Raw genomic sequence first — 57,671 nt, forward strand, 5'->3', positions numbered from 1 at the left:
AAGGTGATGAGAATTATTCGCCACAGCTTGTATCTTATCAGGTGACAGAGCTTTCTGATATGGTCGCAACGATGTACCGCGTAGCAGATGCAATGGATGAAATTACAGATGCGACAGGTGCTGTAGGAAGATATGGTTCCGGTCAGGATATAGCAGCATTATATGAAAATTACATGTATGGAATTCCGGCTTATGTATTGTCTCAGATTGAGCAGGGAAATATTGAACGTAAGACAGTAGCAATTATCAGTGCAATAAATGAGGATGGAAGTTATACACTTTCGAATTCGGGACGTTACTATCAACATACCTGTACGGTTACAAATAATTTGGCTGATGAACTTAATAAAACAACCGTATCGGCTACTGAACTTCAAACAGCAGATGTAGTGCTGCTTGCAAAGAATATGACAAGCGATGATTTAAAAACATATAACGTAAATTATGATTCATCGAATCAGTTAATCTATTATCCGGATGCTGTGTCTACACTGTATGGTATTTCTAATAATTCGACAGAAAATGCATTTGGAGAAGTGTTCCAGATTGCAATGATTTATGCCGATCAGGGAATCGAAGGATTAGATCCTGTAAGTGTCGGTGCATATTTCTATAAGAATCTGTATCATCTGACAGAAACAGGAGTTCAAAAGGCTGTAACCGTAAACTATGCAAGCGTATCACTTCCAGAAGGAGTAACAACAACAGTAAATTCTTCTTATAACGAGAATGTTCAGGATCTGATTGACGCAGGAGAGCAATATTATATCCAAAAGACTTTGGTAAATAATTCAACAGATTTAAGTGATTTGACCTTATATTCTAATGGATGGAAGGACGCACAGGCAAAGTATGAAGAAGGTAGCGTAGAAGAAACGATTTCCTTAAGTGACTGCAAAGTTACACTTAGCAAGACTTCATATACATATAACGGAAAAGAACGCAAGCCGGAAGTTACAGTAACATACAATGGCCAAAAGGTAGATAGTTCTTATTACACAGTGAAGTATTCATCAAATAAAAATGCAGGAACAGCTAAAGTGACGGTAACCGGAAATGGAACACAATTATCCGGAACAAAGACTTTAACATTTAAAATTACAAAGGCTTCACAGACTTTAACAGTTAAAAAGACATCTAAGACAATTAGTTATTCTAAGCTTAAGAAGAAAAAACAGACTGTAAAAGCAATCACAAAAGTAAGTGGAGCTAAGACAAGCGTTTCTTATAAAAAGACAAAGGGCTCTTCTAAGATTACCGTTAATGCTAAAACAGGTAAGGTAACAGTTAAGAAGGGACTGAAGAAAGGCAGCTATACCATCAAGGTAAAAGTAACTGCAAAAGCTACCACAAATTACAAGAAAGCAACAAAGACGGTAAGTTTCAAGATTACTGTAAAATAATTGCTTGGATTTAGAAGATAACAAGAAAAAGATAAGTGGGGAAGGCAAGATGACTTGTCTTTCCCCTTTGTTGGATACAGACATAATGAAAACGGAAAATACTAGCGCAAGAGGAAGAATAAGGATTCATCAGGAAAATGATGAACTTATGGAGTATCGTAAAAAAGAAAAAAAGCACAAAAATGCTAAAATGTCCCGGCTTTGGGTATTGTTGATTATATGGATCGGATTGGTAATCGTGTCAATGTGTGTCATTGTCCCATATGATAAGTGGGATTATTCATTGGCATATTTAGTAGATAATACGTCAACAAATATTCGCGATTTATATGAATACCTTATAGGAAGAAGTGCCGGTAGTACGACCGGAGGAATATTCTGGCAATATATTGGCGCTGCACTTGTCGGTGCAGCATTATCAGCCTGTGGAGCATCTTTTCAGGGAAGTTTCAAAAATGTACTTGCAGGGCCGTCGACCATGGGTGTGATGGCAGGAGGAACACTAGGATGTACGTTATATATGCTGTTATTTGTGCCGACAACACAACAAGCGGTAAATGTGCAGACACAAGTTGGCACCTATGTGAATCAGACTCTTTGGCAACAGTACCAGTCAGAATTGTGCATACTGGCAGGGTGTATTGGCGGCGTATTATTAGTTCTTGGAGTATCCATAATTGCTGGAAAAGGAAAGTTATCCTCCTCGACCATGATTGTTAGTGGCATGGTATTTTCCACAATTGTCAGCAACATAACGATGATTGTTCAATATTACATTCTCATTAAGGATCCGGAGGATGAGAGAATAGAAGCCATCAAAGATCTGATGATGGGAAATGTAACTACCTTAAATAATCCTCAGATTGTAGCTATGATGGGAATTCCGATAATAGTAGCACTTGTTGTATTAATGATCCTTAGAGGAAAGCTTAATTTATTGTCATTTGGTGAAGAAGAAGCCAAAACGATGGGAGTCAATGTATATGCGTATCGCAATATTATGATTATTCTTGGAACAATATTGACGGCGATGGTAGTGTCATTCTGCGGAAAAATCGGATTTTTAGGATTTATGGTTCCGTTGGTTTCTAGAAAAATAGCCGGTCCGAATCTCAAGAAATTACTGCCCGTATCCATCCTAATGGGGATGATTTTGATGACAGTAGTATATGATATCGCAAGAATTGTGAATCTGACATCCTATCTGAATGTAATCACAAGTAGCGTTGGATGCGTCGTGATGGTAATCGTCTTGTTGAAGAAAAGGAGAGCAAAATGCAGCTGACAAAACAGGAAGTTTTAAAAGTTTATCAGACAGATAAAAAAAAGGACCAAAAGAAGCTGGCGTTGGTGATTGCGGTAACGGTATTCATTTTTCTGTTTTGTCTTACCATTCGATATCATGCGTATGGTTATGAGGATAAAATAGCCTTACGTGAATATATGCAAAGCTTTGCAGCAGGAATACGATTTTTGTTTGGGCGTATTTTTGATACAGATTATTATGCACAAAAAGAAGCCGTGATTGAAAGCATTGGAAAGGTGAACTATCTAGGAGCGTTTGCCCGGCTTAAGGAAACGCTCATGGCGCTTCTTGCAGGAGCGGCGATGGCAATATCCGGAGCAATCTTTCAAACGATATATAAGAATCCTATGGCATCACCGAATATCCTTGGTGCAACTGCAGGTATTCATTTAGGAAATGTCATCATGGTTGTTTTGTATTCTTCGATGGCATTGGAAATGATTTATACAAGATATAAAATCTGTTATTTTCTTACAGCAGTTTGTGTCGTAGTGGTGCTTCTTTTGGGGAAATGGGCAGGTGATCAAAAAGGCAATCCAAATGTTATGGAAATGGTGATGGTAGGGGCCATTATCTCTCAGGGAATCAACGTATTTACGCAATATTTTATGTATAACCTTGAGGATGAAGACTTATTGATATATCAACAAATCGTATTAGGGACTTATCAGCAGACAGATTTCATAAGTATGATCATTTTTTTGGTATTGATGGGCATATCAATTATTCCGATGCTCCTCTTACGATATTACTTTAATGCGGCAGCAATTGATTATGTGGATGCAAAGACAGCAGGAATAAATCCGGGTCCGATTCGGATGATTGGTCAGATATGCGGCGTCATTATGGTAACGGCAGCAACAATACATTGCGGAGAAATTGGAATGATTACGATGGTGGTTCCATATTTAATAAGAGCTGTTGTGGGGGCTGATTTTCGAAAAGTCTGTATCTATAGCTTTTGGGTAGGAGGCTGTTTATTAATGATTTGTAGACTGCTTACGTCATTTATATTGATTGCAGATGAAGAAATACCGGTTTCCTTTATTCTGAATATCGCGCTGACCCCAATCTTTATGATTATTTTGGCACAACGAAAAAGAGGTTTTCAATGAAGTTAGAACTTAGAGATGTAACTTGTGGCTATGATAAGACGCCAGTTATAAAAAATATAAATTTCGAAATTAATTCCGCGGAGACATTGGCAATCCTAGGACCAAACGGAGTCGGGAAATCGACCATGTTTAAAACGATATTAAATCTTATTAAGCCATTGTCCGGGCAAATAAGTATTGATGGTGAAGATATTAAAGATTGGTCGCCTAAGAAGATGTCTCGTTATATGGCTTATGTTGCACAAGCACATGTTCCTTCATTTCCGTATCAGGTAAAAGATATTGCGATGCTGGGGAGAATAGGTCAAATGAGTCACCTCGCAAGACCAACAAAAAAAGATTATGAAATTGTGGAACAGGCATTAGAGGATGTAGGAATCCGTCATCTTAGAGATCATATTTATACGGAGATTTCCGGAGGAGAACGGCAGCTTCTTATGATTGCAAAGGCGTTGGTTCAAGAGCCTAAAATACTGATTATGGATGAGCCGACGGCAAATCTTGATTACGGAAATATGGTAATCGTAATGAATTGCATTAGAACGTTGGCAAAAAAGGGGCTATGCGTGATTTTTACGACACATATGCCAGATCAGGCATTTATGTGTAACGCGAAAACAGCGATGTTATTTCGCAATGACCCGATAATTTTTGGAGAAGCAAGTCGCGTAATTACAGAGAAAAATTTATATAAAGCGTATCAAACAGATATTCAGATACTAGAAGTAATTGATCAGGATGGTTGTCCTGTAAAAATATGTACACCGCGATTTCATAAATCGCAAAATGGAGGATATGATGAGTAACGTAACAGAATTTGAAAAAGAGAAACTTAGCTATGAAGTACTAAGTGAGGAAAATGCAAAAAAGGCACAGGAGAAAATTCGTGCAATTATAGAAAATGTGGAAACCGTGATAACAGGTAAGCGGGAAAAGGTAGAACTGACTGTTCTTGCAATGCTTGCCGGCGGGCACGTTTTGATTGAGGATGTTCCGGGAACAGGAAAGACAAGTCTTGTGTCCGCATTGGCAAAAACAATTGCCTGTAATTATAGCAGGATTCAGTTTACACCCGATGTAATGCCGTCGGATGTAACCGGTTTTTCCATTTATAACCAAAAAACGGGTGAGTTTGAGTTTCGGCCGGGTGCGGCAATGAGTAATATCGTGTTGGCCGATGAGATCAACCGAGCATCCGCAAAGACACAGTCCGCAATGCTGGAAATTATGGAGGAGCGACAGGTAACGGTAGATGCAAATACGTACAAGATGGAGGATCCATTTATCGTATTAGCAACGCAAAACCCGATTGAATCACTTGGAACGTATCAATTACCGGAGGCGCAGATAGATCGATTTATGATAAAGATTTCTCTTGGATATCCGGAACTAATGGATGAAGTATCCATTATCATGCATGGGAAAAAGGCGAAAAGCAAGATTGCGTCGGTCATCTCCGCACAGGAAGTAAGACAATTGATTCAAGATACGAATCATATAAAAGTCAGTCGTTTGGTATCCACCTATATTGTCCATATCATTGCGGCGACAAGAACAAATGCAGATATCAAGCTGGGAAGTTCGCCGCGAGGAAGTATTGCGCTGTACGCACTAGCAAGAGCATATGCGATGTATAACGGAAGAAATTATGTCATTCCGGACGATGTAAAATATCTTGCACCTTATGTATTGGCACATAGAATAACGCTTACGCATGCAGCAAAAACGGAAAAGAAAAATCCGGTAGATATAATTCGTAAGATTGTAAGTAGTGTTGTTGTACCAGTAACGAAGGAGGATCTGGAGGTCTAGATGAAAAAGATAGGAAAACCATCTGCGATTTTGAAAAAAACAGGTTATGTGTTGTTGATGGTTGGAATCATCGTTGTGCTTGCCGTACCGGCTGTGTATATCAACACCTGGTATGGGTACTTTCCGGTCATATTTTTTGGATTAATTTTATTGCTTTCCTGGCTAAGCTTGTGCAGAGTTAATCAAAAACTAAAGATTCACAGTGGCTCAGAAAACGCGGAATGTGTTAGGGGTGGACTGATTAGTGTGAATCTGACAATGGAAAATGGATCTAGAATCTTTTGCCCGAAAATGGTTGCGGAGTTGTTTGTTACAGACTTGTTTTGGAATAATGATTTTTCATCAAAGGCTTTTTTTACCTTACCACCAAAGGCGAATACCAATATGGGATTTGATGTGGATATGAATCATATCGGCGTGTACCATGTGGGAATGGAAGAACTCAAATTATACGATTTTCTGGGGTTTTTCAGAAAAAAAACGAGTCTTAACAGTGAGTTTGATGTCTTTGTAAAGCCAAGAATATACCCACTCGAAGAGCTCTATGATACCGAAGAGATGACGATGGAAAGTGATCAAAATGAACGAGCAACTACGATAAATGGAAATGACTATATCGGAGTTCGGGAATATGAACGAGGAGATTCCATGAAGCAGATTCACTGGAAATTGTCAGCACATACATTGGGATATATGACGAAACTGTATGAACAAAGCAGGCAAAAAAGCTATACCGTAATTTTGGATTTTGCAACAATTGCCAGTTATAATCGCGAGCAGCTTATGGATATAAACGATTGTTTGATTGAGACGTCGCTGTCCATCATAGATGAAATCGCAAAGCAACATACGTCTACGGCACTAATCTTTACAAATCGAGAGAAACAAATACAGCGAAGAGGACTAAGGGATGTACGTGCACAGATGCTTGATTTAATACGAAATTTTGCAGTGATTACACCGGATCCGTCACCGGATTTTCCGGATGCGTTAGAGATGATGATAGAAGAAAACTCGCAGGCAAATAGATCTACGAATGTTATAATCTGTACTTCGAGAGTAACAGATGAATTGATTATGCAAATGGTTCAAATCAAAAGACAGAGAAGAAGTGTGGAGTTGTATGAAATCGTACCTGCAGTGATAAACAGCCGAGAGCTTGCTCATAAGCGGGCAAGATTGTCTGCACTTGAGGAAGTAAAGATTCCATATCATTTCATACGGACCAGTGAGTATGAAAGAGCAAAAAACAATTTAAATGAGGAGGAGCCGGCATGAAATTTTATATCAAAACCAGAATCTGGGATTGGCTCTTTTTGATCGTAATTAGTACGGGTTTAGTATTCCATATTTATTCGGGTTTTGAACTTGATTATGGATTGGCACAAAATGTACCGCTCGTAATTGCATGTATGGCCGGTTTGCATCTGATTTATCTGCTGTTTTCCTATGAGAAAAGAACCCGAATCCTGGGAATTATTCTGGTTGTAGTAGTGCTTATGATTTTGATTGTGTATGGACATGCAAGCCATATCTTTGATGAGGAAGCGGCAAATGCAACAGGAATTGCTGTTATCTGCACCATTGCAACATCATTTGTATGCTATTTGGCAACGAGAACAAGAGTAGCAACGATAGTCTTATTGGTTGTTGGTAATCTGGTTTGTGCAGGAAGTCACTTTCTGCAATTTCCGGTAGAAACATGGCAGCTTATCGTGTTTATAGCAGGAACGGTTGCAATGCTGGGATATCGAAATTATATGATGACGGTATTACAGGTGCATAGTGGAAAGGTGCGTTTACATCGATATGCTATACAAATCCTGATTGGGATTGCAGCAGTCTGTCTGTTAACGACGGGATTGTATCTGGGTGTGGTAAAACCACTTAACCCTCCGACAAGACAGCTGACGTTAATTACCAAACTAGAACGCATGGATCTTCTTTCCAAGATAGGAGTATCTTCTCTAAAAGAATATTTAGATCCTAATCTACTATCCCAGTCACAAAAACAGTTAGAACTGGCATCGCAGCTTGAGGAACAACAACAGCAAGAGCAGACAGAGGAAGAAGACAAAGAGCAGTCACAGCAAAATGCGAATGGAAGTATTGGCGTAAATCTTATGCACTATGATTTTACAAAATATACAATACCGCTAGGAATTATTGTTCTTGCAATTATAGTGTTTTTGCTGGTTGGACAGTGGTTTATCAGAAGAAAAAAGTGGAAAAAGCAAGTTACAGCGCTTAGCTATGAGGGACAGGTTAATGCGTATTATAGGTTTTTCTTAAAAGCGCTTAAAAGAGCGGGATATCAAAAACCAAATCATCATACCTTATATGAGTATTCAGAAAGTCTCTCTCATGAGATGCAGGCATTTGATGGGAAAGAGGCTTCTTTTGAACAGCTTACAGATATTTATATCAAAATGGTATACGGTGAGAAGGTCGTTTGCAAGGAAGAAGTATCAAAGTTTGAAAAATATTATGAAGGATTTTTCAAAAATCTCAAAAAAGAAATCGGATTGTGGAAATATTTGCGAAAAATCTGGTTTCTGGCAACTGCATAAGGAGGGTACTTATGAAATATGGAAAACGATATATAGGTATGCTAATCATAGCAGCGCTCATTATGGCGATGCTGAGCGGATGCCGAAAAAGTCCTGTATTGGAGCAAAAAATCTACACATCATCCGCGCAGGAATTAGATCCCGATCAGCAGGCTGAGGATAGAGATGAAGACAGCGATGATGAAACGCAGGGAAATGACAAAGTGGATGAAAATGCGCAAAATGCAGATGATAGCGCTGCAACAGAAGGCGTAGCCTCAGCAGATGGTACCGGTACAGGTGCGGATACACAATACAATAAAAATGGAAACGATGATTTAAGTGCACAAGGTAGTGGTTCTTCAGAGGGAAGTGAAGAAGGACTTACGGATAATTCCGCAGAAGGAAATGCAGATGGAAACAATTCGGAAGATGGTGAAGGAAGTAATATCAAAAACGATTCAGATGCATCTGCATCCGGTATCTCGGAAAATGATGGAGAAGAGAGGGAAATTACGGAAGATGCTGATATTGTAGCGGCGCCGGGAGCGGCAGCACAGATTGTGGAGATGGTAGCAGGTAGCGGACATTTGGTAGCATCTTCTCAAAGCTTTACTTCTAATACATATGCCAAACAGTTTTCAGATTATTCCTCAGTAAAAGCACTTTGGACCGGAACCGGCGCAGACCATGGAGTTACGGTCTCTAAATTAATCGATATTGAGGAGCTTGATACGGTCTTTTATATTACCGGAGAAGGTCTTACCAGTTCCCAGGTTGATAAGTTAACAGATGCCGGAATTAATTGTATAGCTTTGCCACAGCTGACTTCTACAAGTAATCTGATTGAGGCTGTGGATGCGGTAGCGGAAGCATTTGACAAGGCAACAGGAGGAGACTCTAAGAAGGTTGCCGCAAAATATGAAAAATGGATTGACCAGGTGCAATCTGACGTAGGCGGTGGAGATTCTTCTTATTATACATTGTACGTCAGTGAATGGGATGATGATGTGACATATCAATTAAAGGGAGATTATAGTGCACTTCCGTCGAGCGCAGGTGTAAGCAGCTCGGGACAAGGGAGCGGTGTGGCACTTGTGCCGGCAGGTGATGCGGTCTTACTTATGAATGAAGTGCTAGAATGGGCGAATGTAGAAAATCAATCACAGCAAGCAAGTGCGGGAGATCATGATGGCTTTTATGCAACACCGATGTTTAATCAGTTTAATCCAACATTTAGCGGCGGTGACGGGGATTATATATATAAAAAGGATAGTGACCATGGGTCGCAGTATGATAATTTTGTATCCGTTAATAAATCCGGCTCATATGTCAGTTTAGGAAGCAGTCAGTTTAAATACCTGATCGTCGGCAGTAGTGAGACGAAATCTGCAATAGAAGACAGCTGGTTTTGGGAAGCAAAGGGAACTGCAAGTGGAGGAAGTCCGATTATTAACGTGGATGGCGGATATTATAATGACGAGCTCGATATCATGTTATATGGAGAAATTAAGGATGATTACGAAATCTGTGTGAATCCAAGCGGAGTCGGCGATTGGGCAGGAGGAAGTATCGAATCTCCGCTAGAAGGCTACTGGATTTCTTATATTTACGATAATGGAATTTCCAAATCGAAATTAAAGTCAGCCATTAAGAGTTTCTACAACACATTTTATGGAATCTCCTTATCAGATAGCCAGATTTCATCGATGATATAAGAGGTGATAAATAGTGAAAACAATGAAAAAACGGGTTTTGTCGGTTGCAATATGCATATGTATGATTCTTGCGATGGGAATGCCGACAGTGACAAAAGCATCGACAACACAAATAGATGTCCGGACGCAATCAGAACTGGTTGCTGCACTTGCATCTGCATCAACAGATTGTGATAATCCGACCATTATTTCCCTGACGGCGGATATACAAATAACAAGCGCATTAACGATACCTCAAAATACATATGTTACAATCCAGTCAAAAGGAAGTACCATTTATGAACTGAAATATACGGGAGAAAGGCTTACAAATTCTACATCCGCATTTATGACAGTAAATGGGGATTTGACGATTTCAAATGTAACCGTAAATGCGAATGAACTTGCAAGGGTTATCTATGTTGGTGTGAATAAAACAGGATATGCAGGAAGTGTGCATTTAAAATCAGGTGCCACCATTGAAAATGGAAGAGAAAGTGCAAGTGCTGTAAGTGGGCTTGGAATCTATATTCCAGCCGGCACAGAAGAGTACCATGGAAGTCTCACGATGGAAGAGGGCGCAACCATAACGAAGAATTATAATCGTTGCGGCAGCGGCACGAACTACAGCCTTGAAAGTGTTCATGGTGCCGGAGTAGCCATCGAAGCATATACAGAATTTACCATGACCGGTGGAGAGATTTCTTATAATGGAGATTATTCTGCTGATAATTCAACCGGTACGACCGGTGCCGGAGTCTATGTGATAGGAAGTAAAGCGACCTTTAATATGAGCGGAGGAACGATTGCGAATAATACTTCTATCGCGAGTGGAGCCGGATTATATGTGGGAACTTCCGGTGCAAAAGTTGTATTATCACAGGATGCCGCAATTACAGATAACAGTGCATGCTGGGAGTCAAACGGAGATTACAATACAACGAATGCGAAGGGCGGCGGAATCTATATTGCATCCGGAACAGTGCAGATGTACGATCAGGCCTGCATTTCCAATAACAAGGTGAGTTCAATAGGATTAAGCACGGATAATTGGAATGGAAGTTCCTATGTAGCCTGCGGAGGAGGCGTATTTGTGCTAGGCGGCTCGTTTGAGCAATACGGAGGTACAATCAGCAATAATACCGTATCTTGTGAAGCAGAAAATCCGGATGATATTGCTTATACATGCGCAGATGGAGGCGGTGTGTTTGTGCAGGCCGGAACCTATATCATGAATGGAGGAAGCGTTCAGAATAATGAGGTTGAAACCAATATGACTTCCAATGAGGGAAGCGGTAATGGCGGAGGCGTCTATGTAGGATTTACGGCATCAACAAGTAGTGTAACACCGGGAACTTTTACCATGACAGGTGGTAGCATCACGGATAATAATACGACTTCCCATGGAAAAGATTTAATGGTGGAAAATCATGTTCATTTGGAAGGGACAACAACAGGGCAGGCATCAAGTGGAGGAACTGTGCAAGCGACCTATGACTGGGATGCCTATGCTACCCCGCTGGTACAGATTGAAGGAGCGATAACGATAGGGGATGCATTTCTTCGAAGTGAAGCGCAAGATGCAGACGGCAAGGCGCAGCAATCTGTTTTTACGGTAACGGATTCTTTAGAAAACGCATCGATTGGTCTTGTTCTGGAAGAAGAATCAGAGCAATGCGTGGTTGCATTAGAAGGTGATGCGTATGATTTAGAAGACACAGATGCAGATGCATTTGTTTACGATTCACAAAGTTATGAAATAGGTTTTTTATCAAGTTCTAAGATAGGTCTTGTGGAAAAGGGAGTGGGGAGAACTTCCCTTACAGATGCGGGAGCTACGATTTGCGTTGAGGAAACATCTGTATATACGGGAGAGGAAGTTTTGCCGGCAATCACTGTGAAGATAGGAGATGATGTCTTAGAGGCAGGAACGGACTATTCCGTTTCCTATAAGAATAATATCGAGGCGGGAGAAGGAACGGTTATTGTTCGTGGAATCGGTTCTTACAAAGGAAAATTAACAACGTCATTTACGATATCTCCGGCTGATTTATCTGCAACAACGGCGGCGGAGATTACATCTAAGTACTATACCGGTGAGGCGATTACACCGGCGGTAAGTCTAACATATCAAAACACAGAACTTGTGCAGGATACCGATTACAGCATTTCCTATGAGGATAATACCGATGTGGGAGAGGATGCTAAGGTGATTCTTACGGGAACCGGCAATTATACCGGAACAAAAACAATTACATTTTCCATATTAGATGCTTCGGGCATGGTGAAAGTGGATAACGAAGAAGAGTTAGTAGCTGCGCTAGAGAACGCGTCGGACATTTTAATTACAACAGATTTTAGTGTAACGCAAAGTCTTGCGGCCGGGGAGAATCTAACAATATATGGCAATGGAAATACTTTAACTTATGAAAATGAAGCGAGTAAGACCACCATGTTAGAGATCTCGGCAGAGGTTAAGTTGAAGGATCTGATCATGGATGGTGCTTATAATGGTCGATTACTTATGATTGAATCGCAAGGCAAGGTCGAATTGTCATCGAATACCTCTTTGTTGCGTGGCAGATATTCGGCATCCACCTCGGATGTGGGACAGATGGTATATAACAGCGGAGAACTTCAGATACAGGATGCCCAGATAGCAACGCTTAGCAAAACCGCATATGGTGGCGCAATTTATAATGCAGAAGGGGCCAATCTTGTTATGGAAGAAGGAGCCTCTATTAGCAATATAAAATGTGCAAGAGGCGGGGCTGTGATTAATTTGGGAACGTTTACATTAAATGGCGGAACCATTAGTGAATGCCGGGGAGAGTCTTCACTGGCAGCAGCTGTGACAAATAAGGCAACTTTTGAGATGAACGGAGGTACCATTTCGGGAAGTTCATGCGAAAGACCTGCTGTATATAATACGGGAACGTTTTGCATGACAGCCGGTGAGATTTGTGACAATACCAATACGTATACAACGTCATCCGCTGCCGGAGGAGGTGCTGTATGGAATCTTGGAAGTGAAGCAACCATAACGATGACAGGTGGAAGTATTCATGACAATGTTTCTTATAACTCCGGAGGGGGAATTTTTGTCGGAAGCGGAAGTGTTACGGTAAATGGAGAAGATGCCAAAATAATTAATAATAAGACCTATCGTGAAGTTACAGGATCAACCAATTCGGTCAGCGGACAGAGCAATGGCGGTGGGGTGTTTGTTGCATCCGGTGAATTTGTTTTGGAAAATGGTTTGATAGAAGGTAATAGCTGTACTTTTTACACGAGTATAGAAAAAAGAGCCGGTTTTACAAATGCAATTAATGGTGGAGGCGTTTTTGTTTATAAGGGAACCTTTAAGATGAACGGCGGGACGATTTCCAACAATACGCTTTATGCACAAAATGAAGAGGACGATGCGAGCTTAAACAGAGGTTTGGGAGCAGGTGTGTATGTGGACGGCAAAGGGACATTTGTAATGAATGGTGGAACGATCACAGGTAACGCATCGGATTATTCTGAGCCTTATGAAGATGGAATTCACCTGGCAAATCAGACGATGGATTCTTCGAGTACAAGTGCAGTAGCTTCGATGACGATGACTGGTGCGCCGGTAATAGATGAGGTGATTAACCTGCCAACAAAAACCAAGGTTGTGATTGGTGCAGACGGACTTAGCGGTAGTCATACATATCAATTATATTGTTCTGCATTATCGGCAGGCTCAACCATTGTAGTATTTGCAGATGAGACAACTGCAACGCAGGCTATGGCATCTTATTTTACATTAAAAGATGGATTGTCATCTGTAGAATATGATGAGGACAGTAAAAGCCTGATTGTAGGAGCGATTCCATTCTCAGCACTGAATATTTCTTTGGTGGATGGAACCAATCCTTCCTATATTTACACCGGAAAAGATATCAAACCGGAAGTGATGGTAACCGCGAGCAACGGAGAAGATTTATCGGCAATTGCGCTGTATGATTATGAAGATAATCTGGATGTAGGAGAAGGAACGGTGACGATATCCGGTGACGGCACCACGATTTCAGATGATAGTGTTACATTTTCTTTCACTATAACACAGAGAAATCTTGAAGATGCCCAGATTAGTGTAGGTAAGGCGTTGTATACAACAAAGCCTGTTGAGCCGGATGTGGAAGTACTAGTAAATGGATATGCGCTTCCTGCAACCGATTATGATATAGAATATGAAAACAATATTAAGATATCCAATGAAGCAGTGGTGAAGATTACGGCGGCAAGTGATAACGTGACAGGGGAGATTGAGCAGACCTTTTCCATTGTTGCAAATGGCGGGAAACTTACACAGACAATTACGGGTGTTGAGAGCAGTTATACCAAGACATATTCTTCAAAAACGTTCTCACTACCAGCCAAAGCAACTAATGAAAATGCGTCGCTTAGTTATGAATCCTCGAATACGAAGGTGGTTCAGGTAAGTAGTAAAGGTGTTGTGAAAATGACCGGCTATGGAAAGGCAACCATCACAATCACTGCAGCGAAAACAGATAATTACAAATCTGCAACCAAGAAAGTGACCATAGTTGTAAAGCCGAAACAAGCTAGCTTAAAAAAGGTTGTTAATAAGAAGAGTAAATCCATCACAGTAAAATGGAAGAAGGATTCGCTTGCAAGCGGCTATCAGATTCAGATTGCCACGAATAAGAAATTTACAAAAAATGTGAAATATTATCAAATCACGAAAGCATCCAAGACGTCTAAGACCATAAGCGGTCTCAAAAAAGGAAAGACCTATTATATAAGGATACTTGCTTATAATAAGTCGAAAAATACGTATTCACTTGGTGCTTACAGTTCTGTAAAGAAAGTGAAAATCAAAAAATAAGCAAAAAGCTGTCGTAATTAGGAAATTGCGGCAGCTTTTGTAACAAGAACATTTTTAGACTGTTATTTTACCGAGTTGAAGCTTGAATATACCATGAAAATCATCTATTGTATAATTTAAGTGAGAGAGAGGAATATAGATGATTAAACAGTTTGATCAGGCATTAAAACAAAATGGATATCGATTCCTTTCGGTGCGCCCGGAAGAAGCCGGAGTTTATTATCGGCAGATTGGGAATCTTGTGCAGGTTGTGACCGGCATACAGTGTCATGAAGGGTTTGATTTGACCACTCAATTGGTGCAGCGAATGCAAGCTTCCATTGAGAAGTTGTTTTCAGGAAAGGAAAGCGCGCAATTTGGAATCCTGCCCATGAAAGAGCCAATCCGGGTGCAGCAGATGGTCGTCTTGCTAAGCGAAAGTCCGGCAAGGGAGCGTGCAGTATGTGCAAGTGTTCGTGGGGTATGGATGATCGATACCGCGGCAAAGCAACTGATGATTTATGAGAATCAACCGGCGGATTTTTATGGGTTAAATGCTATATTAGAACAGCTGCTAATCGGTGAGAAAGAAGAAAAGACAGCATCGGTAAATCGTTCGAACATGCGTCAAAGGATTAATCGGCGGATTGGATATTGTAATTTGGCATTAATCGTAAGTAATATTATCATTTTTGCGATGTTGAGCGTTATTGGCGATACAACCGATGCGAATTTTATGGTAGAACATGGAGCGATGTATGCGCCATTTATAACCGCGGGCAAAGAATGGTATCGCATTTTTACGAGCATGTTTTTGCATTTTGGATTTGAGCATTTGCTGAATAATATGATTATTTTGGCTTGTATTGGCAATTATTTAGAACGCACGATGGGACATGTACGATATCTAATCTTATATTTTATAGCGGGAATGATAGGAAATATGGGTTCTTTGTATGTGTCAATATACGACCAGGATTTAGCGGTGTCTGCGGGTGCTTCCGGCGCAATCTTTGGCGTGATTGGAGGATTGTTGTGGGTTGTGATTTGCCATAAGGGAAGATTGGAGAATCTAAGTACAAAAGGGCTTTTGATTATGATTATTTTAAGCCTGTATTTTGGTTTTACATCAAGTGGCGTAGACAATGTAGCACATGTGGCAGGACTGATTGGCGGCTTTGTCTGTGCAATGATACTATATAGGAAAAGATACCGTCATTGTCTTTGACAGTGCCTGTAAAAATATTTATACTCAAAGTATGCGAAAGCAGTAGCTTCGCAGAAAGGAAAGCTTATGAATATTAATATTTATTATGGTGGGCGAGGTCTTTTGGATGACCCTACATTATATGTCATTAATAAGATCGAAGAAGTTTTATTAGAGCTTCGGGTTAACGTGAATCGTTATAATATTTATGAAAGTAAGAATTCGATATCAACGCTACCGCAGACCTTGAAGGATGCAGATGGAATAATACTTGCAACGACGGTAGAGTGGCTTGGAATCGGTGGATATATGCAACAATTTTTGGATGCATGCTGGTTGTATGCGGATAAAGAAAAACTGGCAACAACATATATGCAACCGGTTGTAATGTCCACAACGTATGGAGAGCGAGAAGGTGTTTTGACACTGGAGAATGCCTGGGAGATTTTGGGCGGTTTACTTTGTTCTGGTCTTAGCGGATATGTGGATGATCTTGTATCTTTTGAGATGAATCATGATTACAATCTCCTTATCGAAAAGAAGGCAGAGAATCTTTATCGCACGATTTCGCAGAAGATGAAATCATTGCCGACATCAAATCAGGCGATTACGAAGACGGTGCAAAGAACACAGAAGATGGAGCTGACCCCACAAGAAAGTGAGCAGCTGTCGCAATATGTATCGGATGATACTTATGTTAAAACGCAGCGTGAGGATATCGAAGAGCTGGCATCGATGTTTAAGGAAATGCTCGGAGAGATGAAAGCAAATGAGAACCGCGACTATGCGCAGATTCTAAAGAATAAATTTCAACCACAGGAAGAATTTGCTGCAAATTATCTGTTTTTGATAGAGGGCGAAGACAAACCATTACAGGTTGTGGTAAACAATCATATTATAGAATTTTCTCGGGAAGAGACGGCAAATATTGATGCTTACGCCAAACTGACGAAGGAATTGTTTGACGACATTATAGAAGGGAAGATGACGTTCCAAAGAGCATTTATGACCGGAGAGATGACCGTGAAAGGAAATCTTAAAACGCTTAGAATGTTAGATCATATCTTTCCATTTGCTTAATACTGTTCCATATATTTACTGACAGGAGGATTTCAGGATGAAGGATGATAATTGTATTTTTTGTAAACTTGCCGGTGGAGATATTCCGACTCGCAGCATTTATGAGGATGAGGATTTTAAGGTAATCTTAGATGCAGCTCCTGCTACAAGAGGACATGCTCTCATCTTACCAAAGCAGCACTATGCAGATATCTATGAGCTGGATGAGAAGGTTGCTTCTAAGGTCTTTGTGTTAGCTAAGAAACTGGCAACTAAGATGACAAAAGCGCTAGGTTGTGATGGTTTTAATATCGTACAGAATAATAAAGAAGTTGCAGGTCAAACGGTATTTCATTTTCATATGCATTTGATTCCAAGATATGAAGGAGACGGTAATCAGGATAAGTTATGTTGGAATCATGCCAAGTTTACGGATGAGGAGTTTGATGCGATTCAAAATGAGCTTCAGTAGTTTTGGTTGTGAGGGGGATGCTCCCTCGTAGGCATACTATTTTCGCCTGCACCGACCCGCCGCTGTTCGGTTCTTTCCTGCGCATCGTGTGATTCGCTCGCCGGCGCCCGCGTTCTGCTAGGATTGGTATTTAAACATTACAAGAAATGACCCGCTGTGCCTTCGGCACACCTTATGTCATAAAAAAAGTGAAGAAACAGCAAGCCAGCTTGCGTTCTTCACTTTTTCTATGCCTGGTCTGCTACGCAGACGGGTCATTTCTTTACATCAACGGAGGCAGCCTCGGATCGCCTGATGTCTCGCTATCGATGCTCGTCAAGAACCGGCGGCTCTCGATGTGCAGTTCGAAAATGTATCCTACTCGGTCACTGGAGGTTCCCAACCGAAACTAAGTTGAGGGGAGATGCAGCCGGTAGGGGGGTGGAGCCGGACTGAAACGTGGTTAGCTAGGATGGATGCGAAAGATTACATCCGCGTTATAATCAAATCCTTATAATTTTAATTATTTCCACGAAAAATTCTTGTTTGACATTCCGAAAAAACGCGACTATAATGAAACGCAATGAAACATGACAAAACAAGATAGAATAAAAATTATTAACGGGGGTGTTATTCTGTTTTGTTTGTTTCTGTATAGTTTATGAAGAAATTACAGAATGAACTGAATATGAGGGGTTATTAGAATGAAGAGCAAGTGGAAGTTAGTAGTTGTTGTATTACTTGCACTATGTATTGTTGTAAATGGGGGAGAAGTTTGTAACAAGGCTATCAAAGCCCATTCTAACATAGCATGTCACGAATCTGAAGAAACAGATTCCGCCCGGGAGTGTTTCTCTGTAGATGTATATCAGCAATTGGAAAAAGTTATTAGTCAGCAGGAAGATGCGCCATACGACGGATATATCATATCTTTAAAAGAGCCGGTTCCGCAATCAGTTACGGCACAGATTGAAGAGGCCATAAAAGACGGAGCCCATTTATCTAAAATGAAATATTCACCAGGGAAATACATTGCAGAAGATTTGGATTCGATAAAAAAGTCAATCGATGAATCTGCAATTTCTTATATTGAGCCTGATTATCAGGTGACAATGTTGGAAGGTGAATCAAAGACATTATCGACTACAAAACCAAACGACAAATATTATGAAAGCCATCAATATAACATTACCAACCTGAACATTGTTCCGGTATGGGAATCCGGTATGGAAGGACAGGATTTTGATGATACAACGGATATGGATTATGATGGCGCGGCAGATGATGACGATATCGTGGTTGCAGTCATTGATTCAGGCTTAAAGGAAGGCCATGAAGATATTGACTGGGATCGTATCGTTGAGGGAATTAGTTTTGCCGATGGAACAGAGCAAAATGATACGAATGATGTGGACGGTCATGGTACTTTTGTTACCGGTATTATTGCGGCTGAAAAAGACAATGAAGTCGGAACCGCCGGAATCTTGCAAAAGGTTAAGGTCATGCCGATTCGGGTGTTTAACGGGGAATCTGCATCTGACAGTGTTATTGTAGATGCCATTAATTATGCCGCAAAGCAAAAAGCGGAATTTGATGAGAGCAAGGGAACTAAGGGAACAAATATTTCGGTTATTAACATGAGCCTGGGAAGTTCAGCCACATCAGAATCCATGATGGAGGCCTGTCAAAATGCCATGGACCAGGGCGTTCTGGTAGTTTGCGCCGCAGGAAATGACGGGGATTCTACAAAAAGTTATCCTGCTCAATATTCCATGGGAGTGGGCTCAGTGGACAGCACCAATACTGTGTCTAGTTATTCTCAGCGGTTGTCCAAGGCCAACGGTACGGATTATGCCAATAAGGTATGGGTTACGGCGCCGGGAGAGCAGATTACAAGTCTATATTGTGAAAGCACAAAATCCTATGGAACTATGAGCGGTACAAGTTTTTCCAGTCCGGAAGTGGCAGCTCTAGGCGCACTGTGTAAAAGCTTGAAAAACGATATTACACAAGAAGTGTTTATGGAACTTTTAAAAGAAACTGCTGTAGAAAAAAGCGGTTCTTCGGGAGATGTTGAAGGCCAAGATGTTGAATATGGCTGGGGCCTTGTGGATTTCAAAGCAACAACGGAGCATTTAATTACGGAACTATTCGGAGAACAAACCGGAGATTCAGAGGTTATGGTTCGAGTTCAAAACGAGGCCGGATCGGAAATATCGGATTCTTATGTTTCCATTTACGAAATAGATACGGATGCACTGGGACAACAAATCAAAGGGGAAGAAGTTAAGGCCATAGAAAAGGATACTTGGGCATTGAAAAAAGGAAAGCCGTATTTATATACTGCACACGCAGAAAAATACGACTATAAAGAAGATACTTTTGTTGTCCTTACCGGAAAAAGAACTTTAACTATTACTCTGCAGGGAAAATCATATCCGGTGAACTTTACAGTAAAAAATACTAAGGGAGAAGAAATAAATCTCTCATCGATAAGTGTTAAATCCAGTTCTGGAAAGACATACACTGCGGAAGATGACGGATCTTATATGTTGAGGAACGGAACATATAAGTATTCTGTGGAAGCAGAAGGATATTTTGATACTGCCGGCTCTTTTACCATTGATGATATTAGAGATGATTTAAAGGAAGGATATCGGGTTCCGGTGACAATGCGGGGAGACCTTGATGTGTGCTCTCTAGAACTGCGAGTGAAGGGTGATTTAGAAGACGGGGATGTTACATCACAGACGACGATAACCCTTACGGATGAAAATGACAATCCGATAGAGGTATATAAAGACGGCAAATACAAGCTGGATGCGGGAACCTATCACTATACTGCCTATCATGATTCCTACAAAGCAATTTCCGGAACTATTCAAATTACGGCAAATGACATTGGCACGGATTTAATGCAATATTTGCAGCTGGACGGCAAATTATATACGGTGACATTTCGTGTATTCCCATTAACAGAAGATCCGGATATTACGGTTTACGATGACTACGGGGAAACTTATACGCGGCAAAAAGGTAGCAGGAAAGTAGACAACATTAATTATCGCCTGACAAACGGAACCTATTACTATTTAATCGACGGCGGGGATATGGGTACCTACAAAGGAACCTTTGAAATGGAAGACGGAATCCTTACCACAACAGGCTTGTCCATTGGGGACGCGGCGATTATGGAAAAATCGGGCACCCGGGAATTAACGGTCAACATGCAAAAGGACAGCAAAGGAACTGTTTTTTCGGACAAAACCCTGGTTCCGGATTTGGAGGATTTGCAAAATAGTGGGAACAACGAAGAAACCGCAAAGCATGTGCATAAATATCACAGCACTGTAACAAAGGAGCCCACTTGTACGGAAACCGGAATTCGCACCTGGACATGTGAAGATGGCGATGATTCTTATGAGGAAACCATTGATAAGTTACCCCATAGCTTTGATGAAAACGGTGTGTGTACTGTGTGTGGGACATTGGAGTCTGACACAATTGAAGATGATGATTGGTTAACCATTCATTGGGAAGATGAAAGTGGCAAGGTGATTGAGCGAAAAGTAGCTCTTTCGCAGCTGTCGGAGTATGAAACGAAAAAGGAATATACCATGATGAGTTCCTATTATGGAACCTCGATTTCCTATACCGTATACGGAATTACCCTTAATGATTTGTTGGAACATTTTGGAGGAGCCAATCGATGCGTAACCAATTTGCATGTTGTGGCAATGGACATTTCCGAAAATAAAGACTCGGAAGGCAATTTATATAACATTGATTTGGACTGGGAGCAAATGGATGATTCGATGATAGCCTGGTACACCATTAATAACAGTACCGGAGAGGAACGTACCGGATCAGAAGAAAACAATATGCGTATTGTGGTGGATAATGGCACTTCTGACCTATGGTTATACGGACCGGATGTTGCAACTTTTTCTTATGGAGAACATTCCCACAGCAAGGGAGAAACAGTGGAGCCTACCTGTACTGAAGAAGGATACACAGAATATACTTGTACAAAATGTCATAACACCTATCAGACGGATTTTACGGAGCCTACCGGTCATGTGTTTGATGCGGAACGGGATGTGTTGACGGAGCCTACATGCATATCAAAGGGTTATACCACTCATGTTTGTAAGATCTGTGGGAAAACCGTAGTGGATTCTTATACGAAGATAAAACATGAGTTACAAAGGATTCCCGGTGTGCAAAGTACTTGCGAACAAAATGGAACAACCGAGTATTGGAAATGTACGGTTTGTGGCATGATTTTCGGGGATGCACAAGGGTCGTCCATAATCAGCGAACCAGCTGTGATAAAAGCTTTGGGACACGATTATGATAAGATTACATACACTTGGTCGAAGGATAAGACGAAAGTTACGGCAAAAGCGATATGCTCTAGGGATTTGAATCATGCTATAACGGAAACGACTAAGGTGTCAGTAAAGGTTATCAAAAAATCCACAACCCAAAAAAAGGGAATCATAACTTATACAGCCGGATTTAAAAACAATATATTCAGTACTCAGACAAGAAAAGAGTCCATTGCTAAGATAGATGTTGAGAAAGTAAAAATTAAGCAGATTAAAACGAAAAAACATGCGGTCGTTCTTAAATGGGAAAGCGTAAAAGGAGCAGACAAATATAAAATTGCCTATCGAAAAGTAGGCGCAGGGGCATGGAAAACCGTAATCGTAAGTAAAGTACAAAAAAAGATTTCTGGTTTGGCTTCCGGCTGTAAATACCAGTTTAAGGTTGCTGCGCTAAAAAAAGAAACTAAGAAATGTGCAAAAGCAATGGGAAGCTATTCAAAAACGAAAAAAGTAAAAATTAATTAAGACAGGAGAAGATTTCATAAGGAGTGAGGGGATTTTTATGAAAATTATAAACAGAAAGGTAGCAGGATGCCTCGCTGCCTTGACAGTTGGAACTATGCTCTTTTCTCAGGCGAATTATAAGCCGGTTTACGGAGCATCTCAAAAAACAACAGTGTCTTGGGCAGGTTCCGGAACAAAGTCCGATCCATATATAATTTCTTCGGCCGCGGATTTGTCAGCACTGGCATCTTATATTAATGATGGAAAAGGAACCGGAAGAAAAGATTATTTTGAGCAAACAAACGATATTGATTTAGCTTCTTTGGATTCCTGGACGCCTATTGGCACCGATTCCATGGTGTTTTCCGGGGTTTTTGATGGAAAGGGATATGAAATTACCGGAATGAAAGCAGTCGGTTCTAATTATGTGGGTTTGTTCGGACATATTTATGACGCCGAGCTTTATGACATTCATGTTTCCGGTGAAATTGAAGTAGAAGCAGGAAGCGGACTTTCTGCGTATCGATACGTTGGAGGCGTGGTTGGATGTAGCGGTAAAACATCTGCTATTGATGAAATAACAGAAGATTCAGTGGTGGAAGGATGCGTAAGTAGTGTGAATATCACATCGAATTATACAGGAAACGGTGGAATAATCGGAAAAACCGTTTCGCCAACTATTGTAAAAAACTGTGTTTACGATGGAACTATCATGCTAAAGGAAAAAGGAAATTATTATGGGAATGGTTCTACCGCCGGAATTCTTGGATATTGTGGATCAAATGATGATATTAGCAACTGCGTGAATACCGGAACCATTAAAAACACCGGAACTGGAGATACGTCTATTGGCGGTATTGTGGGAAAAACTAATTTTTCCGTAAATGCAACCATTGAAAATTGCTATAACACAGGAGACTTGATGACCACCGGCACTTACAGTTCCGCTGGAGTTGGGGGAATTATTGGTTCTAGAACAAATTGGTACGACAAAAATAATACTTCTTCCGAACCCTATGCGTTGGTTATTCAAAACTGTTATAATTCCGGTTCGATTACAGCACCGAATAAAAGCGGAAATGCCGGTGGAATCATTGGCTATACTCTTGCGGAAGATTCCTACGGAGATCCGGTGATCACCGACGAAAATACCAAAAATGTGTATTCTCTTTACAAATCTTCTAATCGGGTGATTTGTTCTGATAAGAATACGGAATTAAAACACACCCTGGAAACGGCGGAGGTATTTTATAACGATCCGGATAGCGAACAGTCCCTATCCTGGCTTTTGGAGCAGCTGGGGGATGCTTATAAAGAAGATACCAATTATACCAATGGAGGATTCCCCCTTCTCACCTGGCAATCGGCGGGAGAGGCCTTGACCGGAGAAAACGGCCGCGCAGTCATATGCGTTACCTATGATACGGAAGCAAACCGGGAAGTAGGAGGAGAACCGGTGATTAAAATTGACGGTGAGAATGTGGATAAGAATGCCCAGGTGCTTTCTGCCGGAGAACACTCTTATGAGGTTTCGGAAACGGGATATGAAACGGTTTCGGGAACTTTTGAAGTGGAAAATGATTTGGAAAACATCAAAACCGTTTCGGTGAAACTGATTGCAAAAACTTATACATGGAACGTAAAAGTTGTGCCGGCAACGGCTTTAGTAAAGCTTTATAACGAAAACAATAAAAAGATTTCCTATACTTCCTGCGACGACGGGACATATACCTATTCTCTTTACAACGGAGAATATACCCTGTACGCATCGGCAGAGGGATATTATGATTCAAACGATGCAAGGCATGGAAATGAAAACAGTGAATTTACGGTATCCTACAGCGATGGGAATTTTGAACTGTCCTTAAATGAGATTCCCGAAACGGCGCCTCAAGAGCCGGAAATGAAAGATGGCTATTATTTAATCACAAAACCTCAGGAATTAGCATGGATTAATGATCAGGCAACATCCGTAGATCAGGACGCGGCTAATGAAATGGCTTCTGCAAACATTCGACTTATGAATGATTTGGATATGACAGGTTATGATTGGTATCCAATGAATGGATTGGAATTGGAATCTAGGGTTCAAGGCACCAATCATTACAGTGGGGGTAATTATACCGGTGTATTTGACGGAAACGGTCACACAATTTATAACTTAACCCTAACTCGAAAAAATCTCGCTTACGGATCGGTAAATGGGGACCGTCTGGATGCGATAGGTTCTTTATTTGGATATACAAAAGGCGCAACAATAAAGGATGTGGGAATAAAAGGAACGATTCATGTCAGTGATGCACCACTGTCAAGCTCCGGAGATTACATTCAAGTTGGTGGAATCGTAGGAATGGCACAAAGCATGACGGAGATTACCGGAAGCTATGCAAATGTGGATATTTCCTTAGATGTCACAAAAAACGAAAGTGGTAACAACGTTGGATATTACTATGCTTGCGATGCTTATATTGGAGGAATTACAGGATCTTTAACCACAGGTTCCGTGATTACAGACAGTTATTCTTCCGGCTCTATTGTTGGGGAAGGAATGAACACCGTAAATATCGGAGGAATCACGGGAAGTACCAGAGGGGACTACCATGAATATGATGAAGCAACCGGTGAATTGATTTTTGAACAAAAAAATCAAGTAATTCGTTGTTATTCAAATATGGATATTTCTGCTTCACCATATGGGCAGACCTCCTATATCGGTGGAATTGTAGGAAAAGTCAGAAGCAGTTCCTTGGGGACGACGCCAGAGATTTATTGTAATTTTGCATTGAATCATACTTTGATCGGCAGTTCCGATGAAAAAGTTTGTGCCAATCGGGTCATCGGAAATGCGGAAGTTTTTGCCGATTCCGGATTTTATAATTACGCAAAAGAAACCGTATCCATAGAAAATGCAAAGCAGGAAGATACTACGTCAAATGACAAAACCGGTTACGGAATCGATATCAGTCGGGCCGATGCAATATTATCTGGAACTTACACCAAGGTTGGTTGGTCTGATGAAATCTGGAATTTGGATGTCTTAAATGAATATCCCCATCTTACGTGGGAAAATGTCACAGCTCATGAGCATAAATATGAGGAAGTCGTTACACCGCCTACTTGTTACGATTATGGTTATACCACTTATATCTGTACGGTGTGCGGAGAACAGACGACCGGTAATTTTGTAAATCCTTCTCATACTTATGGTGAATGGGAAGAAAGCACGGAACATGCCAATTGTCATTCTCATGTTTGTGCTGTTTGTGGAGCAAAAGAAACGAAATCCCATCGGTGGAGCGAAGGTAATGTAACAAAAGAGGCTACCTGTACCGAGGAAGGAGAAAAGACATATATTTGCCAGGATTGTGGAAAGGTTCGCACGGAAATGATTCCGCCTTGCAGTCACAACCTGAAAAAACAAAATAAGCAAAATGCAAGTTTAAATCATGACGGAAACTGTGAATATTACGTATGCAGTGAGTGCGGAGGTATTTTTGCAGATCAAGACGCGGTAGTTCCCTTGTCCGTGGAAAGTATAGTGATTCCGGCACTTTCTAAAAGTTTAAAAATCACTTACATCTGGTCGTCAGACTGTAAAACCGTTACGGCAAAAGCGGTGTCCACACGGGATTCCGGTTATACCATTACGGAAAAGGCAACTACTTCCTGCAAAATAACAAAGAAGGCCACAAAAACAAAAGCCGGATCGAAAATTTATACGGCAACCTTTAAAAATAATATATTTTCGACCCAGAAAAAAACAGCTTCCATTTCCAAAATACATTTAGAAAAGCCGAAGGTTTCTGCATCGTTAAAGAAGGGAAACAAAATAAAAGTTTCCTGGAAAGCCGTAAAAGGTGCCACAAGTTATGTGGTTGCCTATAAAGAATCAGATGGAAATAAGTGGAGCACCAAAAAGGTGACCAGGAAAAATGCCACAATTTCCGGATTGGAAAAAAATGCTGTTTACGAAATTAGGGTTGCAGCAGTTAAAAAAGCCACGAAACAATCGAAAAAGACAACCGGTAGTTATTCAAAGGTGAAGAAAGTACATAGTTAACAAGGACGTATAGATGCGAAGAGGTAGTAACATGAAAAACCAAATGAAGAAATGGAAGAAAAAACTTGCTTACATTATTGTAGCGGTAATCATGATTTCGGCGCTGTTACCCTCAGGGCTTGTTCACTCAAAAGCTGAAGAGGATTCTGCAGTTACGGTATCTATTAAGGAGGGACAAGTTAAGAGCCTTGAAAATGGAAAATCATATATTATTCTAGCATACTATGATGGGGCAAAGGCAATGTCTGCTATGGCAAAGGGAGTTTCTGAAAGTTCCGGAACATACAATTATTTAAAAGCGGTTTCGGTAACTGACAACGGTACAAGCATTACATTTCCATCGGAGGAGGACGCTGCCTATTGCAAATTTACGGCAGAAGAAAATTCATCCGAAAAAGGAAGGTTTCGGCTTCGTAATGGTTCCGCATGGTTATACAAATATTATCAAATGATGGAACCTACAGGGGATGAATCCCTGGCATCCTGGTTTATCTACAGTAAAAGCAATGGATTGCAACACACGAATTCCGACTATATATCAAATTATAAGGCTGTTACTTATCGAGAGGGCGTGTTTAAAGGTTGGACGTCGGTAACTTACCCCCTTTATATTTATGAAATCAACGAGGCCGGGGAGGAATATACCGTTAACTTTGATTCTAACGGAGGTAGTGCAGTAAGCGCAGTATCGGTAGAAGCAGGAAAGACGGTAACAAAGCCGGAAGATCCGACCAAAGAAAATTATAATTTTGCCGGTTGGTTTACAGATAAAAATTATACGATTCAATGGGATTTTTCTACAGCGATTAATGAATCGATTACCCTGTATGCCAAATGGGAAAGCGTAGACGGAGAATCTTTTAATGTTTATGTACAACATGTGTGTTCGATGGAACCGGGAAAGACTTATTTGATTACCGACGAGAGCGCCACCCTTGCCATGAAGGCGGAAAGCGGTAATGAATTGTATGATAATACAAGAGGAGCTAATGAGGTTATCAGGAAAACGGATTCTGGCAAAACTTATTTTACCTTTCATAATCTGGAAGAAAAAAAAGAATGCGTATGGCTGTCCGGTTCTTATGAAGGTGGCGGGGACGGAGAGGTTACCTTGAGTTATAACGGGGAGTTGTTAGATTCATATCTGTCGTCCTTACACTATCCGGCTCAAGTGGATGACAGTAATGTTTATGTCAATAATATATTGTTTTATGCCGATGAGGAAGGCATTCACTCTGCGGATACGGATTCTCTTTTGTGTTATCGCACATCCCCTTCCGTAATGGTAGGATTTGCTCCAAACAGCGGGGAATCGGCTCAGCTATACGAAGTGGTTTCTGAGGATTATGTGCATACCCACACCTTAACCCATATTCCCGAAGTGACACCGACCTGTACCGAGAAGGGAGTCGGTGAATATTATAAATGCGCAACCTGCGGTCTCCTTTTTTCCGATGCTTCGGGAGAAAATATTATCTCGGCGCCGACGGTGCTTGAGGCAACGGGCCATGATTACGGAGAATGGACATTCATCAGCGAAAAGAAGCATCAGCGTATTTGCAAAAACGACAGTTCCCATATTGAAACCCAAAATCATAACTGGGATGTCGGTATGGTAACAAAGCAGCCTACGACAACGCAAGCCGGAGAAATCACATATACTTGCAGTGACTGCCAAGAGCAGCATGTGGAAGAGATTGCGTCGGTTACCGGAAATTGTTCCGAAGCGGACAGCGCAGGATATCTTGTATCCGTGAAGCCGGCAACCGCTCTGGTTGCAGGAAAACAATATGTGGTTTTGTCCGAAGATAAAACGAAAACTATGGAAGCTTCCAACAAAGCCACGGAATACGGCGGTCTGCGATTATCCGCAGCGGATATTACACTGGCCGAAAATGACGAAGAGATCTCGTTTCAATCCTATGGAGATGCCGACGGCGCCATCTGGGATTGCAAAGAATCCGCAGATGCAGTTGTTTTAGCTAATCATGAAGATTATTTATATAACAATCTGGCATATTTGTGGTGTGAGAATTCTGATGATGATACAGAGGAGGGCACGGTATTTTCTTACACATTTAATGAAGAAGAAAATTACGGATTATTGGTCCCAAAAGGAAGTACTTCCTATCATGTAGGCTATGACTCGGAAAATGATGCTTTTTTGGCGCGGCCCGACGTAAGCTGTTTTGTTTATGAAGTTGTGGAGGTTATAGGGTATAATGCTGAATCCTCTCACCATTTGGTTAAAGTAAAAGCACAAGATCCAAGCTGTAGCAAAGAAGGAAATGTTGAGTATTACATTTGCTCTAAGTGCCACAAAATCTTTAAGGACAGCACCGGAGCAGAGGAAAGCCTGATAACAAGGGAAGATACGGTGATTCCGGCTAAGGGTCATGTCCTTGAGAAGGTTGAATCAAAAGAAGCTACTTGTGAATGCGAAGGAAACGAGGCTTATTATATTTGCAGTCAGTGCCACAAGTATTTTTCGGATGCTGAGGGAATTCAGGAAATCCAAGAGGGAGCCTGGGTGATAGAGCCACTGGGGCATGACTGGGATGAAGGAGAGACTACAACGGAAGCCCTATGTGAAACCGGCGGAGTGATTACTTATACTTGCAAACACAATTTGAGTCATAAAAAAACCGTAATCGTATCACCGGGAGGCCATAATTGGCAATTGGTGGAGTCGGTAGAGGCAAGTTGCACCGAAGACGGTTATGAGATTTATCGTTGTACCAAATGCCATACGGAAAAGAAAATGAATATTCAAAAGGCAACGGGTCATACTCCTGTGACAAGAGTTGAAAAATATCCTGCTACATGGCAGTCACCGGGAGAAAATGAAATCATTACCTATTGTAGTAAATGCGGAGCAGAACTTAGTCGGGAGTATGTGATTGTTCCCCCTGTTTGTTCAGCGTATGAAGATGTGGTATATCAGTGGTCAAAAGACGGTAAGAGAGTAACCGCAACGGCTGTAAATAAAAACGATACTTCAAAAACATTGACGGAAACCGTTCCGGTAACTACTGTGGTAACAGAAAAAGCCACCGATAAAAAATCGGGATCTATGAAAGCTACAGCGGTATTTTACAATGGCATTTTTACAACTCAGACAAAAATAATTAGTATACCGGCAGAGAAACTGGATGCTCCAATTATTAATGGAATGAAAAAAGGAATTTCAAAAAAACAATTGCAATGGAGCAAGGTTTCCGGAGCCGATGCCTATCGGGTGTCCTATCAAAAAGTAGGGAGTACAAAGTGGATAACAAAAACTCTGACGGATACGAAATTAACGGTTTTACAGCAAAAAGAAGGTACATGCTGGAAATATCGGGTAGCAGCCATCAAATATGCAACGGACACAACACAAAAAATCATAAGTGATGATTCTGCCATGTATTACTATTATGAAAAAAAAGTGTCCGAGTTTAAGCTGAAAGCTTTGAAAAATGCTATGAAGATTTCTTGGAAAATAGATAAGAAAGCTTCCGGATATCAGGTGGTCTATTCTAAAAACAAAAACATGAAAAGCGCTAATTATATTGAGGTAAGAAGTGCCAAAAAAAAGAATAAGAAAATCAGTAAACTCAAGTCAGGACAGAAATATTATGTCCAGGTTCGACCGTACATATTAAAAGACAAGAAAAAATACTATGGTGATTGGTCAAGTAAAAAATCAATAAAAATATAATTACAGAGTTTGAAGTAAAGTTTGAGAAAATGAAGGAGAAGATATGAAAAAAATCAAACATGGGAAAAACTGTTTTTTTTCACTGCTATGCATGCTGATATTGGTTATAACAACATTTTTTACGCCATTAGCCGGTTCGGGGATTACGGAAGTGAAAGCAGCAGAGGATAATACCTTTAGTGTGGAACTGGCGGATACGGTGGAATCAGGAGAACAGTATATTATTTTGGGTTACTTAGGCGGTGATTCGCCGAGTAATTGCGCGTTATCTACCGATAGCGGCAAGTATGATTCCCAAAGACTTGCGGTGAGTATTGAAACAAATACGGATCCAAAAACTACACCGAATGAACAAGTTACGGAAATCACATTTGAGGATGAAACTGATGCGCAAAAGTGTTTGTGGACGGGGGAAACATCCACAGAAAATGTAGAGGGATTTTATCTCAAAAATAACGATAAATATTTGGAAAAAAGCGAGTATGCGGCATTATATTGGGCGGACAGTTCCGACAATATCAAAGAATGGACGTTATCGGATCATACTTTAAAATCCGGGACTTACAAGATTTCAAAAGCAGCTAGTGATTCATATTTTAATTGCTCCGGAACTTATGACGGAATTTTGTACCATGTGATTTCTGATGATCCGACGCAGACGCACTATTCCATTAGTTTTGAGACAAATGGTGCATCGGATATAGAGGATCAATCTGTTCAGGAAGGAAGGAAAGTTAAAAAGCCGACGGTAACCTATGAAAATCATATGTTGCTTGGTTGGTATACAGATTCGAATTTTACGGAGGAATATGATTTTTCGCAAGCAGTTACAAGCTCCTTTACCCTTTATGCAAAATGGGCTGAGACCGTTTCGGTAAATTTTGAGTCAAATGGGGGCTCTGTTGTTGATTCTTTAAGTATAGAAAAAGGAACAGCAGCAGAAGAGCCAGCAGCACCTACAAAGGAGAATTATACCTTCCTTGGTTGGTATAGCGACAAGGATTTGGAAACGGCATATGATTTTACGAATCAGGTAACAGAGGATCTAACTCTTTACGCAAAATGGGAAAAGCAGCCATTTGTTACCATCGGAGATGGATCCTCATCTACAAAAGATATTCCATATGGTAATTATTACAAAAATTCCACTGCAGAGATGATTTATACGGCGGATGAAATTGGAGGCTCCGGAATAATTAATTCCATAGCATTTTATGTTGCAAATGCGTCTTCCTATTCCACCACTTCCTTACGTGTTTATTTGGGATACACTGAGGCAGAGACTTTCGCGTCCAATACAGATTGTTTGTCTTCAGAGAATCTGACAGAAGTTTATAGTGGAGCCATGACTTTAGGAACATCTGTTGGATGGGAACAGCTGATATTTGATGATCCATTTGAATATGATACATCCAAGGGTAATTTGGTAATTGCAATTACCCATACAGCTAACAGTTATAACTCGACTTTGTCTTACCGATACTCCACAATATCCAATGCGGTTCTTTATCGGCAAAATGACACTAATTCCTCGTATTCGAATATATCTGATTATTCTAACTTCTCCAAGTCGTCAAATCGGCCTAATATCAAAATAGAGATAGTGCCGGATACAGCCACAAAATATACAGTGTCTTTTGAATCCAATGGTGGCTCCGAGATAGAGTCGCTGCAGATTTCGGAAGGAAAAACCTTGAAAAAACCGGCGAATCCAATCAAGGAAGGCTTCTTGTTTGCTGGCTGGTATAAAGATCAGGAGCTAACGCAGGCCTGGGATTTTGAAAATGATACAGTTGCTAAAGACACTATTTTATATGCAAAATGGGGAACTGCTTATACGGTGTCTTTTGATACCGACGGCGGTTCGACTCTTGAAAATATGACTGTTGCAGAAGGTGCTACATTGGATGAGCCGATAACCGAAAAATACGGTTATCGAATTGCCGGTTGGTATACGGAGGAAGAGTTCATAAATCAATGGGATTTTGAAAACACGGTGGTGAATGCGAATCTTACTTTATATGTAAAATGGGAAGAAGTGCCAACCAAATTATATGAAGTTGAACTGGTAGATACCTTGGAAGATGGAGAAGAATACTTTATCACCGGAACTGAAATTACCGGAACCGAGGGCGATTTGGGTTATGCTTTGTCCTGTGATGCCACTGAAAATTCTGCTTCTTGTGAGCCTGTTCGGGCTCTTAAGAAAAACGGCAAAGTATACATCGCTGATGAAACTGCCGGTCTGGAACTAGAGAATTGTAAGTGGGAGGCTACTGCATCCAATAGTGGATATTTGCTTTCTAATACTTGTCAAGATAAAGAGTTGTATATCAATGCCGCATATTCTTCGGGAACCGGATTAAAATTGACGGAAGATGTTCCGGCTTATTATTGGGTACAAAACCAAACAACAGTGAACGATTTAGCAGCAGTGCAATTAAAAAACAGCCTGACATCTTCTTATTATTCTTATTATTTAAATCTTTCCGGCAATACGCCTACATTAAATTATTCCGGAAAGGTTCGATTGTACAAGTTTACAGACAGCACTCTAACAAATTATACTGTTATGTTTGAATCTAATGGCGGAAGTGATGTTGATTCTCAAACTGTAAGAGAAGGAAAACGCGTAAAACAGCCGGAAATGCCGGAGAAAGAAGGCTATTACCTAGAGGGCTGGTTTGCAGACGAAGACTTAACACAGCCTTGGGATTTTTCAGCTAATCGCGTAACGGATAATATCACTTTATATGCAAAATGGGAACCGGCTTATGTAGCTTATATCGAAGAGGCAGCCTCATTGGAGGATGGCGAAAATTATTTGATTTTGAATAACAGTAATTGTTACGCGATGTCTTCTGTGAAGAATGGTTCTTACAACAAAATGGAGAAAGAAGATGTGGCAGTAAACAGCGCACAAGATCAAATAATTTTTAAAAATGAAGAATCCTACAATAAGTGTACTTGGCTTGCAAAAGAGGGAGATAATGAAGGCTATGTTACCTTATACAATAATAATTCCGGAGCAACACAAGTCGGTGCCGGATATTTATGGAATTATTATTCCGGATTATATAACTACCAATACAATTCTAGCGGAATGTCAAAAGAGTGGATGTTGTCTTCAGAATACGGCTTGCTTCCATATGCGTCATCCGCATCTCAATATGCAGTTAAATTCAATGCTTCAAGTAGCTATATGCTTTTTGATGCGGCAACGACCGGCTCTGTGGGGGATGATAAAGTTACTGTCTACAAAATAAAAACATATGAAACTGCGGAACTGCCAAAGACGCTTTCCAATTTGGTATATAACGGACAAATCCAGGAGGGAGTATCCGGCAGCAAAGGTTGCACATTAACTGGAGATACGGCATGTGATTGCGGAATTCATACGGCAACGGCAACTTTGAAAGAGGGATATATTTGGCCGGACAAAAGTCGGGATCCAAAACAGATCACCTGGTTCATTGGTCCAGCTAAACTGACGGCAACATATGAAAGCGAATCAGTTGGCTGCGACAAGTCACCAACCTATTGCATTAAAGTCATAGGTTTCGTAAACAATGAATCCGAAGATACCGTGGAAGAATATAGTGCCCCAACTATACCAAAACCGAAGGAATTAAAGGTAGGAGAACAGTATACATTAATACCAGAAGGCGGAAGCGCAAAAAATTATACTTTCCAATATGAAGAAGGCACACTAACCATCAAAGATCATATATCCGGAAGCACTGTCGTTGAAGATGAAACTGAGGCCGGATACGAAAGAGATGCTTCATACGACGAAGTTGTTTATTGTGCTGCATGTGGGAAAGAATTAAGCCGAAAGACAATTACAAAGGAAAACACCAATTTGAAGTACAAAGCAGAAGAAGCTATTGATGACGCAGATTTGGTTATTCAGAAAGTTTATGAGGAAGAAAATACGGAAAAAGCTTATGAACTGGTAAGTGGCGCAATGGAAAAAGCTTCCGTAGCTTTAAATCAAGCCAAAATTGCAAAGACAGCTGCAGACAGCGAAGAAAATGAAAAAAATAAGACAGAGGCCCAGCAGATGGTTTCTGATGCACTTTCCAAATATGAAGAGTTGGCTAATTACGCAGATGAGCTACAAAAGAAAATTCATAATCAAGCTGTAGAAACTGTAGTTAAAGATGCTGCAGATGATCTGGCTCGGTTAAGTGGCAATGTGGATTCAGAGATTTACACCGATGATTCTTTACGGGAATTTGAAAATAGATATCAGGAATTTATAAAACTAGTGGGATCAAATTACAGTGAGCTGGAGGTTGCAGAAATCACAGAAACAAAGCAAAAGGTGATAGAGGCCTATGAAAACCTGGTATGCAAATCGGCACAAACGATGAAGGTACGCGCAAAGAATATCGCCACGAATTATGCAACTTTAAGAAAGGGTAATCAAAAATATCAGGTATTGAATGTAACCGGAAACAAAGGAACACTTTCTTATAGCAAGTTGCCAGGTTCATGCTCTTATTTGTCTGTCGATGCCTCAACCGGTGTAATTAAAGTGAAGAAAGGAATTCCGGCAGGTGAGTATACCATTAAACTTGGAATCACTTCTTCGTCAACCGGAGATTATAAAGAAGCAACTATTAATACAAGTGTGACCGTGGTTGTAAAAAAGGCTGCACAATCTATAAAGATTATAGGAAAATATAGAACCGTAAAGAGAGCAGAACTCAAAAAATCAAATGTGATAGTTGCAGCAATATCTGTTAAAGGCGGATATGGAAAAAAAAGTTATAAAAAAGTCAGCGGTAGTAAACAGCTGCGCATTGATTCTCACAGTGGAAAGATCACCGTCAAAAAAGGAACAGCAAAAGGAACCTACAAATTCAAAGTGAAAGTTACCGTGAATGGAAATGAGAATTATAAATCTCAATCGAAAAAGGTAATGATTAAAATTACAGTGAAATAGTGAAAGCGTTGTTCGCCCGCAGAACAATCATCACCTTCTAAAAAAATGACTACTTATTCGCAAAAAACGACCTTTTTCTTTGGCTGTATATCAACTATACTGTTAGACATAAATGAATAAGAAACGGAGCCAAAGGCGATATGAAGAATATAGAAAAACTAGCATTAGTACTTGCAACAGTAGCCGTTTTTGTGACATCCGGTTGTGCAGATACAACGAATGAGCAATCGGAACAATCGGATATCAGTACCGCTGAAGTGGAGACGGTGCAGGATGCATCTACACAAATAAGGCAGACTGCGACAAAAGGAAGCCTTGAAACTTTTAGCGGAAAATATCAGGTACAGGATGCAAAAGGTGTGTACTATTATTTTGGAGAAGATGGGATATGCTATTACGTTCAGTCCGGTACATATGAGTTTGAAGAAAATGGAACAAATGTTGATGGAGATGAGGCAGATTTATTGCTTATTACATTTGAAACCATGGAAAACGCATCACAATATGATATTTCCCAAGAAGATGGGGAAATTATTTTGACAACGACTCAGTCCGGAGCAGAATCTAAGACAACGATGAATCTCGATTGTATTGCAGGAGAGGACGGAATATCAGATTTAGAACCATTTGAAGGAATCTATAGGACATATGACGAGGATGCATATCGCTTTGAATTCCATGAAGATGGAAGTTGTTATCTGATTATGGAAGAAGACTATGAGACGGGAGACGATACCTTAACGCTTACAGCGCTTGGTACGAGCCTGACATATGATTATAAAGTTTCGGAAGATACGATTGTGTTAAGTAGTGAAGATACTACCATTGCGGTATTAGTGCCTAGTGAATAAGCCGCATACTATGTTTTTCATTTCATTTTTCCCAAGGGGCTGTCACGATAAAAAGTGGCAGTCCTTTGTGTGCTTTGCACAAAGTGACCTGCAAAAATTTCTAATAAAATGTCATATTTGCATAAGAAAATGTCATTTATAGCTTTGGAAATTCGAAGTATCTTAGAGAAGTAATATAAAACTTTTTAGATACGGAGGGAAACAAATGAGAAGCAAGAAACTTAAAATGTTGATTCGCAGCGCATCAGCAGCTTCGTTGGCTGTTATAACTGCAATTATGCTTGCGGCACCGGGAAGTTCTTCGGTTGTTGCAACGGCAGCAGTAGAAGATGCGGGAGAAGTTGTAACTGCAATTGATTTGACAGCAGAGACAGTAACAACAGCAGATTCGGATGTAGAGACTTACACTGCAAGTATGACATTTGTACAGGTTGACAATGGTACCTATACGGAGCTTTCACTTAAGGATGCTCAAAGTGCAGTAGAGAGTGGAAAGACCGTTAAGATGTATACAAAGTCACATTCAGAAGGCTATGGTTCTGTATGGTCAGATAGTTATGATTATACGACTTACCGTACAGGTATTCAGATCGGTCAAGATAGTGATGTGGCACTTGGAACTGACGGCGTAGGTGGAACATTAGATGGAACGACATTATCTAATTTTTATTTATCATCTACATCTAAGAACTTTAACCCAATTGTAGTTAACCAGTCAAATGCAACATTGGATAATCCGGTAATTGTTGCAGGTAATGCAGACGGTGAGGACAATTCTGATGGAAACGCTGATATAAACGACTTTGTCGGATACGGAACAGCTGTAAATATCTACGGAGGAACGACCACAACAGACGGATCAGCAAATGCGGATGGTCAGACCGGAGGAACAACGGTAACAAGTAATACCTTTAAGACAATGCTTGATTTAAGTAACGGCGGATCTATTACAACATACGGTGTAGCGAGACCTGCGGTAGCTGTAGATAATGGTGGTGACGTTGTAATCAAAGGTGATGGCAATGATAGCACACAGGAAATTGCAGTATATGGAGGAGAAACTTACGATGGATTCTTAAATACAGCAGATACTGTTAAGATGGTCTCTCCACCATGGGTACTTGGTATTGTTGGAAACTCAAGAGCAACCAATATGCTTGGTAAAGGTTCCACAATGGTCGTACAAGATGCAAATGTATATGCTAAGAACTGGGGTGTACTTTCTACTGATTCCGGAAGTGAACCATACTTATATGCAATTAACAGTGATATTGTAATGAATACAAGCTCAGCGAATGGTGCAGTCAGCGGATATGGTTCATATGCAATTGGTAATGCACATGAATATTTCCTTGGTTCAACCTTTGATGTAGCAACATATCTGACAATTGCAGCAAACGGAAATAACAATACTATTACGCTTGGTGCAACAACCAAAAATGAAACAATTAATACTGCTAAGACTATTTGGGATGCAGAGGGTAATACCAGTGTAGATGAAGATTACAATACGGTAACAGCTTCTAAGACGGCACAGACCGTTGTGAATTCCAAGAACTTTGGTATTGATATCTGGGGACAGGCTACTGTAGATGTAAACGATAAGACAACCTTTAATACCAAGTCAGCAGCATTTTTAGTAAAATCTGCAGATGCTACGATTAATATCGGAGAAGATGCTACAATCAATGCAGCAACCGATGCAAATGCAGAGGCTGAAACTGAGCTGAATAATACAGAAAATGGAGTCATCTTCCAGGCAATCGATAACGAAGACGCTGTAGCAGAGGGTATCTCCTTCCCAAATGGATATTCAGGACCGGTATTTAGCGATGCAAGCTATAATGAATCTGAAGGCTGGTTAAGCGGAGAAGGAATGGAAGCATCTCATACCGCTACACTTAACATTGCAGATAAGAATCTTGAAGGTAATATCTACAATGGTACAGGTTATCTTGCAAGTGCGGTAACGGTAAATGTAAATATCGAAGAAAGTGCTTCTGTAACAGGTGCAATTTCTGCAACAACAATTAAGCATACAACAGATGGTGGTAAGACACAGAATACAACAATTACAGAATCTGATTATAACCAGATTGGACATGTAATAAATACAGCAAGTTCTAATGGAGAAAATGATGTAAACTTAACGGTAGATGGAACATGGGTTGCAGATGGAACATCAATTCTTGCATCTCTTACTATTGGAGAAGATGCAACGGTAGTTTATGGTACAGCAACAGATGCAAATGGTAATGTAATTACACTTGAAAAGGGTAAGACTTATAAAGACATTACAATTACAGAAGGTACAAATAAAGCAGTATCTGCCGCATCCGTATCATTAAAGGATAAAACAGCAGTTTACACAGGAAAAGCAATTTCCATTGATACAGCAACTGTAAATGATGATAATACTGGTAAGGTAACATATACCTATTACACAGATAAGGCTTGCACAAAGCTTACCACAAAAGCAAATTCTGGTGCAGCATCTGATGGAGCAGCTCCGGTAAATGCAGGAACTTATTACGTAAAGGCAACCGTTGCGGCTACAGATTCTTATAAAGAAGCAACAAGTACTGCTGCAAAACTTACCATTACAAAGGCTACACAGAAAGTTACCGTAAAGAATGCTTCTAAGACGTACAAAGTAAGTGCACTGAAGAAAAACGCAAAATCATTTAAGGTAACGACAAAGACAACAGCTTCAAATGCAAGTGTAAAATATACAGCAGCTAACAGTAAATCGAAAAAAGTGCTGACAATTAAGCAAAATGGTAAGATTACTGTGAAAAAGGGAACAAAAGCCGGAACATATAAAGTAAAGGTTAAAGTAACAGCTAAGAATTACAAAGCTGCAACAAAGACCATAACAGTTAAAGTGAAAAAGTAGTTTATTTTCCCTAAAAAAAGGGCGCCTGATTCTTCGGGCGTCCTTTTTCAATGGTGCACCGTATGCATAACGATACTTACGGAACTAGAAGCAGGCATAAAGTCGTCACGTTTGCCTGCCAGATTATTTATTTGTCAGATGCTCAATCATGGTAATAATCGTGTCAATAGAATTAAGCTGGTTGGATTCTTCCATTGCAGCCAGATAAGAATCACGGTTATCATACAGCTTCTTAACATGGGAAAGAAGCGTATCAGCAGATAAATCCTCTTCCTTTAAGACCAGCGAGAAGCCTTGTTTTTCAAAGGAAGCAGCATTAAGAATCTGATCGCCACGGCTGGCAGCCGCAGATAGCGGAATCAGAAGATTTGGCTTGTGAAGAGCAAGCAGCTCGCAGATGGCATTTGCACCGGCACGGGAAATCACGATATCGGCAAGTGCGAATAAATCGCGAAGCTCCTGGTTGGCATATTCAAACTGTGCATATCCATTTGTGCCGGATAAAGAATCCTCTAAGTTGCCCTTTCCGCACAAATGGATGATGTTAAACTGCTTTATCAGTTCCGGTAGAATCTCTCGAACCGCTTCGTTGATTTTGACAGAGCCAAGACTTCCGCCAATGATTAAGATCGTAGGAGCGTTTTTGGTAAAGCCACATAGATCGATCGCTTTTTCCTTGCTTCCTTGTAACAATTCCTGACGAATCGGGGAACCGGTAAGAACCGCCTTGTCTTCCGGAAGATGAGAGAGTGTCTCAGGGAAGTTACAGCAGACCTTAGTCGCAGAAGGAATGGCAAGCTTATTAGCCAGTCCCGGAGTCAGATCGGATTCATGAATGATGGATGGAACGTGCAGATGCTTTGCGGCATAGATAACCGGCAAAGAGACGAAACCACCCTTAGAGAAGATGATGTTGGGCTGGATTTGCTTGATAAGACTTCTAGCCTGGGCATATCCTTTCATAACACGGAATGGATCTGTAAAATTCTTCCTGTCAAAATAGCGGCGAAGCTTACCGGAAGAGATTGCATGATAGGGAATATCAAAATTAGACAGTAAGTCTTTTTCGATACCGTTATAAGAACCGATATAATGTACTTCATAGCCAAGTTCTTTCAGCTTAGGATACAATGCAAGATTTGGTGTTACATGTCCGGCAGTACCACCACCTGTTAAAATGATTGTTTTACTCATGAGTCAGGTACCTCTTTTATATTTAATAAGAAATAAAAATTTCAATACAACTATGAAACTATGCGCTGAAAAAGTCAAGTTAGAATTGAAAACAGCAGTATAAATGGTAAAATAAAAGATAAGAAAATGCGGAAAAAAAGGAGCGAATGCACAATGGAACATGTTACCTTAGATGTCTCAAAACTTACTTCCTTTGTAAGAGATGAGGAAGTAGACCATATAAAAATACAGACAGAGACGGCGGCAGACCTTTTAAAAAGCAAGGAGGGTGCCGGAAATGATTTTCTTGGTTGGATGGACCTTCCGGTAGATTATGATCGGGAAGAATTTGCACGAATCAAAGCTGCAGCGGATAAGATTCAGTCAGATTCGCAAGTCCTTATTGTAATAGGAATTGGCGGTTCTTATCTGGGAGCACGTGCAGCAATTGAATTTCTTCGTCATAGTTTTTATAACAATGTGTCAAAGGAGATTCGAAAAACACCTGAGATTTATTTTGTCGGAAATAATATTTCAGCTACATACATGAAACATTTAATGGATGTAATAGGGGAACGTGATTTTTCTATTAATGTCATTTCGAAGTCCGGAACGACAACAGAGCCGGCGATTGCATTTCGTATTTTAAAAAAGAAATTGGAAAAAAAATACGGGGATAGCGAAGCGGCTAAGAGAATCTATGCGACGACCGATCGTGCCAAAGGTGCACTTAAGGTGCTGGCAACCGAAAAGGGGTATGAGACATTTGTTGTACCGGATGATGTTGGCGGAAGATTTTCCGTACTTACGGCAGTTGGCCTACTTCCTATTGCCGTAAGCGGAGCAGATATCGATGAGCTGATGAAGGGGGCGCAGGCGGGAAGAGAGCTAGCGCTTAAGGAAGAATTTAAGAACAATGAAGCAATGAAATATGCGGCATACCGGAATCTCCTTCTTAGAAAAGGAAAGCAGGTTGAGATTCTTGCAAACTATGAACCATCTTGTCATTATATATCGGAGTGGTGGAAACAGTTATACGGGGAGAGCGAGGGAAAAGATCAAAAAGGAATATTCCCGGCAGCAGTTGATCTTACTACAGATCTTCATTCCATGGGACAGTATATTCAAGATGGCGGTAGATTCTTGTTTGAAACTGTCATTAATATAGAAGAATCTCGTGAGACGATTACAATAGAAGAAGAGGAGTCCGATCTTGACGGTTTAAATTATCTGACCGGCAAGACCATGGATTTTGTCAATAAGAATGCGATGAACGGAACGATTCTTGCGCACACAGACGGAAAAGTTCCAAATCTTATGATTAAAGTTCCAAAACAAAATGAATATTATTTAGGAGAACTGTTTTATTTCTTTGAATTTGCCTGTGGAGTGAGCGGATACTTATTAGGTGTCAATCCGTTCAACCAACCGGGGGTCGAAAGTTACAAAAAGAACATGTTTGCATTACTTGGAAAGCCAGGCTATGAGCGAGAAAGAGAGGAATTGTTACGACGTTTGTAACAATTGAAAATGTCATAGTACCGACGGACTAGAAAAGTGCACAAAAAAGTACTGCAAAAACAAGAAAAAGAGGCTGTTGAATTGTGAAATTTGACAAGCCTCCTTCTTTTTGCTATAATTCGCCTGTAACAATTTCGTAACAATTGTAATATTTGTAACAAATTGGAGGACGACAAAACAATGAAAACAAATAGAGGAACGCGTAAAGTAATGAGTACAATTTTAGCGGCATCGATCGTATGTACGATTACAATTGGCAATGCAGATTTTAAAGCATATGCTGAGGAAGAAGACACCGTTTCGATTACGACAGAAGATACAACCGCCGTCGAAGAAGATCTTGTAGATTCTATGCAAGAGATTGCGCAAAATGTACAAGATAATACAGAGCAGGAAGAAGAGACAACAACTGAGACAACGCAGGATAAGTGGGCAACGAGATTGATGGCGGACGTAGAAGATAGCCTCAATGTACGTGCGAAGGCATCTAAGGATTCTGAAGTAGTTGGAAAGCTATATAAGGGAAGTGTTGCTACCATCCTTGAGCAGGGCGAGAAGTGGACGAAGATTAAGTCCGGTAACGTAACGGGATATGTATTAAACAAATATTGTGTTACAGGAGATGAGGCGAAGGCTCTCGCGAAAAAGGTCTGTTCAAAGGTTGCGACGGTAACAACGCAGACACTTCGAGTACGTAAGAAAGCAAAAGAAAGTGCTAAGGTACTTGGATTATTAGCAGAAGGTGATAAGGTTACGGTTGTGAAAAAAGCCAACAACAAAGACGGTTGGGTTGCGATTAAGTATGAAGGCGAGACGGCTTATGTCAGCAGTGAATATGTCAAAGTAAAGACAAAGTACGTAAAAGCGCTGACCGTGGAAGAGGAACAAGAAAAGCTTGAACAGGAAGCAGCACAAGAAGCTGCAGCGCAGGCATCTTCATCAAGTACTACAACGACACAAGGGTCATCGGTAAGTGCGTCCGCTAGTGATGCACAGGTACTTGGAGCACTCATTTACATTGAGGCCGGAGCAAGCTGTTATGAAGGTGAGCTTGCAGTAGGCGCTGTTGTTATGAACCGCGTTAAGAGTAGTTCCTATCCGAACACCATTCAGGGCGTAATCTACCAGAGTGGTCAGTTTGCAACAGGTGCAATCAGTTCCGTTCTTGCAAGTGGAGTGCCATCAAGCTGTTTACAGGCAGCAAATGCGGCAATCAGCGGTCAGGATAATACCGGTGGTCTTAAGAACTTTAGAGCTTCTTATACCGGACATGCCGGAATTAATATTGGAGACAATGTATTTTTCTAAAAGTATTAGGGTCGGTCACAATTGGTGGCCGACCTTTTTTGGGGAAAAGGGATATGTTTACCTGAAAGGGCATAGGAATTGACATTGTGTTGCGTCTAAAAATGGTGTAAAATAGGCATGATTATAAACGATAATGAGGAGGAGAAGGAATTATGTGGATAGCGGTTATTATCATTATAGTTATAGTATTGGTTATTTTTGCATCTTGTATCAAAATTGTGCCACAGGCAAACGCAATGGTAATAGAGCGGCTTGGGGGATATCTTGGAACTTGGAGTGTAGGACTTCATTTTAAGGTTCCATTTATTGATCGAATTGCCAAAAGAGTATTGTTAAAGGAGCAGGTGGTAGATTTCCCGCCACAGCCGGTTATTACAAAGGATAACGTAACGATGCGGATTGATACGGTTGTCTATTTTCAGATTACAGATCCTAAGCTTTATGCATATGGCGTTGAGAATCCGATTATGGCAATTGAGAATCTGACAGCGACAACACTTCGTAATATCATTGGTGACTTGGAACTTGATGAGACCTTGACATCTCGTGAAACCATTAATACTAAGATGAGAGCATCCTTGGATGTTGCAACAGACCCTTGGGGAATTAAGGTGAATCGAGTAGAATTAAAAAATATTATTCCACCACAGGCAATTCAGGATGCCATGGAAAAGCAGATGAAGGCAGAGCGTGAGCGAAGAGAAGCAATTCTTCGTGCGGAAGGTGAGAAAAAATCAACGATTCTGGTAGCAGAAGGTAAGAAAGCATCTGCCATTTTGGATGCGGAAGCAGAAAAACAGGCAGCAATTCTTCGAGCTGAGGCGCGTAAAGAAGCGACAGTTCGCGAGGCTGAAGGACAGGCAGAGGCAATTCTTAAGATACAGCAGGCGAATGCAGACGGACTTAAGTTCTTAAAAGAATCAGCACCGGATCAGGCAGTTTTGCAGCTTAAGAGCCTAGAGGCATTTGCAAAAGCAGCAGATGGACAATCTACAAAGATTATTATCCCATCTGAGATACAAGGACTTGCAGGACTGGCGAAGTCCATTCAGGAAGTTGTAACCGAACAAAAATAAGTATTTGAAAAGAGGCAGACATCATGACACTTACAGGCAGACATTTTTTAAAAATGTTAGATTTTACACCGGAAGAGATTTTGTATCTGGTAGATCTTGCAGCTGAATTAAAGGAAAAAAAGAAAAAAGGAATCGCACATGATGAATTAAGAGGAAAAAATATCGCTTTGATATTTGAAAAAACCAGCACGAGAACGAGATGTTCTTTTGAGGTGGCAGCGCACGATTTAGGCATGCAGGTGACGTATTTGGATCCAAGTGGCTCACAAATCGGCAAGAAAGAAAGCATTGCAGATACAGCAAGAGTGCTAGGACGCATGTTTGATGGAATCGAATATCGCGGCTATGGTCAGGAAATTGTAGAAACACTTGCCCAAAAGGCAAATGTTCCGGTATGGAATGGTCTGACAAACGAATCGCATCCGACACAGATGATTGCAGATATGCTTACGATAAAAGAACAGCTTGGACGATTAAAAGGCGTGAAGTTTGTTTATATGGGAGACGCCCGTTACAATATGGGTAATTCACTGATGGTAACTTGTGCGAAGCTGGGAATGCATTTTGTGGCATGCACAAATAAAAAATATTTTCCAGAGCAGCAGCTGGTAGATACCTGTATGGAAATTGCCAAAGACACCGGTGCGACGATTACACTTACAGAGGATGTTAATGAGGTGGCAGGAGCTGACGTACTTTATACAGATGTCTGGGTATCCATGGGTGAGCCGGATGAAGTATGGAAAGAAAGAATTGACGATCTTCTTCCATACCAGGTGAATCAGGATGTGATGAATAAGGCTGGTAAAGATGCCATCTTTTTACATTGTCTTCCGGCATTTCATGATTTGAATACGACAATTGGAAAGCAGATCTATGAAAAATACGGACTCGATGCGATGGAAGTTACGGATGAGGTATTTGAAGGACCGCAATCTCGCGTATTTGAAGAGGCGGAGAATCGTATGCATACCATTAAAGCCGTTATGTATGCAACCTTAAAATAACAGCTCGAGGTAAATGCGAAGGAGCAGTAGGACATGAAGACAAAGATATTGGCTGAACTTAGAAGAGCATCAGGATATGTATCGGGACAGGCTCTATGTGAGGAGTTTCATGTATCAAGAACCGCTATCTGGAAAGCGATAAATACGTTAAAAAAGGAAGGCTATGAGATCGAAGCTGTACAAAATAAGGGGTATCGGTTGGTTCGGGTACCGGAGATCCTTTCGCAAAAGGAATTGGAAAGCATTCGTCAGACAAAATGGCTTGCATCGGAGTATTACTATTTGGATGAGACGGAATCAACCAATATGGTTGCCAAGAAATTGGCCGAAGAAGGTGCAGCGCATGGAACCGTGGTGGTTGCCGGAAGGCAGACTGCAGGCAAGGGTCGACGCGGCAGAGTTTGGGAGACACCACCAAAGACTTCCATTTCTATGACGTATGTGTTAAAGCCGGATATGATGCCGGGCAATGCATCTATGCTGACTTTGGTGATGGCAATGGCGGTAGTTCGAGGAATAGAATCTCTAACAGGATTAGAAGCAAAAATCAAGTGGCCGAATGATGTTGTCATCAATGGAAAAAAGGTCTGTGGTATCTTAACGGAGATGAGTGCGCAGATGGATTATATTAACCACATCGTGGTCGGAACAGGCATCAATGTGTTAAATGAAGAATTTTCAGATGAACTTAAGGATAAAGCAACATCTATTTATCTAGAGACGGGTAAGAGTGTCCAAAGAGCCGGGCTGATTGAAGCAATTAATCGTCAGTTTGAGCATTATTATGAAATCTTTATGGAAACACAGGATATGAGTGTATTGGCAAAGGAATACAATACACTTTTGGTAAATCTTGGTGGTCAGGTTCGCGTAGAAGGTGGCAAAGAGCCATACGTTGGAAATTCTAGGGGAATCACACAACGCGGTGAGTTGATTGTAGATACCTGGGAGGCAAGACGGCTTGTATCATCGGGAGAAGTATCTGTGCGAGGAGTTTACGGATATGTATGATTATAATGTGCTTTGCGGTGCAAGTTCGTACACAAAGCAATTTTATTTAAATGAACAGTTTGAAGGCCTTCCGGAAGGCATCAAGGAAGAACTAAAGATTATGTGCGTCCTTTATACGGAAGATGTTGGAGGTGTGTTGACACTTCGATTTGATGAAGACGGCACCTTGTTATTTGATACAACCTATGAAGAGGATGATTACTTCTATGATGAGATAGGAAGCGTTTTAAAGATAAAGCAAATGCAAAAAAACAAGCAAGAGCTGCTAGAAAGCCTTGAGACATATTATAAAGTATTTTTTCTGGGCGAGGACTTTGATGAGGAGTAGACATGTTACTGACAATTGATGTAGGAAATACGAATATTACTTTAGGAGTATTCAAAGATAGATTTTTACTTTCCCAGTTTCGACTGACTTCTAAGATGGCACGTACATCAGATGAGTACGGCGTGATTATCTGCAATCTGTTAGAGCACAATAATATTCCGATCAGCGAAGTGGAAGATGTGATTGTAGCATCGGTTGTACCAAATGTCATGCATTCTTTACTGAGTGCAATTATAAAATATATGGATATTAAACCGGTAGTAATTGAAGCCGGAATCAAGACGGGAATACGTATTGCTATAGAGAATCCGCGGCAACTTGGTGCAGACAGAATTGTCGATGCCGTTGCGGCCTATGAGTTGTATGGTGGTCCGGTTATCGTAATTGATTTTGGAACAGCGACAACCTACGATATGGTCGATAAGGATGGAACCTTCTTCGCGGGAGTAACGGCGCCGGGACTTCAGACATGTGCAAATGCCTTATCCGGAGCTGCAGCAAAGCTGCCGGATGTAGAGATTACAAAACCGAAAACCATATTGGCGCAAGAAACCATTACCAGTATGCAGGCGGGACTGTTTTTCGGTCAGGTTGGACAGACGGAATATATCGTAAAGAATATGAAGGCAGAGTCGAAGCTAGATGATGTTAAGGTCGTTGCGACCGGTGGACTTGGCACAATTATTGCAAATGAAACCGATGTTATTGACATCTATGATCCGACCTTAACTTTGCATGGTATGCGTTTGATTTATGAAAAGCAAAAGCGTAGACCGAAACGGAGGAAAGCGTAAGATGGCAGTTATCCATCCACTTTTGATTGGAGATGTACAATTAAAGAACAATCTTGTTTTGGCACCGATGGCAGGCGTAAGCGACCTGCCATTTCGTTTGCTATGCGCCCGTATGGGAGCCGGTCTGGTATGTATGGAAATGGTCAGTGCAAAGGCGATTTTGTACAAAAATAAAAATACGAAAGCGCTTATGCAGATGGAGAAGGAAGAAAAGCCAGTCTCGCTGCAGTTATTTGGGTCTGACCCGGACATTCTGGCGGATATAACGGCAAGAGTCAGTGAACTGGATTATGATTTTATTGATTTTAATATGGGCTGTCCTATGCCTAAGATTGTAAATAATGGCGAAGGCTCTGCTCTTATGAAAGAGCCAAAACTGGTCGAAGAGATTCTGACCAAGATGGTAAAAGCCTCTAAAAGACCGGTTACGGTAAAGATTCGAAAAGGATTTAACGATGAGCAGGTAAATGCGGTTGAAATTGCAAAGATTGCGCAAAGTTGCGGTGTGAGCGCAGTTGCCGTGCATGGACGAACGAGAGAGCAGTACTACAGTGGCAAAGCTGATTGGGAAATTATTCGTCAGGTGAAAGAAGCACTTACCATCCCGGTGCTGGGAAATGGTGATTTGTGTGTTGGTGATGATTTAAAAAGAATGCAGGAAGTAACCGGTTGTGATGGTTATTTGATTGGCAGAGCGGCTCGTGGTAATCCTTGGATCTTCCGGCATTTGTTAAGTTGGGCGCAGACCGGGACTATGCCGCCAAAGCCTACCGGTGAAGAAGTTGTGGAGATGATTTTGGAGCATGCAAAACTTCAAATTCAGGTTAAGGGCGAGTTTACAGCAATTCGTGAACTACGAAAGCATGCAGCATGGTACACTAGCGGTTACCCCAACTCGGCACAGCTTCGTGCGAGGGTCAATGAAGTGGAGACATTTGAAGAGTTAAAGGCCTTATTTGGTGAGCTTTCCATGATGCATATTCGATGACATGGAAATGCCTCAAATGCCCGTAAATATGCGGAATTATTGACATTCAAATACCTATCTGTTATAATACGTTAATTGTCAACAGATAATAATATTTTCTGAAAGGGAAAAGGATTAATTAGCAATGGGAACAAAGATGACGATGACATCTGATGGCCTCAAAAAGCTTGAGGATGAGTTAGAAGAGTTAAAAGTTGTACGAAGAAAAGAAGTTGCACAGAAGATTAAGGAAGCTAGAGAACAGGGTGACTTATCTGAAAATGCGGAGTATGATGCAGCAAAGGATGAGCAGCGTGACATCGAAGCTAGAATTACTCAGATTGAAGAGATTCTTAAGAACCTTGATGAGAACTCTATCGTAGATGCAGACGAAGTAGACCTTGATAAGGTAAGTGTTGGATGTAGCATCAAAATCCTGGATATAGAATTTAATGAAGAAGAAGAATACCAGCTGGTTGGTTCAATTGAAGCAAGCTCTTTAAAGGGTAAGATTTCTAATGAGTCACCACTTGGAAAGGCACTGATTGGTTCTAAGGTCGGAGAGACTGTCAATGTAGAAACTCCGGACGGCGATCTGATTAAGTATAAAGTATTAGAAATTGCGAAAGCATAAGAGGTAGATAAGACATGGCACAGCAGAACAATAAGCAAAACGGACAACAGGATATCAATCAGCTTCTAAAGGTTCGTCGTGAAAAGTTGGCGAATCTGCAGGAAGCCGGTAAGGATCCGTTCGTTATTACAAAATATGATCAGACACATCATTCAGATGAGGTAAAAGCTCTTTACGAGGAGCTCGAAAAGAAGGTTCTTGGTGACAGAAAAGCTCCGAATACAGAAGGACTTGAGGAAGCTGAGGCTCGCAAGGTCATTAAGGAAGATTATAATGAAAAGCGTGAAATCATGGATGCACAACCTATCCGCGTATCAATTGCAGGTCGTATGCTGTTCAAACGTGTCATGGGTAAAGCGTCATTTTGCAACTTACGCGATTTAAAGGGCGATATTCAGATCTATGTGGCGAGAGATGCTATTGGTGAAGAATCCTACGCGGACTTTAAAAAATCCGACATCGGAGATATTTTTGGTGTGAAAGGATACGCATTCCGTACCATGACAGGTGAGATATCCATCCATGCAGAAGAGATGATTTTATTATCAAAATCGCTTCAGATTCTTCCAGAGAAATATCATGGTTTGACGAATGTAGATCTTCGTTATCGTCAAAGATATGTTGATTTAATAATGTCTCCGGAAAGCCGTGAGACTTTCGTTAAGCGTTCTAAGATCTTAAGTACAATTCGTCGTTTCTTAGACGCTAAGGGATTTATGGAAGTGGAAACACCAATGCTTGTTGCCAACCCGGGTGGAGCTGAGGCGCGTCCATTTGAAACACATTTTAATGCATTAAATGAAGACTTAAAGCTTCGTATTTCTTTGGAGCTTTACTTAAAGAGACTGATTGTCGGTGGCATGGAGCGTGTCTATGAAATTGGTCGTGTATTTCGTAATGAAGGTCTTGACACCAGACATAATCCGGAATTTACTTTGATGGAACTTTATCAGGCTTACACGGATTACAATGGTATGATGGACTTGACAGAAGAAATGTATCGTCATATCGCACAGGAGGTCAATGGTTCTACGACCATTACGTATAATGGCATCGAGATGGATCTTGGTAAGCCATTTGAGCGTATTACCATGACGGATGCAGTTAAGAAGTATGCAGGTATCGATTTTAATGAAGTAAAGGATACCGAGGAAGCAAAAGCGCTTGCTCGTGAAAAGGGAATTGAATTTGAAGAGTGGCACACAAAGGGCCATATCTTAAGCTTGTTCTTCGAGGAATTTGTTGAAGAGCATCTGATTCAGCCTACCTTTGTCACCGATCATCCAATTGAAATCTCACCTCTTACCAAGAAAAAGCCGGAGAATCCGCAGCTGGTTGAGCGTTTTGAGATGTTCATGAACGGCTGGGAGATGTGTAATGCATACTCTGAGCTGAACGATCCAATCGATCAAAGAGAACGATTTGCACAGCAGGATGCCAACGCGGATGCGGGTGATGAAGAAGCCCAGCATACAGACGAAGACTTCTTGAATGCACTTGAAGTTGGTATGCCGCCTACAGGTGGTATCGGATATGGTATCGACAGACTGTGTATGCTGATGACAGATTCACCGGCGATTAGGGATGTACTTCTCTTCCCGACTTTAAAGAATCAGAACAACAGTTCTGTTCCGAAGAGTTCCGAGAAGTAGTTCAATCGCGTCAGCTTGAGTACGAAGTATTACATATAGACCCTAAACAGTCCGTATTAGTACGACACGCATTGTTACAAATATGCAAAACATAAGGGACACATGTGAAGCAATATGCAAAACAATTTGTTGTCCTTTGTGTCAAATAATTTCAATTTAATAACTATCTCAAACAAGGAACAACTTGTATGAGAATCATTAAAGACATTTCAATTAGTAGAAATACTAATCGGGATGTCTTTTTTGTTTTCTCGAACCTTACAAAAATCAAAAGAAAGGAAGTGAGGATGTGGGAAGAAAAAAGGTTAAGCCACCACAGATTGATTATCTCAAAGAGTATGCAGTGCCGAGATTTGTTACTGAAGAATCGATTTGCGAGAAATACGATTTGTCTGGTGTACAGTGCCGAAAAATGGCAAGAGCTGCGAATGCGTTTTTTGAAATAAGAAAAGCTCAGCTAATTGATAGAACAATCTTTGAGAAGGTTTACAAGGATCAGTTAAGAGAAAGAAAACGTCAGATGCAGACAGAACTTGTGCTTGAGAAAGTTAAGAGTTATGAGCCAGTAAAGAAAGAGTACATGCGCTACCAGGAGGCGGCCGAGTATTTTTCAATGAGTATGACATGCTTTAAAGCACTTGCTAAGGAAGCAAATTCAATTAGAAGAATTGGAAACATCGTACTTATTAATATTGATGTGGTTATAGACTACATCGAAGAAAACTTTGGAGGTTGATGAAATGGAGGAAAGAACAAAACCGGATGCCTTATATGCTGAGCCGGTTAAGCGAAGAAAAATATATGTCAGGATTCCTGAAGGGGCAGAAATATATTCGATGTGTGAGCATTCATTTCGGGATTTGGCGGGTGAAGCGCATGCGGTAAGAAAAGTTCATGGGACATGCTTGGTTAACACAGTAGTGCTGAGCAAATATATTGAGCAGATTTACGGATAGGAGGGTCTATATGTCTTATAAGAGAACAAAGGTAGAGTCATTAGATATCAAAGTAAACTCCGGTCAGAAGAAGTATGTCCGCTATAAGGAAGGTGCTGACCTATACTCCATTGGGATTCATGGATTTCAGCAATTAGCGAAAGAAGCTGGGGCTGTAAGGAAGATTAATGGAGTATGTCTAGTGAACGTAGAAGTTTTGAATGAATACATAGAGACAATGTATGGATAAGGAGGAAAGAATGAGAAATACAGCGTTAGATGCAGCTCATATGGTTGCAAATATAGAAAATGAGGATAAAGGAGGAAGAATGATAAAGATTCGAGTACAGGGTACAAAAGAAGATATTAACTGGCTTGAAAAGCAGATTCGTACTTTAAGAAAAGTGCAGGTCACAGAGTCATCAGAGATTTATAAAAATCAGGGAACTAAGAAATATTTTAGAAAATACATGGAAGTAGAAAAAGAAACAACTACAGAGAGCAAATAAAAGGAGAGCAATCGTATGAGTAAGATTTTAGTGTGTGCCAATGAAAAAGGTGGCGTAGCAAAGACAACAACAACAGTAAATTTAGGGATAGGACTAGCGAAGAAGGGGAAACGTGTTCTTGTAATAGATAATGATCCTCAGGGCAGTCTTACAGTAGCATTAGGATTTCATAATCCAGGACAGATGGAATATACAATGACAACTGTTTATAACAATGTCATCGATGAAGTGGAGTTCGATCCAAGAGAGGCTATATTGCATCATAAGGAGGGTGTAGACCTTTTACCGGCAAATAACATGTTAAATAGTATTGAGACTGCTTTGATTAATGTTATGGGCAGAGAAACAATACTAAGCGATTATATAGGAATGGTGAAGGATGACTATGATTATATCATTATAGACTGTTCACCGAATTTAGGTATGCTTACGCTTAATGCCTTGGCGGCTGGTGACGAGATTTTAATCCCAGTTCAGCCTACATTTCTAGCAGTAAAGGGATTAGAGGAATTACTAAGAATTATTTTCCAGATAAAGAGAAAAATTAATCCCAAATTAGAAATTAAAGGGATTCTACTTACTATGGTAGATGCGAGAACAAATTATGCAAAAGATATAGCAGAAATGCTTAATAATGCATATGGAAAAGACATCAATATTTTTAAAAATAAAATTCCGCATTCTGTAAGAGCGGCAGAGGCTACAACGGTTGGGAAAAGTATTTATGAATATGATCCCAAAGGAACAGTAGCAACAGCGTATGAAGCATTAACACAGGAGGTAATCGCGTAATGAGTAGAAGAAATATATTAGATGGAGCAAGTTTATCGGCATTTGAACAGGTAAAAGGTTCAAGTGCGATTGAAGAAGGAGTACATAAAAGTACGGAAGGACAGATTGTGGAATTGCCATTAAATGAACTGCATGAGTTTAAGAATCATCCATTTAGAGTTATAGATGATGAAAAAATGGCGGAGACTGTTGATAGTATAAAAGAATATGGAGTATTAGTGCCAGGAATTGCAAGACCAAGACCAGAAGGCGGTTATGAGATTCTGGCTGGACATAGAAGAAGACACGCATCAGAGCTGGCAGGCAAAGAGACAATGCCAATGATTATTAAGGATGTATCAGATGATGAAGCAGTCCTTATTATGGTTGATTCCAATATTCAGCGAGAGGAATTATTACCAAGTGAAAAAGCAAAGGCGTATTCGATGAAATACGAGGCTTTAAAGCACCAGGGAGTAAATGGTGGTAGAAGTCTCGATAAGATGGCTAAAGAGGCTAGAGAGGGCGCTAAAACGGTGCAGAGGTATATTTCCTTATCCAAGCTCGTTGAAGAGCTTATGAAGCTTGTAGATGATGGCAAGTTAGGGATTGTTCAGGGAGTGGACTTTTCACAGCTAACAGAAGAAGAACAGAAGATTCTGTATGTTGTGTTAAGTGATATGAAGTGTAGCGTATCTACCGAACAGTCAGGAAAGATTAAGGAGATTGCTAAAGCAGGGAAGTTTACAAGAGAATCGGTTCTGGGAGTCCTCGTTGTGGTTAAACCTAAGGTAAGAAAAGTAACTTTTAATGCAAAGAAGTTAGATTCTTATTTTGATTCTACAATGACGAATGAAGATATTGAGGAGTTAATAATCAGATTACTTGACGAATGGAAAGAGAGAGGAGGTGTAGACTAATGGGGAAACTGGATTTGGATTATTACTATGGTAAAGAGTCAGAACAGTTCACATTTTATCGTTTACCTAAAGCATTAATCACAGATTCGAGATTTAAGGATGTTACTAATAACGCAAAGCTATTATATGGTCTTATGCTTGATAGAATGTCTTTATCAAGAAAGAGAGGTTGGCTTGATGATGAGAACAGGGTGTATATTAAATATGCTATTACTAGTATTGCAGAAGATTTAAACATTGCAAAGAATACTGGGGCTTCTTTATTAAAGGAGCTCCAGGATGTTGGCTTGATTGAAATGATTCAGCAGAATGGAAAAGCCAATATCATTTATGTGAAGAATTTCATTTCGGAAAATAAGGCAGTCGATGAACCTATTGTTCCGAATGATAGCCAGAGCAGTACCAAATTAGAACCGGATAAAAAAGAGGACCAGTCCAATATTTGTACCGGCTCAAATCTTGAACCGGTTGAAAATACGAACCAGTCCATATTAAGTGCTGGTAATCCATATGAACCGGATAATTTTTCGCGCCGGATAAGACTTAGTAGGGGTACCGTCTCAAATATTGAACCGGTACCAGCGCAGAAATTGAGCCCGAATAATATACTAGATAATAATAAACTTAGTGAGACTAATCCTATCTATCCATCAGGCGAAGCAAACGTCACTAGACAGATTGATGCGATGGATGAAGCATCAGCATACATGGAAATTATCAAAGATAACATTGATTATGATATTATGATGAGTGACAAGTCATGGTCAGATAGAAATCTATATGACGAATTGTTTAATATTATTTGTGATGTTGTTTGTGTTCCAAGAAAGACAATACGTATTGGCGGAGAAGATTATCCATATCAGTTGGTTAAGAGTAAGTTCTTAAAGCTGACATCAAGCCATTTACAGTATGTTATTGGATGCATAAGCAATAACACAACTAAAGTAAATAACATCAAGGCATATCTGATTACATCGCTTTATAATGCGCCAAATACAATGGATCATTATTACACTGCAGAAGTAAATCATGATTTATATGGTGTTGGTTAAAGAATAATAGCTTGTGGTCACGATGACCACAAGTGATCTAATGGAGGTATCGACATGAAGAGTGCATGTGCAAGTGAAGCCAGTATGAAGATGGCTTTTATTAATCTAATTCCAGCAATTATCTATGCTGCAGTTATTACTGGGCAGTTTATGAAAAACTTTTCAGGAGGTTTTAGAATTGGAGCAGGAATTGTATTTGTGATAGTTTACATGGCATTAACATTAATTCCATATGTATCTTTTGTAGTTGGAATCGCAAGTACAATTATGTATGTGGGACTACTGTGGGCGCTTTGTGATAAGGTGGGAACTACCGCAATCCGAATTATTTTGAAGGTAATTATTGCAGGATTTGTTGGTTTACTGGAACTTAGCATAGCAGTTAACATGACGATGAAAAACTAATATAAGAAGGGCTCAAATGTAATAATAGACACTTCATTTATGAAGTGCCTTGATTACTAACTTACAGCTCCTTCTAGTGATGTCAAGGTAGAAGCAAAGCGAGCCTTTACATTACTGGAAGGGGCTGTTTCTATATGCGGAATTCATAGTAAAATCGAGGTTTCTTTGGTATAATACAATACGTATTTCAAAAAAAGAAAAGGAGAGTGCTTATCCTATGGATAATTTAGAATTAAACGTAGAAGATCAGGTAACAGAAGAAGTAGTTGAAGAGACATCTCCTATTTCACTTTTACCTTTTGAAGAAGAAAACGTAGACTTTGATACTTTCTGTAAGTCGGATTTCAGAGTCGTGAAGGTTAAGGACTGTGTTGCAGTACCTAAGAGCAAAAAGTTGCTTCAGTTCACTTTAGATGACGGAACAGGAACAGATAGAACGATTCTTTCTGGTGTTCATGCATTTTATGAACCTGAAGAACTTGTTGGAAAGACATTACTTGCTATTGTAAATCTTCCACCTAGAAGCATGATGGGAATTGATTCTTGTGGAATGCTTATGTCAGCAATTCATGAAGAAAACGGAGAAGAGAAATTAAATCTCGTTATGCTTAATGATGCAATTCCAGCTGGTGCAAAGCTTGAATAAAAGAATATGAAAAGCTGTAAGGCGCGTTGGAGAAATCTGATGTGCCTTATTTATCTTATAGACTAAGAATAAAGTTTTGATATAATATAAGAGTAGAACTTTGCGTTATTTTCATACGCAATTTTATCTAGGGAATTAGTAACATGATATATTTTGACAGTTTGCCATTATCAGAAGACATTTTGGCAGCATTATCAGAATTGAAAATTGAATATGTATTCCAGCCAATATTTTATCCAGATGGAAAGACAATATATGCGTACGAAGCATTGATGCGTCCACACGATAAGGATGTTACGGAGCTGATTGCCGAGTATCAGGAACAGGATAAGCTTCATATACTTGAGGTGGCAACTTTATTTGGAGCAACTCAGGCATATTTTATGAGAGGCTATAAGGAAATTCTTTCGATAAATACATTTCCGTGTGAGATATTTACAGAGGAAGAAGTAAATGCTTATATTGAATACTTTGGTGATGATAAGAATGCAATGATTTTGGAAACGTTAGAGTATCCATATTTGTCGATTGATATTGCTAAAGCAAAAAGAAAAATAGCGGATATTAATGATAACCAGATTGCTATTGATGATTTTGGAACTGGACTTAATACTATGGATGTAGTTAACGCTGCTAATCCAGATATTGTAAAGATTGATAGAACATTACTTACTGATATCGATAAGGATAAGTTCAGACAGATTCGTATTAAAGAAATGATTGATACATTCCATGCGAAGAAAATGAATGTAGTAGCAGAAGGAATAGAAACTGAGGCTGAGTTTAACACTATGAAAGAGCTTGGTGCAGATTTTTTCCAGGGTTATTACTTAGGAATGCCAGAATAGGGAGTCTCTAGTAGTGCTAGAGGCTCTTTTTTTGATTGAAAGTATTCGCAACAACGAATATAATTAAAAATAGGTACATTGTGTCTAAATGGAGGATAAATGATGGATTACATGACAACTGCAGAGTTTGCCGAAAAATGGCATATATCACAGAGACGAGTAGCAATATATTGTAAAGAAGGACGTATTGAGGGCGCTGTACTTATTGGAAGAATGTGGATGATTCCCAAGAATACAGAAAAGCCGGACGATCCGAGAAGAGTCCGTAAAATGGGACATAGTGACAAGTGAAATTATTCAAGGATTATTGAAGAAAAATGTAAAGGGGAATAAGCGATGGCTATTCCAAAGATTGAAGCTATTAACAGATGGCTAGAAAGACTAAACAAAATAGATGATGGGATGTTAAAAAATGACAGAAATAAAATATGATGATAATTTGAAATTGATTTGTAGTTACGGTGATGGTTTGAACTATCAAGAGGTACTTGATGATTTTGAAAATGCAAAAAAAGTAAGAATTGTAACATATAATATTTCTAAAAAGACTAATGATGGATCAAATTTAAAAAGGCTTATGGACTTACCTGAAGGAACTGATATACAGATCATAACCAATATTCCGAATCATTGGGATACATATTTCAAGGGGGCTGCACAGAAGTATCGTGACTCGCTAGAATTATACTTGGGAAAATTAAATCCAGAACTGTACAATGCAAATAATTTTGTGGGATTTAAATTTGATAACCACGCAAAATTAATCGGAACAGATAATATATTATATATAGGTTCTGCTAATTATTCTGACGAAAGTGCCAGAAATGAAGAGATGGGATTTATAACTACCGACAAGGATTTTATTGAGAAAGTATATAAAGAAATATTTGAAACTACAAAGATTGCATCTGAGCCATACTTCGATGATCCTTATAATGCATTAAGACTATTTATTGTTGGATTTGAAGTAAAGTATAAAGTTTATATAAAGCTGCTAGAAGAAGGAACTATACATGTAGGTGAAGAAGGAGTTTTTGTAACAGATGGGACTAACTTAAGTACAGAGACTTTGGTTGATTTATATAATGACTTTGATATTATACAGGATATTGAGAATGTAGTGGATGACTTATATGATGAGGAAAACGAAGATGAATATAATGACTTATATTCGTTTATTAACGAATTAAAAGAACTAGATTTATCTGATGTTCAAGATTCTCTTTTAGAAGATGGAAATATTTATAATCTCATTGTTTTCGATGATGTAGAAAGGGCAAACGAAATTCTTCAGAATGAATATGCCTCAGAAGCGTGGGATGAGAATTTAGACCGATATGTTGAAATAGCAATGCAGGATG

At 40.1% G+C, this 57,671-nt stretch carries 40 protein-coding genes and 1 pseudogene (2 of these 41 cut by a window edge); 40 read left to right on the forward strand and 1 reads right to left on the reverse strand.

Going from position 1 to position 57,671, the window contains the following annotated elements:
- The 18 genes from BLS20_RS00320 to BLS20_RS00405 form a co-directional block, all read left to right on the forward strand.
- Positions 1 to 1,403: the 3' portion of a hypothetical protein gene (locus tag BLS20_RS00320; RefSeq protein ID WP_090170784.1), read on the forward strand. Its footprint begins 622 nt before the window's first position; only the last 1,403 of its 2,025 coding nucleotides appear in the window; the start codon falls outside the window, past its left edge; the stop codon is at positions 1,401 to 1,403.
- Between the two features lie 85 nt (positions 1,404 to 1,488).
- Positions 1,489 to 2,688, forward strand: a complete 1,200-nt coding sequence (locus BLS20_RS00325; protein ID WP_176762214.1) for a FecCD family ABC transporter permease — start codon at positions 1,489 to 1,491, stop codon at positions 2,686 to 2,688.
- Positions 2,679 to 3,824 carry an iron chelate uptake ABC transporter family permease subunit gene (locus BLS20_RS00330; protein WP_176762215.1) on the forward strand — a complete coding sequence of 382 codons (1,146 nt, stop codon included), beginning with the start codon at positions 2,679 to 2,681 and terminating at the stop codon, positions 3,822 to 3,824. The genes BLS20_RS00325 and BLS20_RS00330 overlap by 10 nt, the downstream gene beginning before the upstream one ends.
- On the forward strand, positions 3,821 to 4,630 hold the full coding sequence (locus BLS20_RS00335; protein ID WP_090170794.1) for an ABC transporter ATP-binding protein: 810 nt from the start codon (positions 3,821 to 3,823) through the stop codon (positions 4,628 to 4,630). The genes BLS20_RS00330 and BLS20_RS00335 overlap by 4 nt, the downstream gene beginning before the upstream one ends.
- A complete protein-coding gene (locus BLS20_RS00340) occupies positions 4,623 to 5,636 on the forward strand; it encodes an AAA family ATPase (protein WP_090170796.1) in 1,014 nt (337 codons plus the stop codon). The genes BLS20_RS00335 and BLS20_RS00340 overlap by 8 nt, the downstream gene beginning before the upstream one ends.
- Positions 5,637 to 6,914, forward strand: coding sequence for a DUF58 domain-containing protein (locus tag BLS20_RS00345; protein ID WP_090170799.1), 1,278 nt, complete (start codon positions 5,637 to 5,639; stop codon positions 6,912 to 6,914).
- Positions 6,911 to 8,206, forward strand: coding sequence for a hypothetical protein (locus BLS20_RS00350; RefSeq protein WP_090170802.1), 1,296 nt, complete (start codon positions 6,911 to 6,913; stop codon positions 8,204 to 8,206). The genes BLS20_RS00345 and BLS20_RS00350 overlap by 4 nt, the downstream gene beginning before the upstream one ends.
- 11 nt (positions 8,207 to 8,217) lie before the next feature.
- Positions 8,218 to 9,903, forward strand: a complete 1,686-nt coding sequence (locus BLS20_RS00355) for a substrate-binding domain-containing protein (protein ID WP_090170804.1) — start codon at positions 8,218 to 8,220, stop codon at positions 9,901 to 9,903.
- A 22-nt stretch (positions 9,904 to 9,925) separates the two neighbouring features.
- Complete coding sequence (locus BLS20_RS00360; protein WP_423230165.1) at positions 9,926 to 14,761, forward strand: fibronectin type III domain-containing protein; 4,836 nt, start codon at positions 9,926 to 9,928, stop codon at positions 14,759 to 14,761.
- 139 nt (positions 14,762 to 14,900) lie between these two features.
- Positions 14,901 to 15,968, forward strand: a complete 1,068-nt coding sequence (locus BLS20_RS13850; protein ID WP_242870498.1) for a rhomboid family intramembrane serine protease — start codon at positions 14,901 to 14,903, stop codon at positions 15,966 to 15,968.
- 66 nt (positions 15,969 to 16,034) lie between these two features.
- Positions 16,035 to 17,027 carry an SCP2 sterol-binding domain-containing protein gene (locus BLS20_RS00370; RefSeq protein WP_090170811.1) on the forward strand — a complete coding sequence of 331 codons (993 nt, stop codon included), beginning with the start codon at positions 16,035 to 16,037 and terminating at the stop codon, positions 17,025 to 17,027.
- 37 nt (positions 17,028 to 17,064) lie between these two features.
- Complete coding sequence (locus BLS20_RS00375; protein WP_090170814.1) at positions 17,065 to 17,478, forward strand: HIT family protein; 414 nt, start codon at positions 17,065 to 17,067, stop codon at positions 17,476 to 17,478.
- A gap of 683 nt (positions 17,479 to 18,161) precedes the next feature.
- Positions 18,162 to 22,313 (forward strand): S8 family serine peptidase, encoded by a 4,152-nt coding sequence (locus tag BLS20_RS00380; protein ID WP_090170817.1) that lies wholly within the window; start codon positions 18,162 to 18,164, stop codon positions 22,311 to 22,313.
- 37 nt (positions 22,314 to 22,350) lie between these two features.
- On the forward strand, positions 22,351 to 26,352 hold the full coding sequence (locus BLS20_RS00385; protein WP_090170821.1) for a fibronectin type III domain-containing protein: 4,002 nt from the start codon (positions 22,351 to 22,353) through the stop codon (positions 26,350 to 26,352).
- A gap of 31 nt (positions 26,353 to 26,383) precedes the next feature.
- On the forward strand, positions 26,384 to 30,052 hold the full coding sequence (locus BLS20_RS00390; RefSeq protein ID WP_176762216.1) for an InlB B-repeat-containing protein: 3,669 nt from the start codon (positions 26,384 to 26,386) through the stop codon (positions 30,050 to 30,052).
- A gap of 43 nt (positions 30,053 to 30,095) precedes the next feature.
- Entirely contained in the window at positions 30,096 to 35,003 is a 4,908-nt protein-coding gene (locus BLS20_RS00395) for an InlB B-repeat-containing protein (protein WP_090170827.1), read from the forward strand.
- A gap of 140 nt (positions 35,004 to 35,143) precedes the next feature.
- On the forward strand, positions 35,144 to 35,854 hold the full coding sequence (locus BLS20_RS00400; RefSeq protein WP_090170830.1) for a hypothetical protein: 711 nt from the start codon (positions 35,144 to 35,146) through the stop codon (positions 35,852 to 35,854).
- A gap of 205 nt (positions 35,855 to 36,059) precedes the next feature.
- Positions 36,060 to 38,750, forward strand: a complete 2,691-nt coding sequence (locus tag BLS20_RS00405; RefSeq protein WP_090170834.1) for a hypothetical protein — start codon at positions 36,060 to 36,062, stop codon at positions 38,748 to 38,750.
- Between the two features lie 123 nt (positions 38,751 to 38,873).
- Here the strand turns inward: BLS20_RS00405 and BLS20_RS00410 are convergent, their stop codons facing one another.
- Complete coding sequence (locus BLS20_RS00410) at positions 38,874 to 39,944, reverse strand: undecaprenyldiphospho-muramoylpentapeptide beta-N-acetylglucosaminyltransferase (RefSeq protein WP_090170837.1); 1,071 nt, start codon at positions 39,942 to 39,944, stop codon at positions 38,874 to 38,876.
- Positions 39,945 to 40,097: 153 nt separating this feature from the next.
- Here BLS20_RS00410 and BLS20_RS00415 point away from each other — a divergent pair, with 153 nt between their 5' ends.
- From BLS20_RS00415 to BLS20_RS00520, 22 genes and pseudogenes are all read left to right on the forward strand, one after another.
- Positions 40,098 to 41,444 (forward strand): glucose-6-phosphate isomerase, encoded by a 1,347-nt coding sequence (locus BLS20_RS00415; protein ID WP_090170840.1) that lies wholly within the window; start codon positions 40,098 to 40,100, stop codon positions 41,442 to 41,444.
- A 180-nt stretch (positions 41,445 to 41,624) separates the two neighbouring features.
- The gene (locus tag BLS20_RS00420; protein WP_090170844.1) at positions 41,625 to 42,752 is read left to right on the forward strand and encodes an SH3 domain-containing protein; all 1,128 of its coding nucleotides are present in this window, start codon (positions 41,625 to 41,627) and stop codon (positions 42,750 to 42,752) included.
- Positions 42,753 to 42,904: 152 nt separating this feature from the next.
- Positions 42,905 to 43,828 (forward strand): SPFH domain-containing protein, encoded by a 924-nt coding sequence (locus BLS20_RS00425; protein WP_090170850.1) that lies wholly within the window; start codon positions 42,905 to 42,907, stop codon positions 43,826 to 43,828.
- Positions 43,829 to 43,851: 23 nt separating this feature from the next.
- Positions 43,852 to 44,835, forward strand: a complete 984-nt coding sequence (gene argF / locus BLS20_RS00430; protein ID WP_090170853.1) for an ornithine carbamoyltransferase — start codon at positions 43,852 to 43,854, stop codon at positions 44,833 to 44,835.
- Between the two features lie 33 nt (positions 44,836 to 44,868).
- Entirely contained in the window at positions 44,869 to 45,846 is a 978-nt protein-coding gene (locus tag BLS20_RS00435) for a biotin--[acetyl-CoA-carboxylase] ligase (RefSeq protein WP_090170856.1), read from the forward strand.
- Complete coding sequence (locus tag BLS20_RS00440) at positions 45,839 to 46,174, forward strand: DUF6145 family protein (RefSeq protein ID WP_090170859.1); 336 nt, start codon at positions 45,839 to 45,841, stop codon at positions 46,172 to 46,174. The genes BLS20_RS00435 and BLS20_RS00440 overlap by 8 nt, the downstream gene beginning before the upstream one ends.
- A 2-nt stretch (positions 46,175 to 46,176) precedes the next feature.
- The gene (locus BLS20_RS00445) at positions 46,177 to 46,968 is read left to right on the forward strand and encodes a type III pantothenate kinase (RefSeq protein ID WP_090170862.1); all 792 of its coding nucleotides are present in this window, start codon (positions 46,177 to 46,179) and stop codon (positions 46,966 to 46,968) included.
- The gene (gene dusB / locus BLS20_RS00450; RefSeq protein WP_341443165.1) at positions 46,928 to 47,956 is read left to right on the forward strand and encodes a tRNA dihydrouridine synthase DusB; all 1,029 of its coding nucleotides are present in this window, start codon (positions 46,928 to 46,930) and stop codon (positions 47,954 to 47,956) included. The genes BLS20_RS00445 and dusB overlap by 41 nt, the downstream gene beginning before the upstream one ends.
- Before the next feature lie 124 nt (positions 47,957 to 48,080).
- Positions 48,081 to 48,569, forward strand: coding sequence for a transcription elongation factor GreA (gene greA / locus BLS20_RS00455; RefSeq protein ID WP_090170868.1), 489 nt, complete (start codon positions 48,081 to 48,083; stop codon positions 48,567 to 48,569).
- A gap of 14 nt (positions 48,570 to 48,583) precedes the next feature.
- Complete coding sequence (gene lysS, locus BLS20_RS00460) at positions 48,584 to 50,221, forward strand: lysine--tRNA ligase (protein WP_090170871.1); 1,638 nt, start codon at positions 48,584 to 48,586, stop codon at positions 50,219 to 50,221.
- A 289-nt stretch (positions 50,222 to 50,510) separates the two neighbouring features.
- Entirely contained in the window at positions 50,511 to 50,957 is a 447-nt protein-coding gene (locus BLS20_RS00465) for a DUF6462 family protein (protein ID WP_090170874.1), read from the forward strand.
- A 4-nt stretch (positions 50,958 to 50,961) separates the two neighbouring features.
- The gene (locus BLS20_RS00470) at positions 50,962 to 51,177 is read left to right on the forward strand and encodes a DUF6462 family protein (RefSeq protein ID WP_031558055.1); all 216 of its coding nucleotides are present in this window, start codon (positions 50,962 to 50,964) and stop codon (positions 51,175 to 51,177) included.
- 10 nt (positions 51,178 to 51,187) lie between these two features.
- Positions 51,188 to 51,406 (forward strand): DUF6462 family protein, encoded by a 219-nt coding sequence (locus tag BLS20_RS00475; RefSeq protein WP_031558054.1) that lies wholly within the window; start codon positions 51,188 to 51,190, stop codon positions 51,404 to 51,406.
- A 10-nt stretch (positions 51,407 to 51,416) separates the two neighbouring features.
- Positions 51,417 to 51,665 carry a hypothetical protein gene (locus BLS20_RS00480; protein ID WP_341443166.1) on the forward strand — a complete coding sequence of 83 codons (249 nt, stop codon included), beginning with the start codon at positions 51,417 to 51,419 and terminating at the stop codon, positions 51,663 to 51,665.
- A gap of 15 nt (positions 51,666 to 51,680) precedes the next feature.
- On the forward strand, positions 51,681 to 52,457 hold the full coding sequence (locus BLS20_RS00485; RefSeq protein WP_090170875.1) for a ParA family protein: 777 nt from the start codon (positions 51,681 to 51,683) through the stop codon (positions 52,455 to 52,457).
- Positions 52,457 to 53,356 carry a ParB/RepB/Spo0J family partition protein gene (locus BLS20_RS00490; protein WP_090170878.1) on the forward strand — a complete coding sequence of 300 codons (900 nt, stop codon included), beginning with the start codon at positions 52,457 to 52,459 and terminating at the stop codon, positions 53,354 to 53,356. The genes BLS20_RS00485 and BLS20_RS00490 overlap by 1 nt, the downstream gene beginning before the upstream one ends.
- Positions 53,356 to 54,411, forward strand: coding sequence for a DUF6017 domain-containing protein (locus tag BLS20_RS00495; RefSeq protein ID WP_090170881.1), 1,056 nt, complete (start codon positions 53,356 to 53,358; stop codon positions 54,409 to 54,411). Before BLS20_RS00490 ends, BLS20_RS00495 begins: the two co-directional genes overlap by 1 nt.
- Positions 54,412 to 54,465: 54 nt before the next feature.
- Entirely contained in the window at positions 54,466 to 54,816 is a 351-nt protein-coding gene (locus BLS20_RS00500; protein ID WP_031558042.1) for a hypothetical protein, read from the forward strand.
- A 295-nt stretch (positions 54,817 to 55,111) separates the two neighbouring features.
- Positions 55,112 to 55,462 (forward strand): annotated as a pseudogene (locus tag BLS20_RS00505) (hypothetical protein); the annotation flags it as partial.
- A 143-nt stretch (positions 55,463 to 55,605) separates the two neighbouring features.
- The gene (locus BLS20_RS00510) at positions 55,606 to 56,310 is read left to right on the forward strand and encodes an EAL domain-containing protein (protein ID WP_090170887.1); all 705 of its coding nucleotides are present in this window, start codon (positions 55,606 to 55,608) and stop codon (positions 56,308 to 56,310) included.
- 99 nt (positions 56,311 to 56,409) lie between these two features.
- Positions 56,410 to 56,601 carry a helix-turn-helix domain-containing protein gene (locus tag BLS20_RS00515; protein ID WP_423230164.1) on the forward strand — a complete coding sequence of 64 codons (192 nt, stop codon included), beginning with the start codon at positions 56,410 to 56,412 and terminating at the stop codon, positions 56,599 to 56,601.
- Between the two features lie 121 nt (positions 56,602 to 56,722).
- Positions 56,723 to 57,671, forward strand: the 5' portion of a protein-coding gene (locus BLS20_RS00520) for a phospholipase D-like domain-containing protein (RefSeq protein ID WP_090170893.1). It continues 158 nt past the right edge of the window; only the first 949 of its 1,107 coding nucleotides appear in the window; its start codon is at positions 56,723 to 56,725; its stop codon lies off the right edge, out of view.

The sequence above is a fragment of the Eubacterium oxidoreducens genome (assembly GCF_900104415.1).
GTDB lineage: Bacteria > Bacillota > Clostridia > Lachnospirales > Lachnospiraceae > Eubacterium_C > Eubacterium_C oxidoreducens.

What these genes read in the sequence shown, in the direction of transcription:
- BLS20_RS00385 (WP_090170821.1), top strand. Translation starts at nt 22,351, where the DNA reads ATGAAAATTATAAACAGAAAGGTAGCAGGATGCCTCGCTGCCTTGACA.
- BLS20_RS00400 (WP_090170830.1), top strand. Translation starts at nt 35,144, where the DNA reads ATGAAGAATATAGAAAAACTAGCATTAGTACTTGCAACAGTAGCCGTT.
- BLS20_RS00415 (WP_090170840.1), top strand. Translation starts at nt 40,098, where the DNA reads ATGGAACATGTTACCTTAGATGTCTCAAAACTTACTTCCTTTGTAAGA.
- argF (WP_090170853.1), top strand. Translation starts at nt 43,852, where the DNA reads ATGACACTTACAGGCAGACATTTTTTAAAAATGTTAGATTTTACACCG.
- BLS20_RS00360 (WP_423230165.1), top strand. Translation starts at nt 9,926, where the DNA reads ATGAAAAAACGGGTTTTGTCGGTTGCAATATGCATATGTATGATTCTT.
- BLS20_RS00475 (WP_031558054.1), top strand. Translation starts at nt 51,188, where the DNA reads ATGTCTTATAAGAGAACAAAGGTAGAGTCATTAGATATCAAAGTAAAC.
- BLS20_RS00470 (WP_031558055.1), top strand. Translation starts at nt 50,962, where the DNA reads ATGGAGGAAAGAACAAAACCGGATGCCTTATATGCTGAGCCGGTTAAG.
- dusB (WP_341443165.1), top strand. Translation starts at nt 46,928, where the DNA reads ATGAAAAGCAAAAGCGTAGACCGAAACGGAGGAAAGCGTAAGATGGCA.
- greA (WP_090170868.1), top strand. Translation starts at nt 48,081, where the DNA reads ATGGGAACAAAGATGACGATGACATCTGATGGCCTCAAAAAGCTTGAG.
- BLS20_RS00500 (WP_031558042.1), top strand. Translation starts at nt 54,466, where the DNA reads ATGAAGAGTGCATGTGCAAGTGAAGCCAGTATGAAGATGGCTTTTATT.
- BLS20_RS00490 (WP_090170878.1), top strand. Translation starts at nt 52,457, where the DNA reads ATGAGTAGAAGAAATATATTAGATGGAGCAAGTTTATCGGCATTTGAA.
- BLS20_RS00375 (WP_090170814.1), top strand. Translation starts at nt 17,065, where the DNA reads ATGAAGGATGATAATTGTATTTTTTGTAAACTTGCCGGTGGAGATATT.
- BLS20_RS00410 (WP_090170837.1), bottom strand. Translation starts at nt 39,944, where the DNA reads ATGAGTAAAACAATCATTTTAACAGGTGGTGGTACTGCCGGACATGTA.
- BLS20_RS00330 (WP_176762215.1), top strand. Translation starts at nt 2,679, where the DNA reads ATGCAGCTGACAAAACAGGAAGTTTTAAAAGTTTATCAGACAGATAAA.
- BLS20_RS00405 (WP_090170834.1), top strand. Translation starts at nt 36,060, where the DNA reads ATGAGAAGCAAGAAACTTAAAATGTTGATTCGCAGCGCATCAGCAGCT.
- BLS20_RS13850 (WP_242870498.1), top strand. Translation starts at nt 14,901, where the DNA reads ATGATTAAACAGTTTGATCAGGCATTAAAACAAAATGGATATCGATTC.
- BLS20_RS00435 (WP_090170856.1), top strand. Translation starts at nt 44,869, where the DNA reads ATGAAGACAAAGATATTGGCTGAACTTAGAAGAGCATCAGGATATGTA.
- BLS20_RS00445 (WP_090170862.1), top strand. Translation starts at nt 46,177, where the DNA reads ATGTTACTGACAATTGATGTAGGAAATACGAATATTACTTTAGGAGTA.
- BLS20_RS00380 (WP_090170817.1), top strand. Translation starts at nt 18,162, where the DNA reads ATGAAGAGCAAGTGGAAGTTAGTAGTTGTTGTATTACTTGCACTATGT.
- BLS20_RS00345 (WP_090170799.1), top strand. Translation starts at nt 5,637, where the DNA reads ATGAAAAAGATAGGAAAACCATCTGCGATTTTGAAAAAAACAGGTTAT.
- lysS (WP_090170871.1), top strand. Translation starts at nt 48,584, where the DNA reads ATGGCACAGCAGAACAATAAGCAAAACGGACAACAGGATATCAATCAG.
- BLS20_RS00395 (WP_090170827.1), top strand. Translation starts at nt 30,096, where the DNA reads ATGAAAAAAATCAAACATGGGAAAAACTGTTTTTTTTCACTGCTATGC.
- BLS20_RS00340 (WP_090170796.1), top strand. Translation starts at nt 4,623, where the DNA reads ATGAGTAACGTAACAGAATTTGAAAAAGAGAAACTTAGCTATGAAGTA.
- BLS20_RS00370 (WP_090170811.1), top strand. Translation starts at nt 16,035, where the DNA reads ATGAATATTAATATTTATTATGGTGGGCGAGGTCTTTTGGATGACCCT.
- BLS20_RS00440 (WP_090170859.1), top strand. Translation starts at nt 45,839, where the DNA reads ATGTATGATTATAATGTGCTTTGCGGTGCAAGTTCGTACACAAAGCAA.
- BLS20_RS00420 (WP_090170844.1), top strand. Translation starts at nt 41,625, where the DNA reads ATGAAAACAAATAGAGGAACGCGTAAAGTAATGAGTACAATTTTAGCG.
- BLS20_RS00355 (WP_090170804.1), top strand. Translation starts at nt 8,218, where the DNA reads ATGAAATATGGAAAACGATATATAGGTATGCTAATCATAGCAGCGCTC.
- BLS20_RS00480 (WP_341443166.1), top strand. Translation starts at nt 51,417, where the DNA reads ATGAGAAATACAGCGTTAGATGCAGCTCATATGGTTGCAAATATAGAA.
- BLS20_RS00495 (WP_090170881.1), top strand. Translation starts at nt 53,356, where the DNA reads ATGGGGAAACTGGATTTGGATTATTACTATGGTAAAGAGTCAGAACAG.
- BLS20_RS00510 (WP_090170887.1), top strand. Translation starts at nt 55,606, where the DNA reads ATGATATATTTTGACAGTTTGCCATTATCAGAAGACATTTTGGCAGCA.
- BLS20_RS00425 (WP_090170850.1), top strand. Translation starts at nt 42,905, where the DNA reads ATGTGGATAGCGGTTATTATCATTATAGTTATAGTATTGGTTATTTTT.
- BLS20_RS00325 (WP_176762214.1), top strand. Translation starts at nt 1,489, where the DNA reads ATGAAAACGGAAAATACTAGCGCAAGAGGAAGAATAAGGATTCATCAG.
- BLS20_RS00485 (WP_090170875.1), top strand. Translation starts at nt 51,681, where the DNA reads ATGAGTAAGATTTTAGTGTGTGCCAATGAAAAAGGTGGCGTAGCAAAG.
- BLS20_RS00335 (WP_090170794.1), top strand. Translation starts at nt 3,821, where the DNA reads ATGAAGTTAGAACTTAGAGATGTAACTTGTGGCTATGATAAGACGCCA.
- BLS20_RS00515 (WP_423230164.1), top strand. Translation starts at nt 56,410, where the DNA reads ATGATGGATTACATGACAACTGCAGAGTTTGCCGAAAAATGGCATATA.
- BLS20_RS00350 (WP_090170802.1), top strand. Translation starts at nt 6,911, where the DNA reads ATGAAATTTTATATCAAAACCAGAATCTGGGATTGGCTCTTTTTGATC.
- BLS20_RS00390 (WP_176762216.1), top strand. Translation starts at nt 26,384, where the DNA reads ATGAAAAACCAAATGAAGAAATGGAAGAAAAAACTTGCTTACATTATT.